A 57,671-nucleotide genomic window follows, 5' to 3' on the forward strand; every position below is an offset into this window, starting at 1 on the left:
CCGGGTCAGAGTCAGCGATAGTGCGGGCGGTAGCCTCATCGGCAACGTTGAAGGAGATGTCGCGGTCCAGGTAAACCTCAACCTCTTCATCTGCCACCGGAGCGATCAGCTGGTCGTCAACGAATTCGCGGATACCGCAGCGGCCCACTACCTCGTCGCGGTAACGCGAGAGAATGTCAGCCTCGTCAACCAGGTTGCCCTCGGTGTCGTACCAGCCGGCCTTAGGCGAGTCCTGCCAGGTCAGCAGGCCCATACCCCAGGCCAGTTCGAGTACGCCGGCAGCGGTGAGCTCGACGTCGTCGCCACCGGTCATACCCAGCTCAGCTTCGCGGCGGGTACGGCCGCTACCCCAAGTGGATACTTCACCGGTAGAAACCACAACCACCATGTCTTCCAGGTCAGCTTCAACCTCGCCCCAGTTAGGTGCGGTGGGCTGAACCGGTGTGGCCGGGCTGGGCAGAGCGGCGATGGTAGCGCTGGCCTCAACCGGCTCGCTGGTCTGGCCAGCTGCAGCCTTGGCAGCGTTTTCACGCAGCGCCACCAGGTCAACGTTGTCACCCAGGCCACCGGTCAGGTCAGCCTCAACCGGCTTAACCGCAGCCTGAGCGCGTACCTGCTCGGTGCACAGCTCAACCAGCTCGTGGGCGATTTCTTCAGTGGACCAGGTGCGTACCCCGGCGGCCTCAACAGCGGCCACCAGCGGGTCGTTACCACCCATCAGGCCGGTGCCACGCACCCAACCGATACGCGGGTGTGCCAGCGAGACGCGCTGAGCCCACTGCTTTTCGCTGGACCAGCGGTTAACAATGGCGTCCAGAGCGCTCTTGACTTCGCCGTAAGCACCGTCGCCACCGAAGGTACCGCGGTTAGGCGAACCAGGCAGGATTACGTGTAGACGGTGGTCCACGTTGGTGTCAGTGCCGATGGCGCTCAGGGCAGCAATGCTGCGCTCCACGCTCCACAGCAGCAAACGGGCCTGAGACTCAGTCTCCGGACCGGCGTCGGCCAGCGAACCGGCCACACGCCCAGCAGCGAAGGGGAACAGCAAGGTGGGCACCAGGGCCGGCTTGACCAGGGTTGAAGTACCACCGGAGGTGACTACTTCAGCGTTACCGATCCACTGGGCTAGGGCGTCTACGTCACGGTAGCTGGACAGGTTGGCCGGCACCATCCACAGCTGCGCGCCATTGGAGGCGTGCTGACGGTAGAGCTCGGTAGCGAACTCTAGACGCTTGTGGTTCAGGCGCGAGGCGGTAGCGATTACGGTGGCGCCACCAGAAAGCAGTTCAGCCACCACCGCAGCACCGATAGAGTGCGGAGCCATACCGGTTACAACCGCAACCTCGTTGGCCCAACGCACCGGGGCGCTACCAGCTTCAGCCTTGATGGCGGCCACCTGGCTGATGTGCTCAAGTACGCCGGCTACACGCTCGCTGGCACCAGCTTCACGCATCTGGCGGGCCCACCAGGCAGCCTGGTCGGCTACAGCCCGGCCCAAACCGGTGTAGCTTTCGGCGTTAACCGTCTCAGCGTTGATCTCACCGGTGGCGATGCGAGCCAGGTCTTCACGGGCACTGGCCCAGCGGTCATCGATCAGTACTGCGCGACGCGAGTCGAAGCTGGGAGTTACCGAGGCTACCCAGTTGGGGCCTAGCTCGGCAGTAATCGCCTCCAGGGCCACGCGGGTGCGCTCAGCTTCATCGTCAACCTGCTCGGAGGCCACGGCCACCTTTTCGGTTAGACCCAGGGTGTCAAGCAGGGTGCGGGCGGTGGTAGCCAGAGCGCCGTCGGGGCCAATTAGACCGGCAGCGAAGGCGTCAAGGGCTTCAGAGGAAACCTGGGCGCCACCGCCGGAGCCACCAGCGCTAGGCATGGCTACGCTCACGCCGTGGTCGCTGGCCACAGCCTGGACCGCGCGGTCGATTAGGGCATCTACCTCAGCTGCGCTCTTGAGCGGACCAGTGGTGCCCAAGGTAGCTAGGTCATCGCCACGCATGGAGGCGCCCTCACGGGTGCCCAGCAGCACAGCGGCGTTTACGTGGGCAGCCCAGCCTTCACCCAGGCCCCAGGTGCGCTGTACTCGCTCAGCAATGCGAGCTGGACGCTGTCCAGAAGGACCAAAGAGCTTGGAGATGGACTGGCGGATAACTTCGCTCAGTACCGGGCCGAAGGGCTTGTAGTTAGGTGCACCCTTAAGCACGGTGGCAGCTAGTGCGCTCATGTCAGCGTCGGCGGCACCATCAATGGAGGCCAGTTCCAGCTCGGTGCCCATGTCCATGAGCAGCTGGTTACGACGTGAAGATACGCCGTTGGTTAGGGTCTCGGTGGTGTCGGTAGCGCCGATCTGGTCGGGGCGGATGCGGGCCGAGTGGGCCAGCAAAACGTTCAGACCATCCTTAGCGGTGAAGGGCAGGTCCGCGACGTCGGCTCCGGAGGGGGCGCCAGCGGGAGCGGCAGGAGCGGGGGCAGCTACCGGTGCAGCAGCCGGGGCGGGCGCAGCGGCAGGAGCCGGTTCAGCTGCGGCGGGTGCGGCGGGCTCTTCCACTACCACCTCGTCAGCAACAGCCGGGTCGGTGTCAGTGGCCAGAACGCGGGCCTCGTCACGGCGAGCGTTGTAAACGGTCACGTGGTTACCGGCGTGGTGCGGCAAAGCCAGGGTGCGGCTGGCCAGGTTGGCCAGGGTCGGTGAAGCAGCTAGACCCACCTCGATGACCTTCTCAATGCCCAGGCCACCACGGTCAACCGGAGTGAACAGGACATCCTGGGTTTCGATCCAACGTACCGGCGAGGCAAACTGCCAAGCCAGCAACTCGATCAGCAGGGCGCGGCCCAAAGCTACCGGCTGGGCAATCCATGCATCCCAGTTAGCCAAGATGGCTTCCACCTGGGCGGAGGGCACAACCTCAAGGATGGAGCGGGCAAAGTCCTGGGTTAGTTCGAAGGGTCGAGCTACCAGGTTGGGTACATACAGACCAACCATGCGTTCGATGTCGATGTCGGCAGGTACCAGTGCGTCTAGGCGGCTACGGAACTCGTCCACACCCGGGCGCAGCACGCTGGAGTGGAAGGGCACGTCAATGCCGGGCACCAGCATGAAGGGGTTCTTGCCGCCGCGTGCCTTGGCACGTGCACGGGCATCAGCGGCTAGTGCCTCCAGACCCGCAACCGTACCGGCAACTGCGTACTGCACGCCGGCCAGGTTGTAGTTAACGATCTGCAAGAACTCACCGGTGCGCTGAGAAATTTCGGCCACGTAGGCCTCAACTTCACTGGCGCCAATACCGCACTGGTTGGGACGCAGCGCGCCCATACGGTAGTTGGAGGAACCGTCTTCAGCACGCGGCACCAAGGTGTGCATGGTGGAACCACGCTGGAACACGATAGAAATCATGGTTTCCACCGGGAACACACGCCCGTAGGCACTTAGCGCGGTGTACTCACCCAGCGAGTGGCCGGCGAAGGCAGCGCCTTCTACCAGGGCACCGGCCTCTTCTAGACGCGCGGTGGTAGCCATAGCCACGGTAGCCAGGGCCACCTGGGTGAACTGGGTCAGGTTCAGCAGCCCCTTGGGGTGACGGTAGGTGACGCCGCGAGCAGTGAGCTCGGTGGGGTTGTCACGCACCAGGGCCAGGATAGAGAAGCCCAGTTCCTTGCGGGTGTGGGCGTCGGCGCGGTCCCAGATCTCGCGGGCAGCCTTAGAGGAGGAACGCTCGTCTAGACCCATGCCCTGGGCCTGGATACCCTGGCCCGGGTAGAGGTAGGCAGTGCGCTCAGCGCGGGTAACGGCGGTGCCGCGAGAAACAATCTCACCGTTGATACGGCAGGTTGCCTCCAGCAGGAAGCCGCCGCCACGCACCAGGCCGGTGCGCTCTACGGAGATTTCTACCTGGTCACCAAGCTCGACCGGGCCGTGCATGGTGTAGGTCCAACCCACGATGTCGTAGTGACCACCCTCAGGGTCGGTTGAGGCAACTACCTGCTGGGCGGTGGCAGACAGCCACATGCCGTGTACCAGCGGGGCGCTCATACCAGCCACCTTGGCGGCGTTGTAGGAGGTGTGGATCGGGTTGAAGTCACCGGTTACGCGAGCGAAAGCGGTCATGTCGCGCGGGGCGGTGACCTTTACTCGGCGCAGGAGGCGACGGGCAGAGTTGGCGATTTCGCGTCCGGTGCCACCGGCTACGGCCGGAGCGGAAGGAGTGGCGGTGCCGTGGGCGCGGCCACGAATAGCGAAACGCTCAGTCATGATGGCGATCAGCTCACCAGTGGCGAAGTCGCGCAGCTCTAGGTGCACGGCTACCACGCGGCCGGCACTGGATTCTTCCAGGGCCTCAACCCAACCATCAACGCTTACGCGCAGGGAGGGCTGCTTGGCGGCTAGCTGCTCTAGGTCAGCGCGCAAATCCACGGTGTGGTCCAGGTGGACCGCGCCCAGCAGACCTTCAATCAGCGGCATGCCATCTTCAACTACCGAACCGAGGCAGGCGTATACCACCGGCCAGCACGGGCCTAGCAGGGCGTCAGGGACGATAGCGGCAGCGGAGAGGGTCTCAGGCAGAGCGTCAGCGGTAACCGCGCCGTGGTCGTAACCCAGCGTGGAGGCCAGGGTGAAGGTGTCGTGAACGGTGCCGAAGGGCTGGTTGGCTACCTTGCCGTTAGCGTCAAGGGCACCAGCGACGGCGCTCTGGACGGCAGGCAGGGAGGTGATGTGGTCACCAACAATGGACACGTTACCCACACCGGCGGTGTTAACCAGCAGGTCACCCATGGTCTGGGAGATACGGCTGGGGTCTACCTCGGGGGCAGCTCCATCGGAGGTACCGTCCAAACGCAGCGGCACTACCAGGCGACGCACGGCGTGGATCTGCTCGCCACCAGGTAGGTCATCCCAGTGGGTGTCGAGCTTAATGTCTAGGTCGTAGGCGTCAGCGGCCACGTCGGGGCGGGCCACTACCTGGTAAGCGTCGCTAGGCAGAACCACAGCGGGGTTGGTGGTCAGGTGACCGTTCCACACTACGTGCGGGGTGGAGCGTACGAAGGCGTTAACGTCAGCTACCGGGCGGGAGCCAACTGCCTTACCGTCGCATTCACCTAGGCGGGCGGCGGCATCTACCGGGTCAACCCCGGCGGCTAGCAGAGCCTCTACCGCAGCGGTTTCGAAGCGGCCTAGCAGGTGACCAACAGGCTCGTTAATGGTGGTAATACCAGCTACGGACACCGGGCCAGGAATGATACGTACCTGGTCAGCGGTGTAGCGCGGGTCCTGGGACTGCCACAGTGAGTCGGTGCCCCACCAGCGCAGAATGTCGGCGTCAACTACGGGCACGAACGGCACCGGCTTGGGGTGCTTGCGGCACAGGTCAACGAACCAGGCGGCGTCTGCCGGCTCCACCAGGGTGGTGTCCGCAGCCGGGTAGGCTTCGGCTAGACGGGCAATGGCGGCGTCGGCGTCCAGTACGGAGTCTAGATCCGGGAATAGGGTGACAATCTGGCCGTGGTCGGCTTCGCTTACACGAGCCTCAATGCGGTGCAGCAGGTCTAGCAGGCGGTCAGCCCAGTCCAGGTCAGCCCAGTAGTCGGCGGGCTTGGTGGCCTCGGGACGAGCCGAGGCGGGAGCTACACACAGCTGTGCGTAGCGCTTAGCCCACTGCAGGTAGCTCATGGACTCCATGTCGCCAAAGTAGGGCTTGGCGGTGTGGGATAGGGCCTCAATCATTTCGTCGCGGCGAGCAGCCATCAGCTTTTCGTCGCCAGCCAGCTCCTGGATCAGGCGCGAGGCCTTAGCCGAGGAGTTGTCAATTTCGTATAGGTCAGCGCGCAGGTGGCTTAGACCCGAAGTCATACCACCGGCAGACTTACCGGAACCAACCCAGCCACCATTGTCGCTGGGGGAAATTCCGGGGGTGTCAACCAGCAGCTGCTTGACGTCGTCGTTGGTCTTAGCTTCCAGGCAGGTCATAGCGGCAGAACCCACAAACACACCGTCAACCGGCATGGGAGCGGTGCCGTAGGCCAGGGCCCAGCGACCGGTGATGTAGTCAGCGGCGCGCTCAGGTTTACCGATACCACCACCGACGGTTAGCACCACATTGTCTACGGCGCGAATGGCGTCGTAGGTGGCCAGTAGCATCGAGTCCAGGTCTTCCCAGGAGTGGTGTCCACCGGCGTGACCGTCTTCAATCTCAATGATGACGGGCATTTCGGGAACTTCGCGGGCAATTGCCAGCACCTGCTTGATCTGGTCAACGGTACCGGGCTTAAGCGCAATGTAGGGGAAGCCCTCGTCGCGTAGGCGGCGCAGTAGCGGCACGGCCTCTTCACGCTCAGGAATACCAGCGGTGATCACGATGCCGTCAATGGGGGCGCCGGCGGCGCGGGCACGGATCAGGGTGCGCTGGGTACCTAGGTGCAGGTTCCACAGGTAGCGGTCCATGAACATGGCGTTGAAGGCGGCGGTGCGTCCCGGCTCCAGAGCGGCTTCCAGGCCAGCCAGGTTACGGTTCAGCACCTCGGCGGTTACCTGACCGCCACCGGCTAGCTCAGCCCAGTAGCCAGCGTTAGCGGCGGCAGCCACAATAGCCGGGTCCACGGTGGTGGGGGTCATACCCGCCAGCATGATGGCGCTGCGGCCAGTTAGACGGGTGAAAGCGGTGTCCAGTGACAGGCGCCCGTCGGGTAGACGACTCAGGTGCGGGGCGAAAGCGCTGCGGTCCACGGTGGGGGCAGGGGCGTAATCGCTGCGGTCGAGCTTGTCGATGCCAGCGCTGGTGCCGGCTACCACCACGGTAACGCCGGTGCCCTGCACGATGGCTTCGCTCATGCGGGCTAGTACCGCGCCGGGGCCTAGGTCGACGATCAGCTTGGCTTCAGCCTTGCCGGTGGCGTCGGTGCCTACCGCCTCGCGTACGGTGGCCGGCCAGTCGACGACGTCGGTCAGCACCGCCTGGGCCAGGTAGCGAGCCAGCTCGGGGTTGATACCACACCTGTTAGCCCACTCCACAGTGTCTTCGACAGCGCCTTCAAGCAGCGGGGAGTGGAAGGGGACGGTGGTGTCCAGGTACTCACAGATAGGAGCTAGGACCTCTCCCCCACGCAGGCGTTCTTTGTGTTCGCGCTCAGAGCGCTTAGCCGCAAACTCTAGGGCGGATACGGCAGCTTCCAGGTCTGCCGGGCGGCCGGAAAGGATGAAAGCAGCGCGGCCGTTGGTAACCCCAATGCTGATGTGCTCACTTAGGCCAGCAGCGTTAAGTACCTGGTCCAGGGCCGCGCGCGGCACGCCACGCACCGAGAGCATGGGGGTGACTTCACCAATGGGACCCAGGTTAGCGCGGCGTACGCTGCGGGCGGCGGCGGCGCCAATCAGGCGGGCTACGGCGTGAATCTCAACTACTTCAGCGTTGTTTTCGCCGCGGTGGGCGCTGGCGGCGCGTAGCGACTCCAGTAGGGCCACACCCAGCATGCCCTGGGAGTGACCGATCACGGCGCGCGGACGCAGGCTGGAGTCAATCAGGTCAACGCTGGTGTGAGCGGCAGCCACCAGGGCAGCGTGCTGGGCTAGCAAAATACCGGGTACGGAAACCTCGGCGCCAGAGCCGGAGGTGACTACGCCACCCTCGTCATCCAGCATGCGCCCACCGGCAGGGGAAATGGTTAGCAGGTCGGTGGCCACCGGGGCCAGGCGGTCGCGTACAGCCTGGTCAACAGCTACTAGCTCGCTGGCTAGACGTGAATCGGTGGCTACTAGGGACTCTAAAGTCTCACGCCACGGGGTAGCCTGACCGCCGAAAGAAACAATGAATGATTCACCTGCGTGCAGACGACTAGCGACTGATTGTTTAGCGCTAGTGGTAGTCATAAAAACTCCTTGTTTTCAAAGCTTGCAAATATCTCGTAGGGCATGCGCCCGGTGGAGTGCGCGTAGGGTTACGCCACTCTAAGTGGGCGTCACAAAGGCCCGTTGTCGTGTTTCTTTGCGCCGGCGCGGTGCACGTCTTGTTTGGCGAGCAACGCAGCCAGAGATTCGGCGATAACCGTGCGAGTGTTTTCAGGCGCGATAACCGCGTCGATTTCACCCAGGGCCACAGCCTTGTCGGGGTTGATGACTTCATCGCTGTAACGTGCTAGCAGGCGTTCGTGTTCGGCCTGAGCCGCTTCACGTCCCTGGGTAGCTTCAATTTCAGCGAAGTGGCGGCGGTGAATGATACCCACCGCACCTGCCGCACCCAACACCGCAATTTCGGCGCCAGGCCAGCAGAAGTTCAGGTCAGCTCCAATAGATTTGGAGCCCATAACAATGTAGGCACCGCCATAGGCTTTACGTAGCACTACGGTTACTAGCGGCACGGTGGCGGTGGCGTAGGCGTTGATGACCTTGGCGCCGCGACGAATAATGCCGGCGTGCTCCTGCTGAGCACCGGGGCGGTAGCCAGGTACATCCACGAAAGTCACTACGGGCAGACCGAAGGCGTCACAAAAACGCACGAAACGCGCCAGCTTCTCGGAAGCATCCACGTCTAGTGTGCCCGCATCGACCAGGGGCTGGTTCGCCACGATACCTACCGGGCGGCCCTCGATACAGGCCAGACCCACCACCACGTTTTGGGCGAAGTCTTCCTGGACCTGCACTAGCTCACCGTGGTCTACGATCGCGCTAACTACCTCGACGACGTCGTAGGGCTGACGGGTTGAGGCCGGCACTAGGTAGCCAACTTTTTCAGCAGCCTTAGCGTCAGCGGCGGCAGCCTCAGGCGGGTACTGGTAGCGCGGAGCTTTTTGCTCAGATGAGGAAGGCAGGTAAGCCAGCAGGGTACGTACCTGGGCTAGGGCGTCAGCCTCATCTTCAGCCACATAGTGCACCACACCGGTGACTGAGCCGTGAATGTCGGCGCCACCAAGTTCTTCCGCGCTAATGCGCTCACCGGTGGTGGCCCGCACTACGTCGGGGCCGGTGACGAACATGTGAGAAGCCTGACGGGTAGCGATCACAAAGTCGGTAAGTGCCGGTGAGTACACCGCACCTCCGGCGCAGGGACCCAAGATGACACTGATCTGGGGTACTAGACCTGAGGCGGCGCAGGTGCGGTTGAAGATACGTCCGTAGTAGCGCAGCGCCCCCACACCTTCTTGAATCTTGGCACCGCCAGAGTCAATCAGGCCGATAATCGGGATACGCAGGCGTAGGGCGTCGTCGAGCAGACGCACTATCTTGTCGCCTTCAACTGAGCCCAGCGAACCACCCTGAACGGAAAAGTCCTGTGAGTACACGGCCACCTGACGCCCATCAATGGTGCCAAAGCCGGTAACCACACCAGAGGGCTTGGCGTTGGCGCCTACCCCGGAGCCACTGAACTGGCCTACCTCCAGGAAGGAGCCGTTATCTAGTAGCTGGTCGATGCGCTCGCGGGCAGTACCTTTGCCTTTGGCGTGCTGGCGCTGAGCGGCGTGTTCTTCGGCGGCGCGGGCCACTTGCTCGTGGCGCTCACGAAATTCTTTAGTGGCTGGGCAGTCAGCTAGGGACTGGCCCGGTTCTAGCTTAGGAGCGCTCACTGATCCTCCTTGTGTAGGTTAAGCAGCACGTCACCAGCACTGACGGTAGCGCCGGTGGCTACTCCCACTAGCTCCACTACGCCGGCATGAGGAGCCCGCACGTAGTTCTCCATCTTCATGCTCTCTAACACCACCAGCAGCTCGCCCTCTTCTACCTGCTGGCCGTCTTCTACCGCGATGCGGGTGACAATGGCCTGGATAGGGGCGGTAACGCAGCCGTCACTGACTTCCTGCACTGCGTTGTGGCCGCCGCGTGAGCCGCGACCGGCGCGTAGAGGCTGAGTGATGGAGCTGACCGGGGCGCTAGTGCCTAGCGGCCCTTCTACGGGCACGGCAATGGCGGTGGCAGTAAATAGGTCTGCGGGCACGCCCAGCTTTACACGGCGCCCGTCTACCTCGATGATTACTTCGCGGCGCTCTACCGGAGCGGTGGCGGCGCCACTAGCTGCAGCTGCCTGAGCGTTCTCGTCAATCAGGGTGGGTAGCAGCTCGTTTTCGATCCAGCGGGTGGTAACCGTGTAGTTTTCGGCTGCCTCGTGGCCGTCGACGACGGCGGTGAAAGCCGGGGATTTAAGAGCTGCTTCGTGGGCGCTTAGGCAAGTGGCTAGTCCCTCAATGGAGGTTTCGCGCAGGGCCCGTAGCGCCCGGGCAATAGCTGCCTGACGGGTGGGGCCGGTGATAACCAGTTTGGCTAGCATCGGGTCAAAGAAGGGGGTGACCTCATCGCCAACGGCAATACCGGATTCAACGCGTACGCCGTGCCCAGCGGGCCAGTGCACCCCGGTGATGGTGCCGGTGGTGGGAGCTAGCGCGCGGGCGGGGTCTTCACAGGTGATACGCAGTTCAATCGAGTGGCCCTGCGCCGGCTTTAGCTGAGGTAGACGCTGGCCTTCTGCTAGACGCAGCTGAATATCTACCAGGTCAGTACCTGAAACCTCTTCAGAGACGCAGTGTTCTACCTGCAGGCGCGGGTTAACTTCCAAGAACCACAGGTCGCCCTCATCGGTGTAGAGGAATTCGCAGGTACCCACACCTACATAGTTGACTGCTTCAAACAGGCGCCGAGAGTTTTCAACCAGTTTGTGCTCAATGTCTGCGGGAAGGAAGGGAGCGGGGGCTTCTTCAAGCAGTTTCTGGTTGCGTCGCTGTAAAGTGCAGTCACGTGTCGAAACCACTGCGAAGTTACCAAAGGTATCGCGGGCGCACTGGGTTTCTACGTGGCGGGCATGGGTGATGAACTTTTCGAGGATCTGGGTGACAGTGCCGCCAGCAGTTCCGGGGGTGGCAGTTTGGAATTCGTCCAGGGCCGGGGTGGTGTCTACTTCGTCGTCGTTGTAGAGCACGGTGATGCCGCGACCGCCACCGCCGTCGGTGCGCTTAAGGGCTACCGGGTAGCCGTAGCGGGCAGCGAATTCTTTAACCACGCTAGCTTCAGTTACGGCATCGGTGATGCCGGGGACTGGGTCGACGCCGGCACTCTCGGCCACCTGGCGGGCACTCATCTTGTCCCCCAGGGCCTCCATAGCTTCAGGGGACGGACCGATCCAGGTGATACCAGCATCAATTACTGCCTTGGCAAACTCAACGTTTTCAGCCAGGAAGCCATAGCCGGGGTGAATGGCCTGAGCACCCGTAGACTTGGCAAGTTCAAGTATTGCCTGCGCGTCGGTATAGCCGCTTCCTGCTGGCAATGCGTAGGCTTCATCTGCTAGCGCCGTTGCTGGTGCCGTTAGATCTTCAGCTGTGTACGGCAGGATTGATTTGCCGCCTCGATCCGCGATGGTACGCGTTACGCGCATCGCGATCTCAGATCGATTGGCAATCAAGATTCGATCCAGACTCACCGCTGCCCCTTCCTTGTACTCGACGGCCTAACCGTTATCGGTCAGGGGGGTCAGGCTAGCCGCCTTTCGCGGGAAGCTATGTAAGGTAGCTATGCCAAACCGTTATATACAAGGTTAAAGCCCCAAGAGCCATATGCCCATTGTAGGATGCCTACAATATTCGAGAAACTATTTTTAGTAGCCCCTAATCTTGGCGAAATGGCGCCAAATCAGCCACAAAGGTGGGTTGTAGCTAATTCGCGTAGGGTGTCAATCTCGCGGTGAGCATCTTCTGATTTGTAGACTGCCGACCCTGCTACGAACACATTTGCACCTGCCTCGGCGGCTCGTTCGATAGTTTTCCGCGAAACTCCGCCATCAATCTGCAGACGAATATCAAGATTGTCTTTACTGAGCAGTGCCCTGGCCTGAGCAATTTTAGGCAGCATAATGTCTAGGAAGCTTTGTCCACCAAAGCCCGGCTCTACCGTCATAATCAGCAGCATGTCGAACTCGCTGATCACGTCGGCAATTGCAGCTAGGGGCGTGGCCGGGCGCAGGGCAATACCAGCTTGAGCCCCAAGCCGATGTAGTTCACGGGCCAGGCGCACCGGCGCAGCGGTGGCTTCAGCATGTGCGGTTACAGTGTGGCAGCCAATCTCAGCGTAGGCCGGGGCCCAACGGTCGGCGTCAGTGATCATCAGGTGGGCATCGATAGGCAGTTTGGTGTTTTCAACCACCGCCTGGGCTACCGGCAGTCCCCAAGACAGGTTGGGTACAAAGTGGTTGTCCATAATGTCCACATGCACCCCATCGGCATTGTCGATACGCTGCAATTCGCTAGCTAGGTTGGCGATATCGCAGTTAAGGATGGAGGGGCTGATCTGCGCGCGCATGGCTTTTTCCTTCTGGTTATTGGGTTTGTGGCTCGGCATTAGTCACGCCGAATTAAGGCGCAGAACATGGCGTCAGTACCGTCAGTGTCTGGCCATAGTTGTAGCATCTGCTGTTGGCAACCGCTGATGGGGCTTAGGCTTAGCTGGGCGGCTACTTCACCGGCATTAAGCAAGCTGGCCTGCTTGAAGCGACGCAGCGCATCTTTAACCACCAGTGAGGTTTCTAAAACATGCGGGCTGCAAGTGACATAAGCCACTACTCCCCCGCTGCGTAGTGCGTTAAGGGCGCTTAGTAGCAGCTGACGTTGCAAGCTAGCTAGCTCGGCGACGTCGCTTTCTTGCTTACGCCAGCGTGACTCAGGACGACGGCGCAGGCTACCCAGCCCCGAGCAGGGGGCATCCAGCAAGATGCGGTCATAGCTGCCGCTTTCCTGCTCACCAAAATCACGCCCATCACCGGTACGCAAGCTAACCACCCCACTAGGCAGGGCCTTAACCGAGTCAGCCACTAGCTTGGTGCGGTGGTGGCTGACCTCATTGGCCAGCAAAGTGGCGCCCCGCTGCGCGGCTAAAGCCCCCAGTAAAGCAGCCTTACCACCAGGTCCAGCGCACATATCCAGCCAGTTAGTGTCGCGTCCTTCTAGCGGGGCGTGGGCCAAAATACCGGCGCACAGCTGTGAGCCTTCATCTTCTACTCCGGCGCGACTGTCACGGATAGCTTCAATCCGGCCTGGATCGCCGCCCCGTAAAGTCACTGCCCAAGGGGAAAGCCGACCCGGCTTAGCCCCTTCACCTACGCGGCTAGCTTGGTCAATTAGCTCCTTGGGGCTGATGCAGCCTGGGCGCGCGCAGGCACTAACCGCAGGCGGCTGATTATCTGCCTCCAACAAGCTGATCAGGTCACTTTCACTGCGCCCGTTAACGATCAAAGCCTGACGCAGTGCCTTAACAATCCAGCGCGGATGAGAGTAACGCACTGCCAGCGCATCTACGTCACTGATCTGCTCCAAAGGGGTGGTGCCCAGATCAATTCCAGCATCCTGGGTTAGTACCTGCAGCCACTGCTGACCACTGCGTTCACTTACCCGACGCAAAACTGCGTTAATGAACTTAGCGGCCCCACCCCCGGCCACCTCACGGCCTAAATCCACCGCTGAGGACACAGCCGCATGGGCAGGAATCCGCATATCCAAAATTTGGTGGGCACCAAGGCGCAAAACATCTAGAACATCACCATCAATCTGCTCTACCGGCCGGTTAGTACAGTGACCAATGATCGCGTCATAGCGCCCCTGCATCCGGCAGGTGGCATAAACCAGTTCTGTGGCCAAGGCGCCGTCACGCTTATCTAGACGCGCGCGGCGAATAAGTTTAGGTAGCACCAAGTTGGCGTAGGCGTCGTTTTCACGCACCGCACGCAGACAGTCAAAAGCGACTCGCCGCGCATTTACCGGAGCCAACTGAGAATCTTTAACGGGAGCCGCTTTAGTGCGGTTGTGCTTACCACCGGCGTTAGCGCGGCCGCGCTCGCGGCCTTGACCTCGGCGCTGGTTGCCGGAGTTAGAGCGCCCAAAGCTACCTTGAGAGCCCATCAGTTAGCCTCTACTTCCTGGCCTAGCACCGTGTGCTCAGCCAATCGGGCCCCGCGCGCCCAGGCAGCTGCATCCATCCACTTTTTACCGGCGGGAGCTACTTGCCCTAGCGCCACTACCCCATCTGCGGTGCCTACCAGCACCTGGCGTTTAGAAGCTAATACCTCACCCGGCTCTAGTTGGGGGGCGTCCACTAGTTCAACTGGCCCTAGGCGCAGGCGGGCGCCGGCCAGGGTGGTCCAGGCGCCAGGTGCGGGGGTTACGCCTCTAATTAGGCGGTCAATAACGACGGCGCTGGTGTTCCAGTCAACTTTAGCGTCGCTTACTGCCAGCATGGGGGCTTCACTGATACCTTCACTGGCCTGCGGCGTAGCTACTGCCTGACCGTTAGCTAAAGCCTGCAGTACCTGCAAAACCAGCGGGGCGCCGTCGTCGGCTAAAGCAGACAGTAGGGAGCCGGAAGTGTCACGCGGATCAATAGGGCGCTCTAGCTGGGCGTAAATCGGACCGGTATCTAGCCCCTCCTCTAGCGCAAAAACTGCTGCGCCAGTGACCTGATCGCCATTAATAATGGCGCGCTGCACCGGGGCCGCTCCTCGCCAGGCCGGCAGTAGCGAAAAGTGTAGGTTAAGCCAACCATGGGTGGGCACAGCCAGTAAATTCGCGGGCACAATACGCCCATAGGCCACTACTACCGCCACATCAGCCTGGCACTCGTGCACCCATTGGCTAGCTTCCTCATTGCGCAGCGAGGCAGGGGTAAAAACGTTTAGATTGTGCTCGCGGGCCAAGGCAGCCACCGGGGAAGGCACTAGTTTACGTCCACGTCCTTGACGGGCATCGGCGCGACTTAGTACGCCCACCACCTCATGCTCGCTATCTAGTAAAGCTTGCAAGGTGGGTACAGCAACCTCGGGGGTACCAGCAAAAAGCACACGCATAGCAACAAGTTTACGGGGCTAAGCCCATGGGCCCAACTACCACAGTTGCGGCGGGTCGAACTGTACCCGCACATTGCGCATTCCTTTAGCTGAGCGCTCTACTCGCATCTGACGCACTGCCTGGGCTAGCTGCGCACCCAGGTTTAACGGCACCCGCAGCAAGCCACAGTAAGGCCCTAAGCCTGGCTGCTCAGTTTCTATCGAAACTGGCCCCAGGCACTCAGCCTGCCCCAAATCCAGTAGGATCCCGGCGGTTTGGTCTAAACACTGGCCCACATCTGTACGCAGCCCATCAAAACGCACGCAGCGCCAAGCTGGGGGTAGGTGCAACTGTTGGCGCTCTTGCAGGTCACGCATGGCATAGCCAAACTGGTCCCAGCGTAAAAGGGCTTGAGCTGAAACCGGCTCAGGGTCCCCCACTAGCATGGCCCTACCCCCTGGACGCACCAACGCCACCGCATTAGACCAGTGGCGTAAAGCTTTAGCGCCACTACCTAGTTCTGCACGTTGACTAGTAGCTGCCCCATCTAGCAGTAGTACGCCGCTATAGCCGCCGCGTGCCACCGGCTCAGCGCCGGGCGTGGCCACCACCAAGCGGGGGCTTTCATCCACACTGTCGATAACCCCATGACTGGCGCTGGCCCCAGAAATCAGTACGTTCACCCCCGGTAGGGAGCGACCCAGTTCCTCAGCGGTGCGGATAGAGCCCACTTTGACCATACGTAGTAGGCCACTGCCACAGTTAGTGCACCTAAAAGCGCTTTGAGGCCGCCCACAGTAGCGGCAACTGAGCCTGGCGCCTTGGCCTAGTTGCAGTGGACCATTGCAGTGCGGACAGCGGGCCACCTCGCGACAATCTTGGCAGGCCAACATGGGGGCATATCCTCCCCTGGCCACCTGCACCAATACCGGCCCTTGGGCCAGGGCGGTGCGCACAAAACGATGCGCTAGGGAGGGAATACGGCTGCGACCGCTGTCGCCTTCACGCTCAACATCTAGTAGATCTTGCACATTTACCTGCGCCACCTGCGCACGTAAAACAGCTCGCGGCGCGGCTACCCGCTGCATCCAACCTTGGTGAACCCAGGAGGCGCTTTGCACCGAGCAGGAGTAGCTGGCAACAATCAGGCCAATGCTTTCACTCATGGCCCGGGTAGCTAAAACTGTGCGGGCATGAACATAGGGGTGATGCGCTTCGATTAAGGAGCTATCTTCGTCATCAACTAAAACTGCCAGGCCCAGATTTTTAAGGGGTAGCCAGGCGGCGGCGCGGGTGCCCACCACGATGCGGGTTTGCCCCAGCAGGGCTTTGACAAATACCCGATAGCGCGCAGAGGGCTTCATTTCGCTAGTAAGCGTCAGCACCGGTTCTTTACCCAGGGCTTGGCTTAAAAATTGGGCTAAATCATTAGCTTTACGAGCGTTTGGAGCCACAATCATGGCGGCGCGGCCAGCTGTCAGTACGGCCTGCACAGCAGCCAATACACCGGTATTTAACTGCCCGGGCAGGGGCTGCCAGCTACAGCGGGGGCCTTTACCTTGGACTAAAGCTAGTAGCAGTGACTGGCCTAGCTCATAGCTATTCCAAGCGGCAGCGTCGTAACGCTGCCAAACCTCAAAATCTACTTCCTGAGCTTTTACTTCTTTTTCAACCTTGCCGTTACGCGCAGGCATAGCCAGGCGTAGCAGTGAAGCCCTATCGCAGCCCAGACGCTGAGACAAGCGATCTATTAGGGTGCGACTAGTGGCCGGCACTAGCTCTAAATCACTAATTACCCGCCTAATTGGGCGCAGTTTACTTAGTTTCAGTGAGGAAGTTTGCGACCTTTCCCAGATCCAGCCCTGCAGACGTTGGGGCCCAAAGGGCACCTCCACCGCTACCCCGGGTTGAGCTTGCTGATCTAGCTCAGGTGGAACTAGGTAGTCAAAAAAATGATCCAGGTGGGAGTTGCTTTGCTCCAGCACTATGCGCGCTACCGGCTGCGCGCACTGGCCCGCAACCGGTAGTTCTTCGCTTTCAGGTATAGCAAGCAGCTCACCTTGTACGCTACCGGTAGCGAATAACGGCAGCGACACACTCATGTCGGCAGGTTATTACAAGCCTGCCGCAGCTGCCAATGCCTGGGCGCGGTTGGTCTGTTCCCAGCTAAATCCGGGGCGACCAAAGTGTCCGTAAGCGCTGGTGGCCTTGTAGATGGGGCGCAGTAGGTCTAGGTCTCGCACAATCGCAGCCGGGCGCAGGTCAAAGACCTCGTTAATGGCCTTGGTGATGGCATCCACCGGGACGGTTTCGGTGCCGAAGGTTTCTACATACAGCCCTACCGGGTGGGCGCGGCCAATGGCGTAACCTACCTGCACTTCGCAGCGTTTAGCCAGGCCGGCGGCCACTACGTTCTTAGCTACCCAACGCATAGCGTAGGAGGCGGAGCGGTCTACCTTCGAGGGGTCCTTACCGGAGAAGGCGCCGCCGCCGTGACGAGCCATACCGCCGTAGGTGTCAACAATAATCTTGCGCCCAGTTAGGCCTGCGTCACCGGCCGGGCCGCCCACAATGAACTGGCCGGAGGGGTTAACCAGCAGGTCTGCGTGGGAGGTGATTAGCTCAATGCCCTTAGCGGCTTCAGCTTCAAGCACCGGGGTGATTACTTCCCGACCGATAGCTTCACGTAGCCAAGCCTGGGATTTGTCGGCGTCGTGCTGGGTGGATACCACGATGGTTTCTAGGCTTACCGCACGGTCGCCGTCGTAACCAATAGTTACCTGGGTTTTACCATCAGGACGCAGGCCGGCCACGATCCCCTCGTGACGCACCTGAGCCAGGCGCTCAGCTAGACGGTGCGCTAGGTGAATGGGCAGGGGCATTAGTTCTACGGTCTCGTCACTGGCGTAACCAAACATGAAGCCCTGGTCGCCGGCACCCTGCAGATCTAGGGGGTCAACGTCGCCGGTATTTTCACGTACCTCTAGGGCGCGGTCTACACCGGCGGCAATATCCGGGGACTGCTGACCGATTGAGACAGACACGCCGCAAGAGCGAGCGTCGAAGCAAACATCTGAAGAGTTGTAGCCGATTGAGGAGATTTCATCACGCACAATCTGTGGGATCTCAACATAGGCTTTTTCAGTAGTAACTTCCCCGGCTACATGCACTAAACCGGTGGTCACCATAGTCTCTACAGCCACCCGTGCAACGGGATCCTGCATGAGGATGGCGTCTAGGATCGCGTCCGATACGCGGTCACATAGCTTGTCAGGGTGACCTTCGGTAACGGATTCAGAGGTAAACAGGCGTAGAGAACTCACGCGCCAATAATACTAGCTACACCTTACTTATTACCCCATTAACGCTTGCAGTGCGGGTCACACCTACCGGGACTTAGGTCTGCACTCGTCCACAGCAGCGGTTTAGCTAAGCCTTTGGGCGATTAATTCCACCAGGTCGCGGGCAACTTGCAGCTTAGAGCCAGCGCTGTGGCCTACCTGTTGGCCGTGGCTGTCTAGGACATGGATCTCGTTGGCCACGTCCCCAAAACCGCTAGTGGCCCCTACTGTGTTTACAGCCAGCAGGTCTGCGCCTTTTCTGAGGGCTTTGCGGCGCCCATATTCTAGGGCGCTAGTGTGCTCGTCACCAGTTTCCGCAGCAAATCCAACGATTACTTGGCCTTCATTTAGACGCTGAGCAGCTAGACCCGCCAAAATATCTGGGTTTTCTACTAGCTCCAGGGTGTAGCTTTTATCAGTTTCGCCGCTGTCGGTAGATTTTTTCAGTTTAAAACCGGCGTAAGTTTTGGGCCGAAAATCTGCCACTGCCGCGCACATAACGATTACCTGTGCGCTGCGCCCTGCCTCATGCACCGCATCGCGTAGCTGTAGAGCGCTAACTACCTTAACTACCTCAACTTGCTCAGGTAGCTGGGCTAGTAGTGCCGCTTCGATATTTGCTGCCACTAAGGTTACGTGAGCCCCACGTTCGACGGCGGCCCTGGCTAAGGCAGTACCCTGGCGCCCACTGGAACGGTTACCTAAGAACCTGACAGGATCAATGGCTTCACGGGTACCGCCAGCGGAAATCACGAAGTGTTTGCCAGCTAGGTCTTGGCTGAACTGCAGGTCTTGGGCGGCCAGGTCTTGGTCAGGCTGATTTTGACCGGGCTGGTCTTGGCTAGGTTCGCCCTGGTTTTGGACAGCGTCTACCACCTGTGCCCCGCCACCATTTGAAGCTGCTTTAAAGTGCTCACTTTGACGCAAAAACTCTAGCGCTTGAGCCACAATCTGTTCTGGTTCAGGCAGGCGCCCGGGGCCGGAGTCTTTACCGGTTAGGCGGCCACTTGCAGGCTCAATCACCTTCACACCACGCGAACGCAATATTTCTACATTGGCCACAGTCGCTGGATGCTGCCACATCTGGGTGTGCATGGCAGGGCTAATTACGATCGGCGCGGTGGTGGTCAGGGCCGTGGTGGTGAGCATGTCGTCTGCACGGCCGACGGCGAGTTTAGCGATCAGGTCTGCACTGGCTGGAGCGATGAGCAGCAGCTGGGCCCACTCAGCGATGGCAACATGCTCCACTGCCCCGGCGTCGGAAAATAACTGGCTGGCTACCGGCGCCCCTGATAACGCAGCCAAGGTGGATTCACCAATGAATTTAAGGGCGGCGGCGCTTGCCACTACTTTTACTTCATGCCCAGCCGCACGCAGCTGGCGAATAATAAAAGTGGCTTTATAGGCAGAGATGGAGCCGGAAACGCCCACAACAATGCGCCGCGTCCCAGTGCAGGCGGGCGCGGCGCATGTAGCCGTCATGATTGAATCAGAACTGAATGTCGTCTAGAGAGGTTTCGGTGGCAACCTCACCCAGAGCGATGTCAGAGAACATGTCTTCTTCAGCAGCCAGGCGGGCAGCCTCAACCTCAGCGCGACGCTCACGAGCCACGTCACCGGGGATAACCTCAAGCTTGTCAGCTGCGATTTCACGCAGGGCAATGCCTAGGGGCTTTTCGTCAGAAGAAACCTCAACCAGCGGACCGAAAACCTCTAGCTGGTTGGACTCTAGCTGCTGGGAGTAGGTGTTGATCTGGCGTGCGCGCTTAGCAGCGTCGATTACTAGACCGTACTTGGAATCTACCTTCTCCAGTAGGTCATCAATCGGAGGATTAGTAATACCCTCGGGGTGCGCGACAGTTCCAAGCATTCTTGGTTGCTCCAGTATCTGTTGTCGAATACTTTTGTTTGCCCATTAAGTAGGCAAAGACTTTAATTATTCTACCGGCTTTAAGCCCATTAATGCTTCCAACTCATCAGTGGCACGCGCCACGGTGTCATTTACGATTACTACATCAAACTCGTCTTGTGCGGCTAGCTCTACTTTGGCGGTAGCTAGGCGACGCTCACGTTCCGACTCATCTTCAGTGCCACGTCCGACTAGGCGATCTACCAACTCCTGCCAGCTGGGCGGAGCTAGGAACACTAGTTCCGCCTGCGGCATGGCGGCTTTAACCTGGCGAGCACCAGCTAGGTCGATTTCTAGTAGCGCGCTGTGGCCAGCGTCTAGGCATTGTTGTACCGGCCCGCGCGGGGTGCCGTAATAGTTGGCGCCGTGCACTAGGGCGTATTCAAGCATCTGCCCGCGCTCGATTAGCTCTTCGAATTTTTCTCGCGAAACGAAGTGGTAGTGGACACCGTCTACTTCTCCGGGACGGGGCTGGCGGGTAGTGGCTGAGATTGACACAAATAGCTCAGGGTGACGACGGCGCAGCTCGCTAACTACCGTTCCCTTACCTACCGCCGTGGGACCTGCCAACACAAATAGCTTAGACACGCTCATAGGCTGATTGTAGCGGCGACAAGGGAAAAACCAGTAAAACCAAATCCGGGAGCTACCCTTGCGGATAACTCCCAGATTGGATCATTTAACATCAGCCGAAGCGGTCGATTAGCTTGGCGCGCTGCTTAGCACCCAAGCCCTTGACGCGACGGGATTGCGAGATCTCGAACTCGTCGAGTAACGACTGTGCGGTGGTAGCCCCCACTCGGGGAAGCGCCTGCAGCAAGGCGACGACCTTCATACGGGTGATTGCCTCATCTTCTTCGGCGCTATCTAGCACCTCAGACAGCTTTAGCTTGCCCGACTTCAGATCTGCCTTCACTTGGGCGCGACGCACCCTAGCTGCAGCAGCCTTTGCGAGCGCGTCCGCACGCTCTTGAGCGGTTAATGATGGAAGTGCCATGACGACTCCTTCGCCAGACCAGGTGATGACATATCTAGATTAAGCCATGTCAGACTTGGTTTGCACCTGATTTGGCGCGGTGTCTCCCCACAAAAGTGTATCTACCTGGGCAAATGCGGTAAAGGTTATAACTACGCAGGTAAACCTATTTGCGCAGGTCATTGGCAGTACCTCAGCGGCCTGAAAGCTAGCAAAACGGCGCCATCAGTGGTTTTAGTGATTTTCGGCGCGATTTTTTAAAAAACTAAGATGTGCCGAAGTTAACACTTAGTGTAGCGCGTTTTTAACTGTTTCACAGGCCATTTTTGCAGCTTCGCGCAGGTCATCCACCTTCGGGCCGGCTTTAAGTACTCCTCGGGAGGTGGATGCCAGCACCTGCGGACGGGCGTTAGTAAAGACTTGTTCAAGCTCTGGCGCCCCGGCCCCTTGAGCGCCTACGCCCGGGGCTAGTAGCGGCCCACCGCTTGCAGCTAGGTCAAGACCCAGGTTAGCGACGGCGTCGCCAACCGTGGCCCCCACTACCATGCCAATACTACCAAGTTGGCCCGCATCTATAGCAGCTTTATTGGCCTGAGCGACACCCTGGCAGATAGTTGCGGCCACAGCCACCCCGTCAGCGCCGCGAGCATGCTGCACACTGGCACCTTCCGGGTTGGAGGTTAGGTCTAGCACAAACACGCCTCGGTTGTTTTGCTGGGCTAGTTCAATTGCGGCAGATAGCGAGCCAAAACCCAGATAGGGCGAGAGCGTGATGGCATCAGCGGCCAGTGGGGATTCATCGCTTAGATAGGCCTGAGCGTAGCCAGCCATGGTGGAGCCAATATCGCCGCGTTTAACATCCAAAATAGACAGCAGGCCGGCCTGGCGTAGTTCCTCAAGAGTCTGCTCTAGCACGGCAATGCCCTTTGAGCCGTGGCGTTCAAAGAATGCTGACTGCGGCTTAACGGCGGCTACCTGCCCAGCCATAGCTTCCACTACCCGCAGCGAAAACTCACGTAGCCCGACGGCGTCGTCGCTAAGACCCCAGGCTTCTAACAGGGCCGGGTGCGGGTCAATACCCACACATAACGGGCCTTTTTCCGCCATCGCCTGGGATAGTTCAACTCCAAATTCTTTCTCACGCTTAGCCACTTAAATCCCCTTTAATATACGTTTGCAAATGCTTTTTAAGATGAATTAAGGGGGCGGGAGACTTGCGCCTACCCACCCCCTTAACTGTTAAACCGTTCAGCGTTCGCTAACCGGTACCGGAACTCCACCCAGCACAGTGGGAGCACCGTGCAGGAAGGTAGCAATCACCTGGCCGGGCAGTTCCATACCGGCGTAGGGAGTGTTGTCTGAGGCGGTGAGCTGGCTGGCGCCATCCACCACGCGGGTTACGTTGGGGTCGATAATCGCTAGGTTGGCCGGTTGGCCTACAGCGATGTCGCCACCTTGATCCTCTAGGTGACCAATACGGGCCGGGGTTTGAGACATAACGCGGGCAACCCCACGCCAGTCGAGCTTGCCGGTCTTGACCATAGTTTCGATAACTACGCTCAGGGCGGTTTCCAAACCGGTCATACCGAAGGCGCCGGCCTGCCACTCGCAGTCCTTGTCCTCAACCGGGTGCGGAGCGTGGTCAGTACCAACCACGTCAATGGTGCCGTCGGCTAGAGCCTCACGTACAGCCTCCACATCCGCCTGGGTACGCAGTGGCGGGTTCACCTTGTATAGCGGCGAATAGGTGCGTGCTAGCTCATCGGTCAGCAGCAGGTGGTGCGGGGTTACCTCAGCGGTGACGTTAATGCCACGGGCCTTAGCCAGGCGCACAATCTCCACTGAGCCAGCCGTGCTTAGGTGGCAAACATGCAGGCGCGAGCCTACGTGCTCAGCTAGCAGCACGTCACGGGCAATGATGGATTCCTCAGCTACTGCCGGCCAGCCGCGCAGACCCAGCTCAGCGGAAACCTTGCCCTCGTGCATCTGCGAGTTTTCGGTTAGGCGCGGGTCTTGAGAGTGCTGGGCAATGACGCCGTCAAAAGCCTTTACGTACTCCAGGGCGCGACGCATCAGCATGGGGTCAGAAACGCACTTGCCGTCATCAGAGAACACGCGCACGCGGGCCTTGGAGGCAGCCATGGCGCCCATCTCAGATAGGTGCTTGCCCTCTAGACCAGCAGAAACTGCACCTACCGGGTGTACATCAACCCAGCCAGCCTGGCGACCCAGGTTAAGAACCTGCTCAACTACACCGGCGTTATCGGCCACCGGGGTGGTGTTAGCCATGGCAAAGACGGCGGTGTAACCACCGGCGGCAGCTGCGCGAGTACCCGAGTAGACCGTTTCAGAGTCTTCACGGCCAGGTTCACGCAGGTGGGTGTGGATGTCTACCAAGCCAGGTAGGGCTACCAGACCAGTGAAATCGTGTTCTTTTAGATCAGAGTAGTTCGCGGCCTGCTGGGTAGCCTCAGCTCCTAGAGCAGCAATTACTCCGTCTACGATCAATAGATCAGTAGCTTCTTCGTTGTAGGGACGAATTGCCTTAAGTAGATGCGCGCTCACAGTTGGTTCCCTTCATCAGCCAGAAGTAGGTAGAGGCAGGCCATACGCACGGATACACCGTTGGCCACTTGTTCAACCACGCGCGAGCGCGGGTCGTCTGCTGCCTGAGCAGTAATTTCTAGACCACGGTTCATAGGCCCGGGGTGCATGATGATGGCGTGCTCAGGTAGAGCCGCACGTCGGGTTGCGTCTAGCCCGTACTGGCGCGAGTACTCCTGGGGGCTGGGGAAGAAACCGCCACCGGCGGCGCTCATGCGTTCGCGCTGTACGCGCAGCATCATGATGGCGTCAGGCTGTACTTCAGCAATGGTTTCGTCTAGGTCGTAGTGCACCTGGCAGGGCCAGTCTTCCATGCCAATTGGCAGTAGGGTGGGCGGGGCCACCAGGGTGACCTGGGCGCCTAGAGTGGTGGCTAGGTCAACATTGGAGCGGGCCACACGTGAGTGCAGCACGTCGCCAACGATCACTAGCTTGGCGCCGTCGAGGTCGCTACCGGGGGCAGCCGGAGCGCCGTCGTCACCACTGTGGGTGGCGCTGTTGTACCAGCGGCGCAGGGTCATAGCGTCCAGCAGGGCCTGAGTGGGGTGCTGGTGGGTGCCGTCACCGGCGTTTAGCACGGGCACGTCAATCCAGCCAGCGTGGGCCAGCAGGTGGGCGGCGCCGCAAGCGCTGTGGCGTACCACCACGGCGTCGGCCCCCATGGCCTGCAAAGTCTGGGCGGTGTCTTTAAGTGATTCGCCCTTAGAGAGAGACGAACCTTTACCGGAGAAGTTAATTACGTCGGCGCTTAGGCGCTTAGCTGCAGCTTCGAAGGACAGTCGCGTACGGGTAGAGTCCTCAAAGAACATGTTGACCACAGTTTTACCGCGCAAAGTCGGCAGTTTCTTAACTGCACGCGACTGGGTGGCGGCCATGGCCTCAGCGGTATCTAGCAGCGCAACGGCCTCAGCGTGGCTTAGGTCTTTGGCACTAAGTAGGTGCTTCACATTGAATCCTTATCTCTAAGCCCGGGCGGGGCGTAGTTCAGCGCTGTCTGCAGCTGCGCCGAGTTCGGTCAGTGAGACCACCACGGTCTCATCCTTATGGGTCGGAAGATTCTTGCCAACATAGTCAGCCCGAATCGGTAGCTGCCGGTGTCCACGGTCGATCAGCACCGCTAGCTGAACTCGCTCAGCGCGACCAATAGCGCTTAGCGCATCCAGGGCGGCACGGATGGAACGGCCTGAGTAGAGCACGTCGTCAACCAAAATGATGGTGCGTCCCTCTACCCGGCCCTGCGGAATGCGGGTAGGTGCGGGCACGCGAATCGGGTGACGACCCAGGTCATCGCGGTACATGGTGATGTCCAGGGTGCCTGCCTGAACCCGGCGCGGGCTAATCACGTCAGGGTTTTGGCTTTGTACCTCATAGAGCGCATCAGCTAGTCGCTGGGCTAACGGCGCACCTGCGGAGGGGATCCCTAGTAGCACCACGTCCTCAAGGTCACCATTGCGCTCAAGGATTTCGTGTGCAATTCGAGTTAGGCAACGGGTGATATCAGAAGCTGATAGCACCTGTTTACCGGTGGATAAACTTTCGGCCACGATAAGCGGCCCTCCTTCCCCGCCTCTCGGGACGGAATTTAAAGGATGGTTAGTTCGCTTAAGACGATAACACGCAACTGTGCCCACCGCTAACGAGCGATGGGCACAACAGCAGATGATTTAGCGCACCCCTACCACTTAGTGCAGGTAGGGGCCTTTTAGTGCGCTTTTATTTGAGCGTGGGTGCAAGGTCGGCGATGCGACCTAGTAATCCGTTCAAGAAACGCGGTGATTCATCCGTTGACAGCATACGGGCCAAGGTCATGGCCTCATCGACTGAAACAGGTGGATCTACCTCGTCGTTGTAGACGATTTCCCATACGCTCAAGCGGGCAATAGCGCGGTCTACCGCCGGCATACGCTCCAAAGACCACTCTTGGGTGTAGGTCTGCAGAATCTGGTCAATATCACGCAGATGCTGCGCCACTCCCTTAAGTGCCAGGCGGGCGTATTCGGGGGCCACGGTGTGGTTGGCTGAGTTAACCGCGCGCTCATTGGCTAGCGCCTCCAAAGCCTGGCCAGCTTTGGGGCCGTTTAGCTCGCCGCGCTGGTCAGCTTCATAAAGCACTTCCACGGCCCGACGCCGTGCCTTGGTTCGGGCCGTAACCTTGTGCTTAGTTACGCGCTGCTCGCTCATCAGTCGTTCACGCGGGAAATGTAGGAACCGCTGCGGGTGTCTACCTTAACGCGGTCACCGGTGTTGAGGAACAGCGGCACCTGGATCTCAGCGCCAGTCTCAACGGTGGCGGGCTTGGTACCGGCGCTGGAGCGGTCACCCTGCAGGCCAGGCTCGGTGTGGGAGATGGTCAGCACCACGGAGGCCGGCATTTCTACGAACAGCGGGGCGTCATCGTGGAAGGCCACGATTACTTCCTGGTTTTCCAGCAGGAAGGTAGCGGCGTCGCCAACTACGTTTTCAGGTACGAAAACCTGGTCGTAGGTCTTTACATCCATGAAGACGAAGTCTTCGCCGTCCTTGTACAGGTACTGCATGTCACGGCGGTCCACAGTGGCAGTGTCAACCTTGAGGCCGGCGTTGAAAGTCTTGTCTACGGTCTTGCCAGAGAGCACGTTCTTGAGCTTGGTACGTACGAAAGCAGGACCCTTACCCGGCTTGACGTGCTGGAACTCTACTACCTGCCAGAGCTGGCCCTCAAGGTTGAGTACCAGGCCGTTCTTTAGGTCATTAGTGGTTGCCACGAAGCTGTCCTTAACTGATCGGAAAAGTCTTGTCGGCGCAATTTTAACGCGTTTAGGCGTATTTGCACGCGTCTGCGTCTTTAAGGTGGGTCATAATCTCTGCCGCCACCTGTTCCGGTAGCTTTTTTGAGGTGTCAATCTCAAGGCTAGCTAAAGCGCGGCACTGGCTTAAACGCTCGTGTGCAGCCAGTAAAAAATCTCGTCTTACAGTACCTAAAGCCGCAGATCTGGGCACATTAAGTCCGTTACGCTGGGCTAAGACGGCGTCGACGGCGCTCAGGCAGATCACCTGCGCGTCACTTTGGGCTAGGGCTTGGCTCAGGCCGGGCGTGTTGATCCAACCTGAACCGGCTGCCACTACCTGCGCACCCTCCTGCGGCGCGCTTAGGGAGAGCTTAAACACATCAGCTTCACAGCTGCGGTAGCGCTCCTCCCCCACCTGGGCGATAGCAAAGTTAGGATCAACCCCCAGACGCTGAGCCACGGTGCGGCCCACATCAACCAGGTTGGCGCCCAGCTGCTTAGCTAAAACTTTAGCTACCACTGAGCAACCCACCCCGGGCGGACCAATTAGTACGGTTAGCGACATTTACTTTCTCCCCGGCGCTAACGCCTCGTGGGCGGCGCGCAGATGCGACTGATCTAAATCATCAACTACTACCGGGTTACCCAAGCCGTTTAGCAGCACCATGCGTAGATTGCCGCCGCGTACCTTCTTATCGGAAGACATCACTTCACGCACCTTATGCCAGCCCAGCATCTCTAGGTTGTCGGGGCAGGAGGTAGGCAAACCGGCTTTAGCTAGCAGTAGACGGTGTAAAGCAACTTCGGCGTCACTTAGCATGCCGCGTCGTCGAGCCACTTCAGCAGCAAATACACAGCCAATAGACACTGCCTGGCCGTGGCTGAGGCTAAAGTCTGAAAGCTTTTCAAGCGCGTGGGCGTAGGTGTGTCCGTAGTTAAGGATTTCGCGTAGCCCACCCTCATAGAGGTCTTGGGAAACTACATCTGCCTTAACTTTGACTGAGCGCTCAATTAACTGGGTTAGCACCTCGCCCTTTAACAGCTGTGCGGCGTCGTTATCTGCCACTATCTCAAGGATACGCAGGTCTTTAATGAAACCGCATTTGATTACTTCAGCTAGGCCCTGGCGGGCTACTGAGGTGGGTAGCGAATCAAAGTAGGCAATATCTGCTAGCACTGCTTGGGGCGGGTAGAAGGCCCCTACCAGATTCTTGCCGTGGACAGTGTCAATGCCGGTTTTACCGCCCACTGCCGCATCCACAGTTCCCAAAATAGTGGTAGGCATCTGCACTAGGCCCACGCCACGCAGCCAGGTGGCCGCCGCAAAGCCAGCTAAGTCCGTGGTGGCGCCACCGCCTAGGCCAATGACGACGCCGTCGCGCCCCATCCCCATCTGCCCCAGGCCCTGCCACAGACCTGCGAGAGTTTCTACGTTTTTGGCGTTTTCGCCGTCGGGAACTGCCAGGGCGTCCGCATTCCAACCACGCTGCACCAACTGAGTGGCTAGCGCATAAGCCGCCGTGGACAGTAACCGGGGGTGAACAATGGCAATCTGCGTGCTCTTGGAATAGCCCAGCTCAACAAGGGTGTGCGACAGCTGCGCACTGGCACCTTGACCAATTAACACCTGGTAGGGACGCGGCCCATCCACATCCACACGACGCAGCGCTTCACGCTGGCGCGAAATGGTGGCGGCCTGCATGATCTGACTGATCTTATTGCGGGCCACCGGATCAGCGAAAACCAGGCGCTCTAGAGCATCTGTGGACTGTTTAAAAGTCATTCCATCGGTGTTAAGCACATCGGTGGCTACCTGCTTGTATAGGTACTCGCGGGCGTTTAATAGCTCCTGGAGTTTAACTACCGGATCACTCCCCTTAAATAAGGGGCGAGCAGAGACATTATTGGCAATGCGCGCGGCCACAGTTTTAGGTGAAGCCTGCAGATAGATCACCCTATGGCCCTGCAGCATTTGACGGTTACGTTCACGCAGCACCGCTCCCCCGCCCAGCGGAATAACTGAAGCGGTCGTAGACTCTAGAGCCTTACTAATAGCGTGGGTTTCTAGGTTGCGGAAAGTTTCTTCACCTTGCTGGGCGAAAATTTCGTTAATGGTTTTACCAGTCTGGGCTTTAATACGCAGATCAGTGTCAACTAGGGGGCGGTTTGTGGCCGTAGCCAGGGCTTTACCCATAGTGGATTTACCCACGCCCGGCAGGCCGACTAGAACAATGTGCTGTGTTTTCACCAGTTGGTCCTTTCGGCTACATCTTCTAAGTATCCAGCGAGGTTACGTTTAGCTTCCAACAGGCTGTCCCCACCGGTTTTTTCAAGTAAAGCATCTGCCAGCACCATGGCCACCTCAGCTTGGGCAATCACGGCGGCGGGCACCACAGCGCAAGTGTCAGAGCGCTGATGCAGGGCGGTAGCTGCAGCGCCATTGGCTAGGTCCACGCTACGCAGAGCCCTAGGAACTGTAGAAATGGGTTTAAGAGCGGCGCTTACTCGCAGCACAGAGCCGTTAGAGATGCCGCCTTCAATGCCTCCGGCATGGTTGCTGGCACGTTCAATATGCCCGTTAGCTAGGCCGATAATTTCGTCTTGAGCACTGCTACCTAGAGAGGCTGCCTGCTGATAGGCGTCACCGATCTGTACACCTTTAACCGACTGGATGCTCATAAGCGCGCCTGCCAGGCGGGCATCTAGCCGTCGCTGGGCACTAACGTGGCTACCTAGCCCCACGGGTACGTTATAGGCCAGTACTTCCACTTCCCCACCCAGAGTGTCGCCAGCGCGTTTGGTTGCGTCAATCTCAGCCATCAGGCGCTGGGCTAGGGCTTTATCCAGGTTGCGCACCGGGCTGCTGTTTAAAGCCTCATTGTCGCTAGGGGTGGGTAGAGCACGGTTAGGGCCGGCGCACACAGTACCGATACGAATAACTTGGCTTACTAGTTCAATTCCGGCTACCTGACGCAGAATCTGGGTGGCGATAGCTCCTAGGGCTACGCGCGCGGCAGTTTCGCGGGCACTAGCCCGCTCAAGCACATTGCGAGCGTCTTGGTGACCGTATTTGAGCATACCGGCTAGATCGGCGTGACCGGGACGTGGTTTGGTTAGGCGCTTGTTACGCGCAATTTCACGCTCATCTCCAGTGCCGGCATCTTTTTTAAGCAGCTGGGCATCTACTGGATCGGCGCTCATCACCGCTTCCCATTTGGGCCACTCGGAATTAGCGATCTCAACTGCAATGGGACTGCCCAGGCTCACCCCGTGACGCAGCCCCGAAAGAATACGTAGCTGGTCGCGTTCAAAAGCCTGACGCGCCCCACGCCCATAGCCTTGACGTCGCTGAGTTAGTGCCTGCTGGATATCTGCGCTAGTCAGCGCGATACCGGCGGGCACCCCCTGGACGATGGCAACCAGGCTAGGGCCGTGTGATTCTCCCGCAGTGGTCCAAGTGAGCATAGTGGTATCATCTCACACCCGTTGGCTTAGGGCTTGTTCCAGAGCCTCACGCATGGCGCCTAGGCTGGGGGTTTTACCGGTCATGAGGCGCACTTGTGGCTCAGCTTGATGTAGCAGCATTAGGTGCCCACTTACAGCCCTGCCTCCAAGTTTCTGCCAGGCCTTAGCTAACTGGGTTGGCCAGGGAGAATAGACAACGTCTAGGAGCGTGGCCGCAGGGTTTAAGACGGCCCCACTGCCGGTTAAAGCTGCGGCTACCGGGTCGCTCACTCCCTTAGGCACGGTGGAAATTACTACTTCGGCCTGCGCTAAGAGCGCAGCTAAAGCTTCCTGGTTGCCATTCCATACCCACGGCTCAATCTCGATTCCCATCCGGTGAGCGGCGGCCAGCACCCGGTGAGGGCCGGCGTGGTTACGTGCGGCCACACAAATAGAGCTCACCTCCAGCTGGGTTAAGGCAGCTAGGGCCGAGCAAGCCGTGGCCCCAGCCCCTAAAACTACTGCTTTAGCTGGACGCTCCCCCGGCGCTAGAACTTCACGCAGGGCCCCTACGATTCCGGCGACGTCGGTGTTAAAGCCCGCTAGCATAGCTGCCCCGGTTTGTGGTTGTGAGACCACCACAGTATTTACGGCGCCAGTGACCTGCGCTAGCGGGTCAACAAAATCTAACTGGTTAAACATTTGCTGTTTATGAGGCATGGTCACACTCAACCCCGCCCACTGCGGGCCAGCTGTGGACTCTCGTAGCTGGGCTAACATCTGCGGCAACTGCTGCGCAGTGACCGTGATGGCTTCATAAGTCCAATTATCTAGGCCTAGCTGCTCATATGCGGCGCGGTGCAAAACTGGCGACAAGGAATGAGTAACCGGATCACCGATAACTGCGGCGCGGTAAGACTGTGTCATCGCTACCTCCATTTATAAATTAAACTTATAAATTACTAAAGCTTTATATAAAAGTATGGTCCCTGCGCACTAGCGCAGGGACCATACTTTCACAGATCAGGATCCTGATGATCCAGAGGAACAGACCTTCGGGTTCTGCTTACAAAATGCCGTCAGCTTAGCCACGTTAACCTGGTGCTCAGCGCTAGTGGCCGCAAACAAGGTTTCACCAGTGGTCAGGTTGATGGTCACGAAGTACAACCAGTTACCTGCTTCAGGCTTGTTAGCTGCCTTAATGGCCTCCAAACCAGGGTTACCAATAGGCGACGGCGGCAAACCAGCATGCACATAAGTGTTCCACTTGTTATTAGCGTCAGCCAGTTCGGCGTCGGTAGGAATACCACCAGTCTTACCAGTGCCGTAACGGACCGTGGAGTCCATTTGCAGCATGCCCTTGGTTTCGCCAGCGGTATCACCCAGGCGGTTGTAGATTACCCGGCTGACCTTACCCAGATAACTGGGGTCGTTAACCTCAGCTTCAGCAATAGAAGCCACGATCAGTACCTGCTCGTAGTCGGATTCCTTAACGCCAGCTTCCTTTAGGCGATCCTTGGTCTTTTGGACCATGGAGGCAACCACACCGGTAGCGGTGGCGTTATCAGGAATAGTGTAGGTAGCCGGAGCTAGCCAACCCTCCACGTTTCCACCAGCGCTGTCAGGCAAACCAATGTCCTTAGTGTTGGCGAAAGCAGCCTCTACATCTTCAGCCTTAAAACCAGCCACCTTAACCAGGCGAGCCTTAACCTGAGCCTTAGTGAAACCTTCAGGAATAGTCACCGTGTGGTCAGCGCGAGAACGCGGGTCAAGCAACGCGGCCACCGCATCGGTTGCACTCATACGCTTTTTTAGCGTGAACGTGCCGGACTGAATCTGTGAAGAGTTGGTGTTGGCGTTGTAGGCCTTAACAAAAGCCTTCTTAGAAGCCACTACCCCCTTCTTCACTAGGATGTCAGCCATCTCGTTACCAGTAGCGCCGTCGGGAATGGTGACAACTATGCTTCCTTCCCCGGGGCCGGTGTAGTCAGTGGCAACTTCTTGGGTAGGGACAATCTGCGTGAACGCATAGTAACCCCCACCAGCTACTAGGCCTAGGGTCAGCACCAGCACCAGGGTGGTGATAATACGCCTACGGAAGCGGCGTTTACGCTTTGACTTGCGCAGCGCCTTACGTGAGGGCGCTCTGCCCTCAGGCTGCTGCGGCGAGCTGCTTGGTTTTGACGATGACTGAATCCCCAGCTCGTCAAAAAGATCGTCGCTCACGCGGTTAACTCCTTATAGGTCACGCAACGCCCGCCCCGGCGGTTTGCCGGTTAGACGCTCCGTTTCAAGTGCGGTCTCAAGGATGCACACAGCTGCTTGTTGGTCGATTATCTGCCGACTAGTCCGCTGTGATCTACCTGATTCGTGCAGGTCGCGCTGGGCACTAACTGTGGTCAAGCGCTCATCAACCAACCGAATTCTAACATTAGGGACACGTTGGGCCAGTTTATTTGCCCACTGTCGTACATACTCTGACGAGGCACTTTCCTTGCCGTTTAGATGCAGCGGCAGCCCGATCAGGATTTCCATGGGCGCATATTGCTCCACTAAATCCTCAGCATCATCAATATCTCCGCCGTATTTATCGGCGGCAATGGTGGTCACCGGTACGGCCAGAGTTGCATTCTGGTCGCACCGGGCCACCCCAATACGTACTTTGCCTACGTCAAAGGCCAGACGTACTCCGCTACGCAGTTCAGGCTCCCAGCTCTCGCTCTACAGCCTTGAGCGCGGCGTCTACCGCCTGCGGATCCTGGCCGCCACCCTGGGCAAGGTCATCCTTACCACCGCCGCCACCGCCAAGTACCTTGGCGGCTACGCGCACCAGGGCGCCAGCCTTAGCACCCTGCTCACGAGCAGCAGCGTTGGTGGCCACCACAATTACCGGGCGGGTGCCAGCCACACCGGCCACAGCTACCACAGCCGGGATAGAGGAGTCGATACGTTCGCGGGCCTGTAGCACCATAGTGCGCAGCACGTCAGCGTTGTTAACCGTACCGGCATCCATTGCGGCTAGACGCAAGCCCTTAGGTAGCTCGCGCAGCTGATTGGCTAGCTCGCCAGCCTTAACACCGGCAGCCTGAGTTTCCATGGTGGCAATACGTTTTTCAGCTTCCTTGAGCTTAGCCAGTAGCGCCGACACGCGCTCAGGTAGCTCCTCGCTACGGCCACCGACCAGGCTGGAAAGCTCAGCAACCAGAGCGTGCTCCTTAGCCTGGAAGTCATAGGCGCCGTCGGCAACTAGGGCGTCAATACGACGTACCCCTGAACCAATAGAGCCCTCAGACAGCACCGCAACTCGACCTAGGTGACCGGTTGAAGGCACGTGGGTACCACCGCATAGTTCCTTGTCGAAGTTGTCGCCAATGGTTACTACGCGTACTTCGTTACCGTACTTTTCACCAAACAGGGCGATAGCCCCAGAGTTACGGGCCTGCTCTAGGCTCATAACCTCATTGGTGACCGGCAGGTCCTGGGTTAGCTTCTCGTTAACCAGGCCTTCAATGTCTTGCAGCTGGCCGCTAGATAGGGCCGAGCCGTGACGGAAGTCGAAACGCAAGCGGCTAGGCGAGTTCTCGCTACCGGCCTGGGTGGCGTCAGGGGAAACCACATTGCGCAGACCCGCATAAACCATGTGGGTAGCAGTGTGAGCGCGGGCAATAGCTAGACGGCGTACCGAGTCAATTTCAGCCCAAGCCTTCTGGCCAACTGCAATGGTGCCCTCAGTTAGGGTGCCACGGTGTACAGACAGGCCACGCAGCGGGGCCTGTACGTCGTGGACCTCGACGACGGCGCCGTCGGCCACGCGGATGGTACCGTGGTCAGCCAACTGGCCACCCATCTCCGCATAGAAGGGGGTGCGGTCCAAAATGACCTCAACCTCAGCCGGAGCATTAACCACAGCTTGGGGCTGGCCATCAATCAGTAGCGCCGCCACCTTAGCTTCAGCAGCATTCTCGGTGTAGCCCAGGAAGGTAGAGCCACCACCAAGCTCCTTTTCGATCTCGTGGAATACACGCACATCAGTGTGTCCAGCCTTCTTGGCGCGAGCATCAGCGCGAGCACGCTCCTTCTGCTGGGCCATAAGGGCGCGGAATCCCGCCTCGTCCACGCTAACGCCCTGCTCGGCAGCCATTTCTAGGGTCAGGTCAATCGGGAAACCGTAGGTGTCGTGCAAAGTGAAGGCACTTTCACCACTAACTACCGGCTTTACTCCCTTGGCCTGCTTTTTAGCGTTAGCTACCGCAGTGTCCAGAATCAAAGTACCGGCGCTAAGAGTACGCCTAAAGGCCTCTTCCTCGGCATAAGCCACATCGGAGATGGTCTTAAAGTTTTCTTCCAACTCAGGGTAGGAAGCCTTCATAGCATCCTTCGAGGTGGGTAGCAGCAGCGGCAGGGTGGGCTCGTCCACACCCAGCAGACGCATTGAACGCACCGCGCGGCGGATCAGACGACGCAGTACGTAACCGCGACCATCATTACCCGGGCGTACGCCGTCGCCAATTAGCATCAAAGCGCTACGTACGTGGTCAGCCACCACGCGCATAGATACGTCATCCCAGTAGGCACGAATCTCAGCCTCAGAGCCGTGCTTGGGCTCTACCGCCCCGCCCTTGCCGTAAGTCTTGCCAGACATACGCTCAGCGGCAGCAATTACCGGGTAAACCTCGTCGATCTCGTACATATTGGCCTTGTCCTGCATAACAAAGGCCAAACGCTCCAAGCCGGCGCCGGTATCAATGCACTTCTTGTCCAGCTCTCCTAGCAGCGGGTAGTCCTTACCCGTGCCCTCGCCACGCAGGTACTGGTCAAATACCAGGTTCCACACCTCAAGGTAGCGGTCACCACCGGGGTCAACAGTGCCACCTACAGCCTCAGGGCCATAGGCCGGGCCACGGTCATAGTGCCACTCAGCGCAAGGGCCGGCAGGGCCGGGCTGGCCGGTGTCCCAGAAGTTCTCTTTACGCGGCAAACGCACAATGTGTGCGGGGTCAATACCGATCTGACGAGTAAGTACGTCAAAGGCAACCTGGTCTTCATCCCAGATAGTTACCCAGAAACGATCGCCATCTAGACCGTACTTACCTTCAGCCTGAGAACCAGTTAGCAGGTCCCACGCATAGTTAATGGCCCCCTCCTTGAAGTAGTCACCGAAGGAGAAGTTACCGTTCATTTGGAAGAAAGTACCGTGACGCGTGGTCTTACCGACATTGTCAATGTCGTTAGTACGGATGCACTTTTGCACGCTAGCGGCACGCGGCCAAGGTGCCGGCTCAGTGCCCACAATGTAAGGAATAAAGGGCACCATACCCGCAATGGTGAACAGAATTGAGGGATCGGGAGAAATTAGCGGCACCGACGGACGAATTTCGTGTCCATTGGCAGCAAAGTAGTCGATCCAACGAGTGCGGATTTCGCTAGTGCGCATGAGAACCTAAAGTTTTATGCCCCTGAGGGCGTCGGACAGGGTAAATGGTTGGGCTCAAACCAACCATAGTTACTACAAGATTAGCGCGAAACATACGATGCCCCGAACCATCAGATCCGGGGCATCGCATAAGTGAAAGATTAAACTCAGCGAGAGTAGTACTCAACCACCATCTGCACGTCACAGGTGACGGGAACTTCGTCACGCTTGGGGCGACGCACCAGGGTAGCGGTTAGCTTCTCCAGCTCAACGTTCAGGTACTGAGGTACCTCGGGCAGCACGTCGCGGTGGGTACCAGCAGCGGCCACCTGGAAGGGGACCATAACCTGGCTGCGGGGGCGAACCTGGATAACCTGACCGGGCTTTACGCGGAAGGAAGGACGGTCAACAATCTTGCCGTCAACCATGATGTGACGGTGCACAACGTCCTGACGGGCCTGGGCGATGGTGCGGGCAAAGCCGGCGCGCAGCACCAGGGCGTCTAGACGCATCTCCAGCAGCTCGACCAGGGACTCACCGGTCAGACCCTTTTCGCGACGAGCTTCCTGGAAGACTCGCTGCAGCTGGGCCTCACGGATACCGTACTGGGCACGCAGACGCTGCTTTTCCTTCAGACGTACGGCGTAGTCGGACTCGGCGCGACGACGGGCACGGCCGTGCTCACCGGGGCCGTAAGGACGCTTCTCGAAGTAACGTACGGCCTTGGGGGTTAGCGGAATACCCAGGGCGCGAGACAGGCGCACCTGACGGCGAGAGCGAGAAACAGACATGTTTTCCTCTTCCTGTTAGGGGGCCAATAGGCCCGTTTTTACTAGGCACGCCGCATGCAAAGGGTTGCTCTAGCGGCGCGGGGTCGACCTTACGGCTATGACCCCAGGAATTGCCTACACAAAAGCAGACAACCGTTAAAGATTAGCCTCTTCCTAGTAAATCGCGCACCTTTTCCAGTCTAGTTGTGAGCAGATCCTCAAAACCATTGCGGGTAGGTTGGTAGTAGCGCTTGCCGCGCAGTTCCTCAGGTAAATACTCCTGGGCCGCTACTGAATGCGGGTAATCATGGGCGTATTTATAGTCTGTGCCGTGGCCTAGTTTTTGGGCTCCAGCGTAGTGAGCGTCACGCAGATGCGCGGGCACCTGCCCAATATTTCCTGCCCGCACATCTGCCAAGGCCCTATCAATAGCCAGGTAGGCGGCATTTGATTTAGGTGCGCTAGCCACCGCAATAACTGCTTGAGCCAAAATAATGCGGGCTTCAGGCATACCAATTTGGGCTACCGCGTTCATCGCAGCGCTGGCCGTGACCAGCACACTGGGATCAGCCATGCCCACATCTTCACTGGCGGCTATCACCACGCGCCGGGCGATAAAGCGCGGGTCCTCCCCTGCCGCAATCATGCGAGCTAAGTAGTGAATGGCGGCGTCTACATCTGAGCCGCGCATGGATTTAATGAAGGCACTGGCCACGTCATAGTGCTGGTCGCCGCTGCGGTCATAGCGCACAGCGGCAATATCTGCGGCTTGCTCAATGGTGCTAACCGTAATTACTGGAATATCTGGTTTGAGCGCTTTAGATTGCTGGACAGTGTCTAGGGATTGCTTTGCTTGCGCTTTTTGGTTCTCTTTAGCGCCGGCATCCTTAGGCGTGGCTTCAGCATCTAAAGCGGCCCCGCCGTCAACAGAGGTACCGGTATCAACATCGGTATCAACAGAGGCCTCACCGTCAAGCACGCTTTGCGCTGCTGCCTCCAGTACGGTTAGGGCCTTACGCGCATCATTACCCGCCAAACGTACCAACTGGGCCAGGGCGCCGTCGTCGATAGCTACCCGACCGGCGTAACCGCGCGGATCGCCAATTGCCCGACGCACCAAAGCCGCAATATCTTGCCCGTCCAAAGGCTGCAAAGTTAGCAGCAGTGAACGCGAAAGCAAGGGTGCCACTACTGAGAAGGACGGGTTTTCAGTGGTAGCCGCAATCAACGTAACCCAACGATTTTCCACCGCCGGTAGCAGCGAGTCTTGCTGCGAACGCGAAAAACGGTGCACCTCGTCAATAAAAAGCACCGTCTCCTGGCCGCTTACGGATAGGGCGTGGCGGGCTTGATCGACGACGGCGCGCACCTCCTTAACCCCAGCGCTCACCGCCGACAGCTCCACAAAACGACGATTATGGGCACGCGCCACCAAATAAGCCAAAGTGGTTTTACCGGTTCCAGGTGGGCCAAACAAAATAACTGAGCTGGTCGCCCCGCGCCCGCCGGCAATCAAACGCCGCAGCGGAGAGCCAGGAGCCAACAGGTGACTTTGCCCCACCAACTCATCCAAGCTACGCGGACGCATACGGACCGCTAACGGGGCATGGGGGTCAACACTTAGACCGGATTCATCACTGTTCGCTGCCTCGAAAAGGTCCATATAAGCAGTATATCTGCGATAATTACGCCATGTTTGACGCCCTAGCAACCAAGGTTATCCGTCATCCGCGTCTAACTCTCGTGATTTGGGCCGCGCTGGCAGCACTGTTACTACTTACTTCACTTTCAGGTTTAGGCGGCCAGTCAATTTTTGATCGATTAAAAACTTCCCAGGGCTCTATTCCTGGCTCATCTTCCGATGAAGGCCAACAGGTACTAAACACTCTAACTGGCCAATCGGTAGAAATTACCCTGCTAGTAACCGGAGTTAACCTAGCCGATTCAGCCACCGCCGCCAAGGTTGATAATGCCTTGGCGCCAGTTCACAAGGAACTAATTGCCCGCGTTGGCGACGGCGCCGTGGTAGACCCCTTTGTACTACCCGGCAAGCTAGCTAACCCGGCTGCTACCAAACTGATGGCCCGCAATAAGCAGGGATTTTTACTTTCCGTAACTATCTCACCTGAACCGGGCAAAGACATCACTAAAAATGCTGATGCGAAAGCCGCCTTTGACGCTTCCCGTAAAGATGTGGAGCGTCGCCTAGCGCGAGTACCCCAGGAACTACGTGCAGTATCCCCCAATGCTGCCGGCACAGTCTCCGACCAAGCCATTATTAACCAGGAACTAGTTGACCAGGTTTCCAACGATATGCGCACCGGGGAGCTACTGGTATTGCCACTGACCTTGCTGATCATGGTGCTGGTATTTGGCGGTTTTATGCTGGCCGGCATGCCGTTAGCAGGTGCATTAGTATCTATCTGCGCCGCGCTAGGTAGCCTATGGGGACTTAGCTACCTGATAGACATTGAATCCAGTGTGCTCAACATTGTTACGGTGATCGGCCTGGGCCTATCTATTGACTATGGACTGCTATTTACCTCCCGCTATCGTGAAGAACTAGGCCGTCTAGCTGCGCAGCTGGCTAATGATGAAACTCCCGCTGCAGGTGTATCTATTCAGGCAGCATTCCAGCAACGTCGCGCCCGTAACGCTTCCCTACCCGCCCAGGCAGTGCGCCTAACTATGGTTAGCGCTGGCAGGACCATTTTGTTCTCTGCAGTGACGGTAGCCATTGGTTTGCTAGGTCTAGCCCTAATGCCACCCACCCTGCTTAGCTCTATTGGTGTAGGCGGACTGTTTGTAACCCTAATTGCGGTAGCAGCGGCGCTGACTTTGGTGCCCGCGCTACTGCTCTATTTGGGCACGCGCGCACTTATTCCCTCCTGGCTGCAGCGCGTACCTGTGCTGGGTAAACTACAGGCCCGTATCGCTGATGTTTCCTCCACTGAAGGCATCTTTTCACGTCTGGCTCGGTGGGTGCACCGCTACCCCTGGTATGTACTAGTTGCCTGCGTGGCGGCGCTAGGAGCTATGTGTGTGCCACTAGGTAACTTGCACCTGCTTAACTCTGGCACTGATCTTTTACCGCGCAATGGTTCCCAATATGCCTACCTGCAAACCCTAAAACAGCAGTATCCTGATTCTTTAAGTAACGACGCCACTTTAATCATGTACGGCAACAGCGCCAAGCAGGCTAACTTCATTAAAACTGAAGTATCCCAGGTTGCCGATGTGCAAAGGGTACAAGGCGTGACCACTGCCGGTGATTACACCGTGGCTTATCTAGAGCTTAAAGGCACCCCTGGTTCGCGTAGCGCCGAGCAGGCAGTTGTGGATATTCGCTCTCTAAACTCCCCCAGCCAGCTGTGGATCACCGGTCAAGCAGCTACCCAGGTAGATTTCGGCTCTTCGGTTATCTCCTCACTGCCCTGGCTAGTACCACTAGTACTAGGAGCGATCTTTATTTTGCTGTTCTTAATGACTGGCTCACTGCTTGTGCCCATTAAGGCCGTGCTGATTAACTCGCTGTCTTTGGCCGCCTCACTGGGCCTGGCCACCTGGATTTTCCAAGGCGGTCACGGGGTCACTTTGCTGGGCTTTACCCCCATTGGAGGCATGGAAAGCTATGTGATGGTAGTAGCCATTGTGTTTGGCTTTGGCCTGGCTATGGACTATGAAGTGTTCCTGCTAGGACGCATCAAGGAATTTTGGGATGCCAGCGGCGATAATGATCTAGCTGTTGAGCAAGGTTTGCAGCGTTCTGGGCGCATTATTACCTCAGCAGCTGCCATTATGACCGCAGTATTCCTCGGTTTCGTGGGTGGCCAGATGCTGGTTATTAAGGAAATCGGGCTTACCTTGGCACTGATCGTGTTAGTCGACGCCACCATAGTGCGTATGGCGTTAGTACCCGCCACTATGACCTTGCTAGGGCGTTGGAACTGGTGGTCACCAGCCCCTATTCGGGCTATCTATGAGCGTTACTCGCTACAGCACTAGGATTTGCGCACCCAAGCCAGTTACATGGACTAGGGCTGAAAGCTAAGGGGGCTAGCGCTGAAAAAGCGCTAGCCCCCTTGGCAAGCCTGGTTAAGGCTAAATAGTTGAGGTGTCACCTGCACCTTGGCGCAGAACCTCGGGCACATCCTCAGTTAGGTCAATAACCGTGGTGGGCTCAGTGCTAGCCACCGGCCCTTCAATCACAATGTCGATCAAATGACCTAGCTCGTCGTGAATTTCCCAGCCGCTGGTTTCAGGCTCTTCTTCACCCGGGCGGATGAAAGTGGAGGAAAGCAACGGCTCACCTAGGGCCTCTACCAGGCTCTGGGCAATAGGGTAATCAGGGATACGGATACCCAGCGTGTGCTTCTTGGGGTTAAGGGTCATACGCGGCACCTCTTTGGTGCCCTTCAAAATGAAGGTGTAGGGCCCCGGGGTTAGTCGCTTAATCAGGCGGAAGGCAGTGTTGCCAACAATTGCCACCGGCCCAACCTGCGAAAAATTGGAGCACATCAAGGTGAAGTTGTGCTTGTCGTTAAGCTGACGGATAGCACGGATACGGTCCATGCCTTCCTTATTGCCCACCATGCAGGCCAGCGCGTAGCCAGAGTCAGTGGGGTAAGCGATCAGTCCACCGTCACGTAGACGGTCAACTACCTTGTTGATTAAACGCGCCTGCGGGTTTTCAGGGTGGATATCAATATACTGTGACATAGCTTTCATACTACCCGTATTAGCTGCAATTAGGGTGGGTCCCAAATTAATGGGACCCACCCTAATCGTTAGAAAATCCTAGGCCTGTTCAGGCTTAGCGTCTACGCCAGCTTCCTTACGCTGCTGCTCGGTAATGGGAGCCGGGGCTGCAGTTAGCGGGTCGTAGCCACCACCGGACTTGGGGAAGGCGATCACGTCGCGGATAGAGTCGGCGTGAGTTAGCAGCGAGACGATACGGTCCCAACCAAAGGCGATACCACCGTGCGGCGGGGCGCCGAACTTGAAGGCATCAAGCAGGAAGCCGAACTTCTCCTGGGCCTGCTCCTGGCTAATACCCATCACCTTGAATACGCGCTCTTGCACGTCGCGGCGGTGGATACGGATGGAGCCGCCACCGATTTCGTTGCCGTTGCAAACGATGTCGTAGGCGTAGGCCAGAGCGTTGCCCGGGTCCTGGTCGAAGTTGTCGAGCCACTCGGGCTTGGGTGAGGTGAAAGCGTGGTGTACTGCAGTCCAGGCGCTAGAGCCCAGAGCGACGTCGCCTTCAGCCTTAGCCTCAGCGGAGGGCTTGAACAGGGGGGCATCCACTACCCACACGAAAGACCATTCGTTTTCGTCGATCAAACCGCAGCGCTTACCGATCTCCAGGCGGGCTGCACCTAGCAGGGCACGGGAAGCATCTACGCCACCAGCGGCGAAGAAAATGCAGTCGCCAGGCTTAGCGCCGGCAGCCTCAGCCAAACCGGCACGCTCGGCGTCGGTAATGTTCTTAGCAACCGGGCCACCCAGGGTGCCGTCTTCGCCAACAGTTACGTAGGCCAGGCCCTTAGCGCCGCGCTGCTTGGCCCATTCCTGCCAAGCGTCGAAAGTACGGCGAGACTGGCTGGCGCCACCGGGCATAACCACGGCGCCCACATAGGGGGCCTTAAATACGCGGAAGGTGGTGTCCTTGAAGAACTCGGTTAGGTCGGTTAGCTCTAGACCAAAACGCAGGTCAGGCTTGTCCGAACCGTACTTTTCCATGGCCTCGCGGTAAGGCATACGGGCAATGGGGGTCTTGAGCTCGTAGCCGATCAGGGCCCAAACTTCACGCAGGATGTCCTCGGCTACTGCCATGACGTCGTCCTGCTCAACGAAGCTCATTTCCACATCCAGCTGAGTGAACTCAGGCTGACGGTCGGCGCGGAAGTCCTCGTCACGGTAGCAGCGGGCAATCTGGTAGTAACGCTCCATGCCGGCCACCATCAGTAGCTGCTTAAACAGCTGCGGAGACTGGGGTAAGGCGTACCAGCAGCCGGGGGCTAGGCGCGCGGGCACCAGGAAGTCGCGAGCACCTTCAGGGGTGGAGCGAGTCAGGGTGGGGGTCTCAATCTCAACGAAGTCGTGAGCGTCAAGCACCTTGCGGGCAGCCTGAGACACCTTGGAGCGCAGACGGATAGCGTGCTGCATAGAGGAGCGACGCAGGTCTAGGTAGCGGTACTTTAGGCGAGCTTCTTCACCTACCTGACCAGCATCTTCAGCGTGGTCAGAAACCTGGAACGGCAAAGGTGCGGCCGGGTTGAGGATCTCTACCTCGCTGACGACTACCTCAATTTCACCGGTAGGCAGGTTCGGGTTGGCGTTACCCTCAGGGCGGGCCGTGACCTCACCAGTAACTTTAAGTACGTATTCTGCGCGCAGATCGTGGGCCACCTCCTCACGGATGACTACCTGGGCAATACCGCTGGCATCACGCAGGTCAATAAAGGCGACGCCGCCGTGGTCACGACGACGATCGACCCAGCCGGTGAGCGTTACGGTAGTGCCAATGTCACTTGAGCGCAGGGAACCTGCATAGCGGGTACGCAGCACTTTGGTCCTTCCAGTTTGGTTAAAAGCGCACCGCGAGACGAGCGGGCGCCGTTAAAAGTCTACTCCCCGCCGCTAAGCCATGTTTATTTGCAGCCCTAGTTTGGCCGCCCAGGGTAAGCCAATTCACCACAAATACTAGGTTTATCAAGCTGCCGTGCCAGGTAAACTAAAGCTGTTGTTTTAGGAGTGAGACGCTCCCTACCCTTGAAGTTTTATCGTCGCATACCTAATTGAGTTGCGAATAATTGCGTGCGTTTAGTCGGTTAACGACTGACAAGTGTGGCTGGGCGAGGTGCGTTAAGAGCGGTGAGTAATAGGCTCATCCCCACGCTCCGCTGATCCGCATTGGAAATACGTATGTCTAATCCCCTTAGCCTAGATGACCTGTTTGAGGCCCAGCTAAAATCCACCTCCGCTGCCAGCGCGGCCACGCCTGAAGACATCGCTGATGCTAGCGAGTCCACTTCCCCGGCCGACCCGGTAGACATTGACCACGAGGACGAGGCCGACGACGTCGATACTGACCGCCCGGAGCTAGACCCCGAGTCAGACAGTGAAGATGACGACGACGCCGAGCTGACCCCCACCGGCCCCACTTTCGCTGACCTGGGCCTGCCGCGCGACTTGCTGCGCGCCATCACCGACATGGGTTTTGTTAGCCCCACCGACATTCAGCGTGAGGCGATCCCGGTGCTGCTGGAAGGCCGCGACGTCGTCGGCGTAGCCCAAACCGGTACCGGCAAGACCGCCGCTTTCGGCCTGCCCCTACTAAATGAGGTAGACAGCCGTGACGGTGAAGTACAGGCCCTGGTTTTGGCCCCCACTCGTGAGCTGGCCATGCAAAGTGCTGATGCGATTGCCGATATGGCTCACCGCAGCCGTGGTCTAGATGTTGTGGCCGTCTACGGTGGTAGCCCCTACGGTCCCCAGATTGCGGCGCTACGTGAAGGCGCCCAGGTGGTTGTGGGTACCCCCGGGCGCGTAATTGACCTGATTGAAAAGGGCGCGCTGGTACTAGACCATGTGCGTTACTTCGTGCTCGATGAAGCCGATGAAATGCTGCGCATGGGCTTTGCTGAGGATGTAGAAACCATTGCCGCTTCGCTGCCTACCGAGCGACGCACCGCCCTATTTAGCGCCACCATGCCTCCGGCAATTGAGTCGGTGGCCGCTGAGCACCTAAACGACCCGGTACGTATTGAGGTTTCACGCCAGTCCTCCACTGTGGATTCGGTGCAGCAGTCTTACGCGGTGGTGCCTTTCCGTCACAAGGTGGGTGCGGTTTCGCGCATCTTGGCCGTGACTGATGCTGAAGCCGCGATTGTCTTTGTGCGCACCAAGTCAACTGCTGAGGATGTGGCCATTGAGCTGTCTGGTCGTGGTATTCAGGCCGCCGCCATCAGTGGTGACGTACCTCAGCGTGAACGTGAGCGGCTAATTGAGCGCCTGCGTCAGGGTAGCTTGGATGTGCTGGTGGCTACGGATGTGGCCGCGCGTGGTTTGGATGTGGACCGTATCGGTCTGGTAGTTAACTTTGATGTACCGCGTGAGGCTGAGGCCTATGTGCACCGTATTGGTCGTACTGGCCGCGCCGGGCGCACCGGTGAAGCTATCACTTTCCTGACCCCTAAGGAGAAGGGCAAGCTACGCCAGATTGAGCGTCTAACCGGGGCTCGCCTGGAGGAAATCACCCTGCCCTCCCCCGCTGACGTGTCGCGTCACCGCGCCGCTAAGCTACTAAAGCGCGCCGATGAACGCGCCCAAAAGGGACGCCTGGACATCTACCACGAGCTGATCGCTAAGGAAGTTTCTTCCCTGGATAGCGCCACTTTGGCTGCTACCTTGCTGGCTTTGGCGGTTGGCGACGACGGCCCGCGCTGGCAGCGTGAGGACTCTGGCCGCAAGGAGCGCCGTGAGGTGCAGGTAGATTCTGAGGGCACCTTCATTTCTGCCAGTTTTGAGCATGGCCGTGAGCGTCCTGGCCGCGAAAACAGGCCTGAGCGTCCGCGTCGCGCCCCGCGCCGCGACGATGAGGGCGGCACGGTTTACCGCGTCGAGGTGGGTCACCGTGACAAGGTTCTGCCTGGCGCAATTGTGGGTGCACTAGCTAATGAGGGCGGTATTTCCGGCTCTGACATTGGCAAGATCGACATTTTGCAGTCTTTCTCGCTGGTCACTATCTATGCGCCGCTAGATGAGCAGACTTTGCAGCGTATGGGTAAGGCCACCTTCGCTGGCCGTGAGCTGCGTATTCGCCCCGACGAGGGTCCCGGTCACGGCTGGAGCGGCCCGAACGATCGCCACAAGGCTAAGGGTATGCGCGACGACGCCGATTCTGAGGGCGGCCGTTCGGCTTACCGTCCACGTCGCGAAGAGGGTCGCTATGACCGTGAGGACCGTGGTTTCAAGCGTGACGATCGCGGGTTCAAGCGCGATGACCGTGGCTTTAAGCGTGACGATCGCGGGTTCAAGCGTGACGATCGTGGCTTTAAGCGTGAGGACCGTGGTTTCAAGCGTGACGATCGCGGCTTTAAGCGTGAGGATCGCGGATTCAAGCGCGAAGACCGCGGCGGGCGCTTTAACGAGCGTTCCAACTCGCGCGGTGGCTACTCCGGTTACCGTGACGAGCGCTCTGGCTACCAGCGCGGCTCTAAGCGCGACGACCGTGGCGGCTATGGCCGCTCCAAGCGCTACTAAGCGTTACTGATACCTAAAAATTGTGGCCCGGCGCCTAAATGAACTGCGCCCCGGAACTTGGACGCTTTAAATGGGTAGCCGTTATGCGGCTTCCTGTAGGGCCTGATCCCGGTATTCTGCCGGGGTCAGGCCCTTGAGCTTTACTTGGCGTCTTGTTGTGTTCCAGTGCGTGATGTAGGCATCGAGGTCGGCTTTGAAGCTCTCGAAGGTCTGCCAGTCCTGGCCGCGGAAGAATTCGTCCTTGAGGTGCCCGAAGACCTGTTCGGTGGCACCGTTGTCGATGCAGTTGCCTTTGCGTGACATGCTCTGGATGAAACCGTTATCGGCGAGCGTTCTGATGTAGGTCTCGTGTTGGTACTGCCAACCCATGTCCGAGTGCAAGATCGGCTCGGCCCCTTCGGGTTTGGCGTCCATGAGTATCTGGAGCATCTCTTGTTGCTGAGCGAGGTTGGGGCGCATGGAGATGGAGTGGGCCACGATCTCTTTGCTGGCAAAATCGTAGACCGGCGCGAGGTAGGCCTTACCGAAGGAGAGCTTGAACTCGGTGACGTCGGTACCCAATTTCTGCCAGGGCCCATCGGCTGTGAAGTCGCGGCCGATGATGTTTGCGAAGCTTTGTCCCACGGATCCCTTGTAGGAGTTGTACCTGTGGTAGGCCCTCTCGCGGCGTATGCCGCAGCGCAACCCCATCTCGCGCATCATCTTCAAGACCGTCTTGTCAGCAATGCGTTCCCCTTCCTCAGCACGTAGGCACATGGCTACCTGTCTGTGACCGCACCCGTTGGGGGTACGCGAAAAGATCTGGGCGACCTTGGGACGTAGCTGCGCTCTAGTTGGCTGCTGGGGGTGAGCCAGCGCGTAGTAGTAGCTCGACCTGGCAAGGCCGGCCGCCTCGAGGAGATCACCCACCGCGTGTCCATGCCCTGAAAGCTCGGCGATCACTAGGGCTTTGTCCCGGTTTGGGAGCGCCTGTGCGCCGCCCTGCCGGTACAGCCTGCACCACTGCTTCAACGGTGTCGCACTCGCAATACCGAAACGCACCATCGCCTCAGGCTTACTCATCCCACCGTCAACCACGGCCCTGGCTGCGGCAACCTTGGTCTCATAGTCGTATCTGGTCCGCTTTACTCCCATGGCAAGAAGCCCGTCCCTCCCGATTACGCGGTACATCTTTTGCCACTCTCTCATAGTCGCGGCGGACACACCAAGCCTGCTGGCGGTTAGACCATAGCCGAATCCTCTCTCGAACATTTGCGCTGCCTGCTCTCGAAGCGAACGATCGTGTCTTAACCCCTGATTTATAGACATGAAAAGCCTCCCGTTTCCTGGACTTCATTTTTGATGTCCAAGAAACTGGAGGCAGTTCAAGAGGCAATCTCTCAGCCCAGGGGCTTTCCTGTTCAACTATTTTCGGCTTAATAAACGTAATAAGCGCTATTCTTGAACCTCTTCAAGACGAGTCGACGTGAAATTCTTTTCAACATTAGCATCATCATTCAGTTTATGAACCTTATATTTCTTACCTACTTGAATTGAAGCGACATATTCCGGAACTCTCTTTCCATCTGGGGCATTATACATAATAACTTCCCCACATTCTTTCGTTTCAAAAACACCAACAGGACTGGTATCAAGCATGCCGCTAACTGTAGTTCCGCCGCGATCTTTTATATAGGTTTTCTCGACGGTGCAAATGGCATATGCTCCACGGCTATCGTCGTGAACTGAGTAATTTAAATATAAAAATATAGCAATGATAAATAACGCAAAAATAATAACTTCTCGCTCCTGACGTATATCGTGCATAGTCTTATTTAACATGGTTTTTATAGCTCGCAACATAAGAAGCGCACCTCCTTTAAAGTTCCCTTCTAGATTCAAATTTAGTTTGCATTATTGGCGACAAATACTATTACCAATCAACTCTCTTCATCAATTCTATTGGGAGAATTTGTTCAACTGCACGATCCAAGGCACCTGCCGGATTAGCAACCGTATCGGCCGCACGATATGCATAATATTGACCCAATGTACGATACTTCTGAGCAACGCCTGCATCCATCTTTACAGAAGATTTCAAATATGATTTCGAGAAATCCTTGACAGCTCCTTTAACCATCTTATCTTTCAGTTCTCCTGGCTGTATTTCCTTATTTTCAATCCACGCCTCGGGGGTATACTGCACTGTTGTCTTTAGCATCCCGGATCCAACATCAACCATTCCATTAATTGCCCCATTTTTAAAGCGTCCACGCTCAAGTACGTCAGATGCGCTATAGCCATTCACATTAAATCTGGTTTTCAAATTACCGCCAAAAACGGCTCCTGCAGCAGAAGAAATAGCTCCAGTACCAAACATTCCAATAGCGCCCATCAAACTCTTGTCCTTTACGCTATCATCCATATAATATGCCGTCACATTATTAACACCGCCAGACAGCGCATCCTTTACAATATCTTCTACGACCCTCGACTCTTTCATAACAGCCCCCAAGTTTCTACCCTGTGTAGCTACAGAAGTCTTCACCGTATTCCACTTCGACGCAAGAGCCCCCGCCTTAGCCGCCTTCTGTGCCGCCCGCAGTCGGGACAACGGCGGGGCCGGTATCGGTCTGACCATCTCCAAGGCATTGATCGAGGCCCACAGCGGCACTCTCACCGCCACCTCCCCCGGACCCGGTCGCGGAGCGGTGTTTGCCCTCCGCCTCCAGCTGTCCCCTCCCGACAGTGAGGCGGCTGCTCGGTGACCACGCCCTGCCCCGCGTGAGGGCCGCGCCCTCCACCCCTTGAACATATACCCCTGGGGGGTATATATCGGAGAGCAGCATCGCCGCATCCCACCGACCCGTAGGAGCTTTCCCATGATCACCTCCCCGTCCCGCCTCCGGCCGGGGGGTCCGGGCCACTGTCGATGGCGCTGAGATCCTCGGGGGCGGGCCGGGGCTGGGCACGCCGCATTGGGGGATGCGTGTCGCCACCCCCACAGCGCTCGTTGACGACATCCCCTTGACACCCATACCCCCTAGGGGTACTATCACTTCCATGAGCAACGAGCACGGATACCACGGCAACACCGAGAATCATCTCGCGCGCCTGCGCCGCATCGAAGGCCAGGTGCGCGGCCTGCAGCGCATGATCTCGCAGGGCGAGTACTGCATCGACATCCTCACGCAGGTCTCCGCCGTCCAGTCCGCGCTCGATTCGGTCGCGGTCAACCTGCTCAAAGACCACATGAACCACTGCGTCGTCACGGCGGCGCACGAATCCGACGAGGCCGCGCAGGCCAAAGTCGACGAGGCGGCCGCAGCCATCGCGCGCCTCATCAAGTCCTAACCCCAAGGAGAAACCGTGACCACCGAGATCGATCGCACCATTGAACTGTCCGTCGACGGCATGACCTGCGGTCACTGCGTCATGAGCGTCAGCGAAGAGCTGAGCGAGATCCCCGGCGTGAAGAACGTCGACGTGATCCTTAACTCGGGCGGTACCTCCAAGGTGACGGTCCTGACCGACACCCCCCTGGACGACGCGGCGCTGAGCGACGCGGTGTCCGAGGCTGGCTACACGCTGGTCGGCATCTCGCGCGACTTCTGAGGTTTTCCACGCCTCACCGACGAGGTCGGGGCACTTTCCCGGCCTCGTTTCCTTTCACCTGATACATACCCCCGGAGGGTACCTATGTCCACTGATTCCGTGACCCCCAACCGTACAACTACCACCTCTTGCCGATGACCTCCCACGGCTGCAGCTGTTGCGGACCTGCCTCACGTGCCGACACCGTCTCCATCCCTGCCGCCAGCGACTCGTCAGCAGGAGGGTCCTCCTCTAGCTACCAGGTCACCGGCCTGACCTGCGGGCACTGCGCGAAAAGCGTGACCCAGGCCCTTCAGGCCCTCCCCCAGGTCGACGACGTCCAGGTTGATCTCGCTGCTGGTGGTGTTTCCACCGTCACGGTCACCGGTGTCGTACCTCCGGAGATGGTTCGCCGGGCTATCGAGGCGACCAGCTACACCGTCTTATCCTGATCGATTTCACCCATCATCTCGACCCCGACCGGGTTGAGCGAAAGGAACGTCATGAGCACTCCCCACCATTCCGGCGATCACCATGGTAATCACCCCGCTCCGGAAACAGACCACACCCACCACCCGGATCATGCCAGCCACGAACACCACGCAGATGCCGACACCCACGGCCAGGCGATGCCCCACGGTCACCCGCACTCTGCCCTGGACGAAGACCACCACGTTCATGGTCACGGCGAACACGCCGGGCACAGCACCGCAATGTTTCGGGAACGCTTCTGGTGGTCGCTGATTCTGTCCATTCCCGTCGTTATTTTCAGCCCCATGGTCGCCCACCTGCTCGGCTACCCCCTCCCGGTATTCCCCGGATCCACCTGGGTTCCCCCGGTACTGGACACGATCATCTTCGTCTACGGCGGAACGCCTTTCCTCAAGGGTGGATGGACGGAACTGAAATCCCGCCAACCCGGGATGATGCTCCTGATTGCCATGGCCATCACCGTGGCGTTTGTCGCCTCCTGGGTCACCACTCTGGGGCTGGGCGGTTTTGACCTGGACTTCTGGTGGGAGCTGGCCCTGCTGGTGACCATCATGCTACTGGGCCACTGGCTGGAGATGCGCGCTCTCGGGGGTGCGTCCTCCGCGCTTGACGCGCTGGCTGCCCTGCTGCCGGATGAGGCCGAGAAAGTCGTCGACGGGACCACCCGCACCGTGGCCACCTCCGAGCTGGTCGTCGACGACGTCGTGCTAGTGAGGGCCGGTGCCCGGGTGCCGGCCGACGGAACCATCATCGACGGAGCCGCCGAATTCGATGAGGCGATGATCACCGGTGAATCCCGTCCCGTCTTCCGCGACACCGGTGACAAGGTGGTCGCCGGTACCGTGGCCACCGACAACACCGTCCGCGTCCGGGTGGAGGCTACCGGCGGGGACACCGCCCTGGCCGGGATCCAACGCATGGTTGCCGACGCACAGGAGTCCTCCTCCCGGGCTCAGGCCCTGGCGGATCGGGCGGCGGCGGCGTTGTTCTGGTTCGCGCTGATCTCTGCTCTGATCACCGCGGTGGTGTGGACCATCATCGGCAGCCCGGACGATGCCGTGGTGCGCACGGTCACGGTGCTGGTCATCGCCTGTCCGCACGCCCTGGGCCTGGCGATTCCGCTGGTCATTGCGATCTCCACCGAGCGGGCCGCGAAATCCGGGGTGCTTATCAAGGACCGGATGGCGCTCGAGCGGATGCGTTCCATCGACGTGGTGCTCTTCGATAAAACCGGCACCCTGACCGAGGGTGCGCACACGGTCACCGGTGTCGCGGCAGCTGTCGGCGTCACCGAGGGCGAGCTGCTGGCCCTGGCCGCCGCCGCGGAGGCCGACAGCGAGCACCCCGTGGCCCGCGCCATCGTGGCGGCCGCGGCCGCCCATCCCGAGGCCTCTCGTCGGCAAATCCGTGCAACTGGTTTCAGCGCCGCCTCCGGCCGGGGGGTCCGGGCCACTGTCGATGGCGCTGAGATCCTCGTGGGCGGGCCGAACATGCTGCGCGAGTTCAACCTCACCACCCCGGCCGAGCTCACCGACACCACCAGCGCCTGGACCGGGCGTGGGGCCGGTGTGCTCCATATTGTCCGCGACGGTCAGATTATCGGTGCGGTGGCCGTCGAGGACAAGATCCGCCCCGAATCCCGCGCCGCTGTGAAAGCCCTGCAGGACCGCGGGGTGAAGGTCGCGATGATCACCGGTGACGCGCAGCAGGTGGCCCATGCGGTTGGCCAGGACCTGGGGATTGATGAGGTCTTCGCCGAGGTTCTGCCCCAGGACAAGGACACCAAGGTCACCCAGTTACAGGAGCGTGGCCTGAGCGTGGCCATGGTCGGCGACGGTGTCAACGACGCCCCGGCCCTGGCCCGCGCCGAGGTTGGTGTTGCCATCGGGGCCGGCACGGATGTGGCGATGGAATCCGCCGGAGTGGTCCTGGCCAGTGACGATCCCCGGGCAATGTTGTCGATGATTGAGCTCTCGCAGGCCAGCTACCGCAAGATGATCCAGAACCTCATCTGGGCGTCCGGTTACAACATCTTGGCCGTGCCCCTGGCCGCCGGCGTGCTCGCCTCTAGCGGCATTCTGCTTCCCCCGGCTGCTGCTGCGGTGTTGATGTCGCTGTCGACGATTGTGGTGGCGCTTAACGCTCAGCTGCTGCGCCGGATTGATCTGGACCCGGCCCGCCTGGCTCCCACCAGTCCGAAGGAGGAACACACCACGCCTACTCCGGCATCCACCGCCGTCCACTGATCCACCACCTCGGCCACCAGCACTGCGACGACTACCGCTGAGACGATCGAGACCACCATGGCGACGACTGAGGCGGACGGGGAGATCTTCGCCGATTACAACGACGCGGACATCATGTTTGCCCAGATGATGATCCCCCATCACCAGCAGGCCGTGGCGATGAGTGAGATGCTCCTGGCCAAGGAGGGTATCCTCGCCCAGGTCGTGGAGTTTGCCCAGGGGGTTATTGTGAACTACGCCCCGAAACTTGGACGCGTTTAATGGTAGCCGTTATGCGGCTTGCTGGAGGGCCTGGTCCCGGTATTCTGCCGAGGTCAGGCCCTCGAGCTTTACTTGGCGTCGTGTTGTGTTCCAGTGCGTGATGTAGGCATCGAGGTCGGCTTTGAAGCTCTCGAAGGTCTGCCAGTCTCGGCCGCGAAAAAACTCGTCCTTGAGGTGCCCGAAGACCTGCTCAGTGGCGCCATTGTCGATGCAGTTGCCTTTGCGTGACATACTCTGGATGAAACCGTTATCGGCGAGCGTTCTGATGTAGGTCTCGTGCTGGTACTGCCATCCCATGTCCGAGTGCAAGATCGGCCCATCCTCGGACTCGTACATCTACACCGAGCTCTGGGACCACAACGAAACAAACCAGCAGGTCGCCTCCTACCTGCAAGGCGCGCGCGACAAGTCGGCGAACAAACCGCAGATCGTCGCCGCCTACGCGGGCGACTTCTACCAGGGCGGCGACGCCGTCACCTTCACGATTGACGCCGGCCAGGGCGGCACCGTCACGCTTGTGACGCGCTACGCCAGACAGGATGACGACCCCGCCTACCACCAGATGATCCTCGATATGGGTCAGCCCACGCAGAAGCTCATCAAGTACGTGCACTTCGATGCGACAGGCAGCTATGACACGTGGAAGGAGATGACCGAAACTGTCGAGCTCACGCCCGGCGTCCACACGATCTCCTTCTGGGTCCGGGCGATCAAACGTACACGCCCGTCAACATCGACTGCATCACCTCGCGCGAGTTCAACTCGTATTCCATCAAGCTCGCTGACGCAGCATTCGCAGCCAACGGCGCGCACCACCTGGAGCTCGGCGACTACGGGCGCATGCTCGACAACGAGTTCTTCGTCAACTCTGGGCGCTCCATGTCCATGGACCTCCAGGCGTGGATAAAGAACTACTACAACATCTCCACTGCGTACGAAAATCTGCTCTACGGAGACAATCTGACACGCCAGGTCGAGATCTCAACCGGCGGCGTGAGCCTGCCGACGTCGACGGATGGGGCCGCGAACACGATCTGGGCGAACACGATGACCTCCGACGTGGGCACGGCCCTGCACCTGATCAACCTGCGCATCGGTGATCGTTGCGTAGACGTGGTGGGCGGCTCCTCGCTGGGCACGCGCGGGCTCACGCGCTGACCAGGACTCGGCCCCGGCCTCGTTCATGAATCAACGAGGCCGGGGCCGAGCCTGACGCTCACGGGCCGTCAGGAGCGAGCGACCTCCACAGCGGTGGTCTGCGCGAGGTTGGACAGAGCGGTCACGAACTGCGCAATCATCTTGCGGTTGCGCCTGTCCTGCATGAGGTTGGGCAGACCCTTGGTCGTGCAGGTGACCTCAACGACGGTGCTGCCCTCGGAGGGAATAAAACCGGCGACGATGTTCTCGCCCCAGGACATCATGCTCATCGGGGTGTCGAAGGTGACAACCCGACGGTTGGGGTCGGCGAGCATCACGGTCGCCTTCGGAACGGACTGCGCGGCCGGGATGGCGAGCTGGAACAGCTGCTCGAACGGCACGTCGAACTGGAATGCCTGCGTCGTGGAATGCATACCCATGGGAGTATCTCCTTAAAGATCTCAGTTATCTCGGATGCGCGCGATCGGCTCGCGCGCACACCGGCGAAGTAGGGGCCACACGCACCGACGCGGTCGCCTCGGTGTGACGCTGCGGATGCGTGACTTCTTCCAGCTGGTTCAGACTATCAGCTTCAACGTCAGAAAAACAGCTCGCAAGGAACCCATCGCACTCCCCAGCCGCGTCACTCAAGTCCGCAGATCAACCTATAAACTAGAAGACAATATCCGCAGGTGGGAGTCATTGTCCGTCTCGCTCGTCCGCATGAAGCGGGTATTACGCGGCGTCATCCTGTCCGCGACCATCCTCGTCATCATCACAGCAGGCATCATTGCTGGCGTGGGCACGTCGGGCGCCTGGTTCCCCCTATCGGTGGACGCGCTCTGGGCCGCACCGACACATGAACTGCGCCGGGCCACAACTATTTGGTTAACCCAAGTTTTTACGGAACCGATTTAATTGGCGCGCTTATTCGGCTAGCGCATTAGCTAAGGCTATTAGCGACACGTGCTCAGCTATATGACTTTCCAACCGGGCGTACAGCTTGGCTTGCAAAACATCTTCTACTCGGCTATTTAGATAGCTTCGCAGGTTACGTGCACGCCGGTAGGCGCCGGCTTTAACTAGTCGATAATTCACCCAAGTGGTTATTAACCCCAGTATTAAACCGGCCAGTAGCGCTACTACAGCCAACGGCATAACTCCAATATGAGGCATCGGTAAGGTTGGCAAAAGTAAACGTTCAAGTAGCGTATTCATGCCCCACCAAATTAGGCCCGCCAACATAATTATGTATAGCGTCCACTGCCAGGCTTTAGCCCACTTCCACCAATGTGGCGCTGGTAAATGACGCTGGCCGGGTGTATTTAGTGCGGCTTTAAGTTCAAGCACTAAATCCGGGTAGGCCGCATCTAGCTCGGTGTTTACTTTACTAGCCCAAGGCGCAGGCAATACTGCTGTATTAGCCTTAACCAACCGTTTATAGACAGCGTCTAGCGATTTAGTTTCTGTTTCCTTCGCAGCCCTTGTCTCAGCATGGTCGGCTTGCTCATTTGTACTAGCGCTACCAGTGTTTTTGCTGCTTTCAGAGGCACTAAAAAGACGAGCCCACCTTTTACTAGGCCGCTCAGTTTTGGCGGGTACCTCTGCCTTGGTTGGCGCCTCAGCTTTGAGGCGCATTGCCACCCAGCCGCGTGCTAGCGGCCAGGTTACTTGGGGCCAAGCCTGCCTAAAGTATTCTTCGCGAGCTTTTTCTACCCGGTTTTCTACTCCAGCTACCTGGCCAGCACGGGCTAATAGTTCAGCTTCAATTTCACCAGTATTTGCTTGTACCACCCCACTGGCTGCGCTAAGTGCCTGGGCCGTGTCTTTCGCAACGCTACGTAGCTGGTCTAAAAGCTGCCCGCACTCTGCGTCGTCATTTTGAGCTAAGCCCGCATTAGCCTGCACTAGCAGCTGATCCATGGCACTGATCTGGCGGGCCAGGCTGGTTGCTTGCCAACCTGGCACCGCTACTTTTACTCGATCGCTTAGCTGAGCTAGTTGCCCTAGGCGCTCAGCTAAATCCTGCGCCGTGGTAATTCCAGGTTTGCGTCGAAAGTTAAACATTTTCTCACCTAGTAGTTACCACAGCGTCAATCTCAGGCTTGTGTCGGTACTACCTGCACGCGCAGATCCTGCTCGGGGCACTGCCAAGTGGCGGCGTCGGCCTCAACCTGTTCGCCAGAGCGGATGTCCTTAACCGAATCGGCCCCGTTAGCGCCGGCCTCATCCACCCCGGCTGGGAACCACACGAAGGGAATACCGCGCTTATCAGCGAACTTAATCTGTTTACCGAACTTAGCGGCAGTGGGGGCCACATCGGCGCAGATCCCTCGGGCACGCAGCTTATCGGCCACCGCCTCAGAAACCGGACGCGAAGCCTCGTCGGTAACCGCCACCAGTACCGCCGTGGGCACCGGGCGGCTAACCTGCACCAGGCCAGCGCCGATAACCCTGGCCAGCAACCGCGAAACCCCAATCGACAGGCCCACGCCGGGGAAGGAACGCTTGCCGTTAGAGGCCAGAGAATCGTAGCGACCACCGGAGCAGATAGAACCTAGATCCTCGTGACCAATTAGCTCAGACTCATAAACCGTACCGGTGTAGTAGTCCAAGCCACGGGCAATCTTAAGGTCGGCAATCAGGGCGCCCGGGCGACGTCGCGCAGCCACTTCCAGCACACCAGCTAGCTCACCAATGCCCTGCTCAAGCAGCTCATTAGCTTCCAGACCCGCCTGCTCTAGCAGGGCACGCAGCTTCTCTTCTAACTCCTCGCCGTTGCTGGCAGTAATACCAGCCATCTGCAAAGCCAACTGTGCCTGGGTGGCGCTTAGCCCCACATTTTCTTCCAGCTCCTGAGCCACTGCCTCAGGGCCGATCTTGTCAAGCTTATCCACCACGCGCAGCACCTCAATTAGAGATTCTTCCGCAACCCCAATGGTGGTGTAGAAACCCTGAGCTACCTTGCGGTTAGACACGTGCAGCAGCACCTGCGGGATAGGCAGAGCGCTAAGGGCCTCGTGCATGATTAGGGGCAGCTCGGCGTCGTAGTGCAGCGGCAACTTGCCGTCACCCACCACGTCAATATCAGCCTGGATGAACTCACGGAAACGCCCCTCCTGGGGACGCTCGCCGCGCCATACCTTCTGGATCTGGTAGCGCTTAAAGGGGAAAGTCAGCTGCCCGGCGTACTCAAGCACGTAGCGGGCAAAGGGTACGGTCAGGTCAAAGTGCAGCCCCAACTGTTTACGCGGGTCCTCGTTTTCACCCGGAGCGGCCTGCAGACGAGACAGCAGGTAAACCTCCTTAGAGGTCTCCCCCTTACGCGTCAATTCGCTTAACGGCTCTACTGCACGAGTCTCAATAGAGCTAAATCCGTGCAGCTCAAAGGTGTTTTGTAGAACGTTTAGGAAGTGCTGTTCAATCAACCGCTGGCTAGGTAGCCACTCGGGGAAACCGGAAAGCGAAGTTTTTGCCATGATTTAATCCTACTTAAGTTTTAACTGTATTTATTTTGGGTTTGTTGCCAAGCTCAGTTGGCATTATTTGTAGCTTGTAAGCGTGTCTGAGCGCCGTTTGTTACTAGTCCAGCTCGTTGCTACTAGTCCAACTCGCCGCCGAAAGTTTTAGCCTCATGCATATAGGGATTGGCATGATGTTCATGAGCCATAGTGGTGGCTGCGCCGTGGCCAGGTAGTAATACGGTGGCCGGGTCAATGGCGCTAGCTAGAAAACGCAGCGAACCTAGCATGTCTTGGTGGGAGCCGCCGGGCAGATCATCGCGACCCACCGAGCCCTTGAAAATCACGTCACCGGTTAGGGCTAGCAGCTGGGTGCCGCTGGTTTCTACTTCAGCTTCGGCTAGTAGTTCGTGGCTGGCATCCATCTGAGCCACAGTTAGGAATAGTGAGGAGCCTTCAGTATGCCCGGGGGCGGCCACGGCCCGCACCGGCAGGCCACTAATCAGCTCGACGCCGTCGCTATAAGCCCGCTGCGGTAGCGCCACCACATTAAGCGGACGGCACCAAGGGGTACCCGCCAGGGCACTAAAGCCACGGCCGCGCATATAGATACCGGTGGTAGCCTCCGGATCATCTAGTCGATACAGATCTGGGCTGGGCACATACACCGGGCATTGTTCCTGCCCCATGCCTGCTACTACAGCGGCACTATCCCAGCAGTGATCAGCGTGTCCGTGGGTTAGCAGCACTGCTTCCAAGGTCAGCTCGTTGGTTTTTAAAAACTCGACGACGCCGCTAGCTACGCCCGCCCCGGGGTCTACTACCAAGGCACCGCGTTTACCTGCAGGCACGATCACATAACAGTTTGAGCCTAGGACGGCAGGGGGCATACGGTGTAAAAGCATGCCTCCAGCCTAAAGCATGAAACTAGCTCTGGCGGCCAAGCACAGCGTTAACACGGCTAATTGAACGGGAGAATTAGCTCTAAATAGCGTAGACTTTAACCCTGTATGGCTTTACGCCATGCTACGTGCACATTCTCAGGCTTTTAGCCAACTAGCTACGGTGCTTTTTACCGACGCCGTAACACATTCTATAAGGAGCATACCCATGAGTGAGCAGACTCCCGTGACCGATCAGGCACAACAGGCTGCATCCTCAACACCGCAGGAGGCTTCGCCCGCCCCTGCTGGCGAAGAGACCACCAACGCCCCCCAGGCTGCCCCCGCCG

At 58.7% G+C, this 57,671-nt stretch carries 49 protein-coding genes (2 of these 49 running past the window's edge); 12 read left to right on the top strand and 37 right to left on the bottom strand.

What is annotated here, in order from left to right; genetic code table 11:
* From HMPREF0045_RS02305 to HMPREF0045_RS02435, 27 genes are all read right to left on the bottom strand, one after another.
* A protein-coding gene (locus HMPREF0045_RS02305; protein ID WP_005985112.1) for a type I polyketide synthase crosses the window boundary here: on the bottom strand, nt 1-7,855 show its 5' portion. It extends 1,571 nt beyond the left edge of the window; 7,855 of the gene's 9,426 nt are visible here — the first part of the coding sequence; its start codon is at nt 7,853-7,855; the stop codon falls past the left edge of the window.
* An 89-nt stretch (nt 7,856-7,944) separates the two neighbouring features.
* Entirely contained in the window at nt 7,945-9,546 is a 1,602-nt protein-coding gene (locus tag HMPREF0045_RS02310; protein WP_005985114.1) for an acyl-CoA carboxylase subunit beta, read from the bottom strand.
* On the bottom strand, nt 9,543-11,390 hold the full coding sequence (locus tag HMPREF0045_RS02315) for an ATP-binding protein (RefSeq protein WP_005985116.1): 1,848 nt from the start codon (nt 11,388-11,390) through the stop codon (nt 9,543-9,545). The genes HMPREF0045_RS02310 and HMPREF0045_RS02315 overlap by 4 nt, the downstream gene beginning before the upstream one ends.
* Nucleotides 11,391-11,599: 209 nt before the next feature.
* Nucleotides 11,600-12,265: a ribulose-phosphate 3-epimerase gene (gene rpe, locus HMPREF0045_RS02320; RefSeq protein WP_005985118.1), complete on the bottom strand. Its 666-nt coding sequence runs from the start codon at nt 12,263-12,265 to the stop codon at nt 11,600-11,602.
* Nucleotides 12,266-12,303: 38 nt separating this feature from the next.
* The gene (locus HMPREF0045_RS02325) at nt 12,304-13,857 is read right to left on the bottom strand and encodes an RsmB/NOP family class I SAM-dependent RNA methyltransferase (RefSeq protein WP_005985119.1); all 1,554 of its coding nucleotides are present in this window, start codon (nt 13,855-13,857) and stop codon (nt 12,304-12,306) included.
* Nucleotides 13,857-14,798 (bottom strand): methionyl-tRNA formyltransferase, encoded by a 942-nt coding sequence (gene fmt / locus HMPREF0045_RS02330; protein WP_005985122.1) that lies wholly within the window; start codon nt 14,796-14,798, stop codon nt 13,857-13,859. Before fmt ends, HMPREF0045_RS02325 begins: the two co-directional genes overlap by 1 nt.
* A 36-nt stretch (nt 14,799-14,834) precedes the next feature.
* Nucleotides 14,835-16,880, bottom strand: a complete 2,046-nt coding sequence (locus HMPREF0045_RS02335) for a primosomal protein N' family DNA-binding protein (RefSeq protein ID WP_005985124.1) — start codon at nt 16,878-16,880, stop codon at nt 14,835-14,837.
* 12 nt (nt 16,881-16,892) lie between these two features.
* A complete protein-coding gene (gene metK / locus HMPREF0045_RS02340; protein ID WP_005985126.1) occupies nt 16,893-18,101 on the bottom strand; it encodes a methionine adenosyltransferase in 1,209 nt (402 codons plus the stop codon).
* Nucleotides 18,102-18,203: 102 nt separating this feature from the next.
* Nucleotides 18,204-19,601, bottom strand: coding sequence for a bifunctional phosphopantothenoylcysteine decarboxylase/phosphopantothenate synthase (locus HMPREF0045_RS02345; protein ID WP_005985129.1), 1,398 nt, complete (start codon nt 19,599-19,601; stop codon nt 18,204-18,206).
* Between the two features lie 7 nt (nt 19,602-19,608).
* On the bottom strand, nt 19,609-19,989 hold the full coding sequence (rpoZ, locus tag HMPREF0045_RS02350) for a DNA-directed RNA polymerase subunit omega (RefSeq protein ID WP_005985130.1): 381 nt from the start codon (nt 19,987-19,989) through the stop codon (nt 19,609-19,611).
* 66 nt (nt 19,990-20,055) lie between these two features.
* Nucleotides 20,056-20,622 (bottom strand): guanylate kinase, encoded by a 567-nt coding sequence (gene gmk, locus HMPREF0045_RS02355; protein WP_005985131.1) that lies wholly within the window; start codon nt 20,620-20,622, stop codon nt 20,056-20,058.
* A 91-nt stretch (nt 20,623-20,713) separates the two neighbouring features.
* Nucleotides 20,714-21,025: an integration host factor, actinobacterial type gene (mihF, locus tag HMPREF0045_RS02360; RefSeq protein ID WP_005985132.1), complete on the bottom strand. Its 312-nt coding sequence runs from the start codon at nt 21,023-21,025 to the stop codon at nt 20,714-20,716.
* Nucleotides 21,026-21,292: 267 nt separating this feature from the next.
* Entirely contained in the window at nt 21,293-22,156 is an 864-nt protein-coding gene (gene pyrF / locus HMPREF0045_RS02365; protein WP_005985133.1) for an orotidine-5'-phosphate decarboxylase, read from the bottom strand.
* Between the two features lie 96 nt (nt 22,157-22,252).
* Complete coding sequence (locus HMPREF0045_RS02370; protein ID WP_005985134.1) at nt 22,253-23,569, bottom strand: dihydroorotase; 1,317 nt, start codon at nt 23,567-23,569, stop codon at nt 22,253-22,255.
* Nucleotides 23,566-24,555, bottom strand: a complete 990-nt coding sequence (locus HMPREF0045_RS02375; RefSeq protein WP_005985135.1) for an aspartate carbamoyltransferase catalytic subunit — start codon at nt 24,553-24,555, stop codon at nt 23,566-23,568. The genes HMPREF0045_RS02370 and HMPREF0045_RS02375 overlap by 4 nt, the downstream gene beginning before the upstream one ends.
* Nucleotides 24,556-24,570: 15 nt before the next feature.
* On the bottom strand, nt 24,571-25,152 hold the full coding sequence (pyrR, locus tag HMPREF0045_RS02380; protein ID WP_005985136.1) for a bifunctional pyr operon transcriptional regulator/uracil phosphoribosyltransferase PyrR: 582 nt from the start codon (nt 25,150-25,152) through the stop codon (nt 24,571-24,573).
* A gap of 169 nt (nt 25,153-25,321) precedes the next feature.
* Nucleotides 25,322-25,789 carry a transcription antitermination factor NusB gene (gene nusB / locus HMPREF0045_RS02385; RefSeq protein ID WP_005985145.1) on the bottom strand — a complete coding sequence of 156 codons (468 nt, stop codon included), beginning with the start codon at nt 25,787-25,789 and terminating at the stop codon, nt 25,322-25,324.
* Complete coding sequence (gene efp, locus HMPREF0045_RS02390) at nt 25,789-26,352, bottom strand: elongation factor P (protein ID WP_005985147.1); 564 nt, start codon at nt 26,350-26,352, stop codon at nt 25,789-25,791. Before efp ends, nusB begins: the two co-directional genes overlap by 1 nt.
* Before the next feature lie 52 nt (nt 26,353-26,404).
* Entirely contained in the window at nt 26,405-26,941 is a 537-nt protein-coding gene (locus HMPREF0045_RS02395; RefSeq protein WP_005985149.1) for a shikimate kinase, read from the bottom strand.
* Nucleotides 26,942-28,624, bottom strand: coding sequence for a 3-dehydroquinate synthase (gene aroB, locus HMPREF0045_RS02400; RefSeq protein WP_005985151.1), 1,683 nt, complete (start codon nt 28,622-28,624; stop codon nt 26,942-26,944).
* Nucleotides 28,621-29,841 carry a chorismate synthase gene (gene aroC, locus HMPREF0045_RS02405; protein WP_005985153.1) on the bottom strand — a complete coding sequence of 407 codons (1,221 nt, stop codon included), beginning with the start codon at nt 29,839-29,841 and terminating at the stop codon, nt 28,621-28,623. Before aroC ends, aroB begins: the two co-directional genes overlap by 4 nt.
* Before the next feature lie 12 nt (nt 29,842-29,853).
* Nucleotides 29,854-30,747, bottom strand: coding sequence for a shikimate dehydrogenase (locus HMPREF0045_RS02410; protein ID WP_005985155.1), 894 nt, complete (start codon nt 30,745-30,747; stop codon nt 29,854-29,856).
* Between the two features lie 96 nt (nt 30,748-30,843).
* Complete coding sequence (mltG, locus tag HMPREF0045_RS02415) at nt 30,844-32,046, bottom strand: endolytic transglycosylase MltG (protein WP_005985157.1); 1,203 nt, start codon at nt 32,044-32,046, stop codon at nt 30,844-30,846.
* Nucleotides 32,047-32,058: 12 nt separating this feature from the next.
* Nucleotides 32,059-32,520, bottom strand: a complete 462-nt coding sequence (ruvX, locus tag HMPREF0045_RS02420) for a Holliday junction resolvase RuvX (RefSeq protein ID WP_040315656.1) — start codon at nt 32,518-32,520, stop codon at nt 32,059-32,061.
* A 1-nt stretch (nt 32,521) separates the two neighbouring features.
* A complete protein-coding gene (alaS, locus tag HMPREF0045_RS02425) occupies nt 32,522-35,254 on the bottom strand; it encodes an alanine--tRNA ligase (protein WP_005985161.1) in 2,733 nt (910 codons plus the stop codon).
* Between the two features lie 146 nt (nt 35,255-35,400).
* A complete protein-coding gene (gene rpsD / locus HMPREF0045_RS02430; RefSeq protein WP_005985162.1) occupies nt 35,401-36,024 on the bottom strand; it encodes a 30S ribosomal protein S4 in 624 nt (207 codons plus the stop codon).
* 142 nt (nt 36,025-36,166) lie between these two features.
* Nucleotides 36,167-37,666, bottom strand: coding sequence for a replication-associated recombination protein A (locus HMPREF0045_RS02435; RefSeq protein ID WP_005985163.1), 1,500 nt, complete (start codon nt 37,664-37,666; stop codon nt 36,167-36,169).
* A 29-nt stretch (nt 37,667-37,695) separates the two neighbouring features.
* Between HMPREF0045_RS02435 and HMPREF0045_RS02440 the strand changes: the two genes are divergently transcribed.
* A complete protein-coding gene (locus tag HMPREF0045_RS02440; RefSeq protein ID WP_005985164.1) occupies nt 37,696-40,008 on the top strand; it encodes an MMPL family transporter in 2,313 nt (770 codons plus the stop codon).
* 96 nt (nt 40,009-40,104) lie between these two features.
* On the opposite strand, the gene HMPREF0045_RS02445 is transcribed toward HMPREF0045_RS02440, so the two are convergent.
* Together HMPREF0045_RS02445 and aspS are read right to left on the bottom strand one after the other, a co-directional pair.
* Nucleotides 40,105-40,722 carry an L-threonylcarbamoyladenylate synthase gene (locus HMPREF0045_RS02445; RefSeq protein ID WP_034478241.1) on the bottom strand — a complete coding sequence of 206 codons (618 nt, stop codon included), beginning with the start codon at nt 40,720-40,722 and terminating at the stop codon, nt 40,105-40,107.
* 78 nt (nt 40,723-40,800) lie between these two features.
* Nucleotides 40,801-42,573, bottom strand: a complete 1,773-nt coding sequence (aspS, locus tag HMPREF0045_RS02450; protein WP_005985166.1) for an aspartate--tRNA ligase — start codon at nt 42,571-42,573, stop codon at nt 40,801-40,803.
* Nucleotides 42,574-42,930: 357 nt separating this feature from the next.
* On the opposite strand from aspS, the gene HMPREF0045_RS02455 reads away from it, so the two are divergent.
* Nucleotides 42,931-45,270: a DEAD/DEAH box helicase gene (locus HMPREF0045_RS02455; protein WP_005985167.1), complete on the top strand. Its 2,340-nt coding sequence runs from the start codon at nt 42,931-42,933 to the stop codon at nt 45,268-45,270.
* Nucleotides 45,271-45,351: 81 nt separating this feature from the next.
* On the opposite strand, the gene HMPREF0045_RS02460 is transcribed toward HMPREF0045_RS02455, so the two are convergent.
* From HMPREF0045_RS02460 to HMPREF0045_RS02470, 3 genes are all read right to left on the bottom strand, one after another.
* On the bottom strand, nt 45,352-46,521 hold the full coding sequence (locus tag HMPREF0045_RS02460) for an IS3 family transposase (protein ID WP_231196665.1): 1,170 nt from the start codon (nt 46,519-46,521) through the stop codon (nt 45,352-45,354).
* A gap of 183 nt (nt 46,522-46,704) precedes the next feature.
* On the bottom strand, nt 46,705-47,076 hold the full coding sequence (locus tag HMPREF0045_RS02465; protein WP_155813071.1) for a hypothetical protein: 372 nt from the start codon (nt 47,074-47,076) through the stop codon (nt 46,705-46,707).
* Nucleotides 47,077-47,182: 106 nt separating this feature from the next.
* Entirely contained in the window at nt 47,183-47,797 is a 615-nt protein-coding gene (locus tag HMPREF0045_RS02470; protein ID WP_155813072.1) for a hypothetical protein, read from the bottom strand.
* Between the two features lie 103 nt (nt 47,798-47,900).
* Here HMPREF0045_RS02470 and HMPREF0045_RS11210 point away from each other — a divergent pair, with 103 nt between their 5' ends.
* From HMPREF0045_RS11210 to HMPREF0045_RS02495, 6 genes are all read left to right on the top strand, one after another.
* Nucleotides 47,901-48,017, top strand: coding sequence for a hypothetical protein (locus tag HMPREF0045_RS11210; RefSeq protein ID WP_330932955.1), 117 nt, complete (start codon nt 47,901-47,903; stop codon nt 48,015-48,017).
* Nucleotides 48,018-48,312: 295 nt separating this feature from the next.
* Nucleotides 48,313-48,603, top strand: coding sequence for a metal-sensitive transcriptional regulator (locus HMPREF0045_RS02475; RefSeq protein ID WP_005985172.1), 291 nt, complete (start codon nt 48,313-48,315; stop codon nt 48,601-48,603).
* Nucleotides 48,604-48,618: 15 nt separating this feature from the next.
* Complete coding sequence (locus HMPREF0045_RS02480) at nt 48,619-48,864, top strand: heavy-metal-associated domain-containing protein (protein ID WP_005985174.1); 246 nt, start codon at nt 48,619-48,621, stop codon at nt 48,862-48,864.
* Between the two features lie 134 nt (nt 48,865-48,998).
* Nucleotides 48,999-49,295: a heavy-metal-associated domain-containing protein gene (locus HMPREF0045_RS09965; protein WP_005985176.1), complete on the top strand. Its 297-nt coding sequence runs from the start codon at nt 48,999-49,001 to the stop codon at nt 49,293-49,295.
* Nucleotides 49,296-49,556: 261 nt separating this feature from the next.
* The gene (locus HMPREF0045_RS02490) at nt 49,557-51,581 is read left to right on the top strand and encodes a copper-translocating P-type ATPase (RefSeq protein ID WP_040315664.1); all 2,025 of its coding nucleotides are present in this window, start codon (nt 49,557-49,559) and stop codon (nt 51,579-51,581) included.
* A gap of 45 nt (nt 51,582-51,626) precedes the next feature.
* Nucleotides 51,627-51,842, top strand: coding sequence for a DUF305 domain-containing protein (locus HMPREF0045_RS02495; RefSeq protein ID WP_269146530.1), 216 nt, complete (start codon nt 51,627-51,629; stop codon nt 51,840-51,842).
* Nucleotides 51,843-51,851: 9 nt separating this feature from the next.
* Here HMPREF0045_RS02495 and HMPREF0045_RS02500 read toward each other — a convergent pair whose 3' ends face one another.
* Nucleotides 51,852-52,139 carry an IS3 family transposase gene (locus tag HMPREF0045_RS02500; RefSeq protein ID WP_231196666.1) on the bottom strand — a complete coding sequence of 96 codons (288 nt, stop codon included), beginning with the start codon at nt 52,137-52,139 and terminating at the stop codon, nt 51,852-51,854.
* On the opposite strand from HMPREF0045_RS02500, the gene HMPREF0045_RS11290 reads away from it, so the two are divergent.
* Nucleotides 52,138-52,749, top strand: coding sequence for a carbohydrate-binding protein (locus HMPREF0045_RS11290; protein ID WP_231196667.1), 612 nt, complete (start codon nt 52,138-52,140; stop codon nt 52,747-52,749). The genes HMPREF0045_RS02500 and HMPREF0045_RS11290 overlap by 2 nt on opposite strands.
* Nucleotides 52,659-53,000 (top strand): glycoside hydrolase family 66 protein, encoded by a 342-nt coding sequence (locus tag HMPREF0045_RS10905; RefSeq protein ID WP_231196700.1) that lies wholly within the window; start codon nt 52,659-52,661, stop codon nt 52,998-53,000. Before HMPREF0045_RS11290 ends, HMPREF0045_RS10905 begins: the two co-directional genes overlap by 91 nt.
* Nucleotides 53,001-53,068: 68 nt before the next feature.
* On the opposite strand, the gene HMPREF0045_RS02510 is transcribed toward HMPREF0045_RS10905, so the two are convergent.
* Complete coding sequence (locus HMPREF0045_RS02510) at nt 53,069-53,419, bottom strand: hypothetical protein (protein ID WP_005985186.1); 351 nt, start codon at nt 53,417-53,419, stop codon at nt 53,069-53,071.
* 115 nt (nt 53,420-53,534) lie between these two features.
* Between HMPREF0045_RS02510 and HMPREF0045_RS02515 the strand changes: the two genes are divergently transcribed.
* A complete protein-coding gene (locus HMPREF0045_RS02515) occupies nt 53,535-53,897 on the top strand; it encodes a hypothetical protein (RefSeq protein WP_005985188.1) in 363 nt (120 codons plus the stop codon).
* A 9-nt stretch (nt 53,898-53,906) separates the two neighbouring features.
* Here the strand turns inward: HMPREF0045_RS02515 and HMPREF0045_RS02520 are convergent, their stop codons facing one another.
* The 3 genes from HMPREF0045_RS02520 to HMPREF0045_RS02530 all read right to left on the bottom strand — a co-directional run bounded on the left by HMPREF0045_RS02520 (nt 53,907) and on the right by HMPREF0045_RS02530 (nt 57,345).
* The gene (locus HMPREF0045_RS02520; RefSeq protein ID WP_005985190.1) at nt 53,907-55,046 is read right to left on the bottom strand and encodes a hypothetical protein; all 1,140 of its coding nucleotides are present in this window, start codon (nt 55,044-55,046) and stop codon (nt 53,907-53,909) included.
* 32 nt (nt 55,047-55,078) lie between these two features.
* Nucleotides 55,079-56,458, bottom strand: a complete 1,380-nt coding sequence (gene hisS / locus HMPREF0045_RS02525) for a histidine--tRNA ligase (RefSeq protein ID WP_005985191.1) — start codon at nt 56,456-56,458, stop codon at nt 55,079-55,081.
* A 122-nt stretch (nt 56,459-56,580) separates the two neighbouring features.
* On the bottom strand, nt 56,581-57,345 hold the full coding sequence (locus HMPREF0045_RS02530; protein ID WP_005985193.1) for an MBL fold metallo-hydrolase: 765 nt from the start codon (nt 57,343-57,345) through the stop codon (nt 56,581-56,583).
* Nucleotides 57,346-57,550: 205 nt separating this feature from the next.
* On the opposite strand from HMPREF0045_RS02530, the gene HMPREF0045_RS02535 reads away from it, so the two are divergent.
* A protein-coding gene (locus tag HMPREF0045_RS02535) for a DUF349 domain-containing protein (RefSeq protein WP_005985196.1) crosses the window boundary here: on the top strand, nt 57,551-57,671 show its 5' portion. Its footprint extends 1,358 nt past the window's final position; the window shows 121 of its 1,479 coding nt (coding positions 1-121); the start codon lies at nt 57,551-57,553; the stop codon falls past the right edge of the window.

This window comes from Actinomyces graevenitzii C83 (genome assembly GCF_000239695.1).
In the GTDB taxonomy this organism is placed as follows: domain Bacteria; phylum Actinomycetota; class Actinomycetes; order Actinomycetales; family Actinomycetaceae; genus Actinomyces; species Actinomyces graevenitzii.

Coding starts and splice junctions, on each gene's coding strand:
- fmt (WP_005985122.1), bottom strand. CDS start 14,798: ATGCGTGTGCTTTTTGCTGGTACCCCCGAGGTTGCTGTACCCACCTTG.
- HMPREF0045_RS02465 (WP_155813071.1), bottom strand. CDS start 47,076: ATGCACGATATACGTCAGGAGCGAGAAGTTATTATTTTTGCGTTATTT.
- HMPREF0045_RS11290 (WP_231196667.1), top strand. CDS start 52,138: ATGTCCGAGTGCAAGATCGGCCCATCCTCGGACTCGTACATCTACACC.
- hisS (WP_005985191.1), bottom strand. CDS start 56,458: ATGGCAAAAACTTCGCTTTCCGGTTTCCCCGAGTGGCTACCTAGCCAG.
- HMPREF0045_RS02440 (WP_005985164.1), top strand. CDS start 37,696: ATGTTTGACGCCCTAGCAACCAAGGTTATCCGTCATCCGCGTCTAACT.
- HMPREF0045_RS02410 (WP_005985155.1), bottom strand. CDS start 30,747: ATGACACAGTCTTACCGCGCCGCAGTTATCGGTGATCCGGTTACTCAT.
- aroC (WP_005985153.1), bottom strand. CDS start 29,841: ATGCTCACTTGGACCACTGCGGGAGAATCACACGGCCCTAGCCTGGTT.
- nusB (WP_005985145.1), bottom strand. CDS start 25,789: ATGAGCGAGCAGCGCGTAACTAAGCACAAGGTTACGGCCCGAACCAAG.
- HMPREF0045_RS02515 (WP_005985188.1), top strand. CDS start 53,535: ATGCGTGACTTCTTCCAGCTGGTTCAGACTATCAGCTTCAACGTCAGA.
- HMPREF0045_RS02520 (WP_005985190.1), bottom strand. CDS start 55,046: ATGTTTAACTTTCGACGCAAACCTGGAATTACCACGGCGCAGGATTTA.
- HMPREF0045_RS02395 (WP_005985149.1), bottom strand. CDS start 26,941: ATGTCGCTAACCGTACTAATTGGTCCGCCCGGGGTGGGTTGCTCAGTG.
- rpoZ (WP_005985130.1), bottom strand. CDS start 19,989: ATGCTTGGAACTGTCGCGCACCCCGAGGGTATTACTAATCCTCCGATT.
- HMPREF0045_RS02325 (WP_005985119.1), bottom strand. CDS start 13,857: ATGGGCTCTCAAGGTAGCTTTGGGCGCTCTAACTCCGGCAACCAGCGC.
- rpsD (WP_005985162.1), bottom strand. CDS start 36,024: ATGTCTGTTTCTCGCTCTCGCCGTCAGGTGCGCCTGTCTCGCGCCCTG.
- alaS (WP_005985161.1), bottom strand. CDS start 35,254: ATGCGCACTAGCGAAATCCGCACTCGTTGGATCGACTACTTTGCTGCC.
- mihF (WP_005985132.1), bottom strand. CDS start 21,025: ATGGCACTTCCATCATTAACCGCTCAAGAGCGTGCGGACGCGCTCGCA.
- HMPREF0045_RS02460 (WP_231196665.1), bottom strand. CDS start 46,521: ATGTTCGAGAGAGGATTCGGCTATGGTCTAACCGCCAGCAGGCTTGGT.
- HMPREF0045_RS02445 (WP_034478241.1), bottom strand. CDS start 40,722: ATGTCACAGTATATTGATATCCACCCTGAAAACCCGCAGGCGCGTTTA.
- HMPREF0045_RS02510 (WP_005985186.1), bottom strand. CDS start 53,419: ATGGGTATGCATTCCACGACGCAGGCATTCCAGTTCGACGTGCCGTTC.
- HMPREF0045_RS02435 (WP_005985163.1), bottom strand. CDS start 37,666: ATGGACCTTTTCGAGGCAGCGAACAGTGATGAATCCGGTCTAAGTGTT.
- HMPREF0045_RS02490 (WP_040315664.1), top strand. CDS start 49,557: ATGTTTCGGGAACGCTTCTGGTGGTCGCTGATTCTGTCCATTCCCGTC.
- HMPREF0045_RS02335 (WP_005985124.1), bottom strand. CDS start 16,880: ATGAGTGTGTCGCTGCCGTTATTCGCTACCGGTAGCGTACAAGGTGAG.
- HMPREF0045_RS02475 (WP_005985172.1), top strand. CDS start 48,313: ATGAGCAACGAGCACGGATACCACGGCAACACCGAGAATCATCTCGCG.
- HMPREF0045_RS02500 (WP_231196666.1), bottom strand. CDS start 52,139: ATGGGATGGCAGTACCAGCACGAGACCTACATCAGAACGCTCGCCGAT.
- HMPREF0045_RS02345 (WP_005985129.1), bottom strand. CDS start 19,601: ATGACGGCTACATGCGCCGCGCCCGCCTGCACTGGGACGCGGCGCATT.
- HMPREF0045_RS02455 (WP_005985167.1), top strand. CDS start 42,931: ATGTCTAATCCCCTTAGCCTAGATGACCTGTTTGAGGCCCAGCTAAAA.
- HMPREF0045_RS09965 (WP_005985176.1), top strand. CDS start 48,999: ATGACCTCCCACGGCTGCAGCTGTTGCGGACCTGCCTCACGTGCCGAC.
- rpe (WP_005985118.1), bottom strand. CDS start 12,265: ATGCGCGCGCAGATCAGCCCCTCCATCCTTAACTGCGATATCGCCAAC.
- gmk (WP_005985131.1), bottom strand. CDS start 20,622: ATGAGCGTGTCTAAGCTATTTGTGTTGGCAGGTCCCACGGCGGTAGGT.
- HMPREF0045_RS02530 (WP_005985193.1), bottom strand. CDS start 57,345: ATGCTTTTACACCGTATGCCCCCTGCCGTCCTAGGCTCAAACTGTTAT.